Annotated in this window: 59 protein-coding genes and 2 pseudogenes (2 of these 61 cut by a window edge); 32 read left to right on the forward strand and 29 right to left on the reverse strand. The window is 74.2% G+C overall.

Annotation, left to right across the window (positions count from 1 at the left end; all coding sequences use genetic code 11):
• The 3 genes from ACFY15_RS10380 to ACFY15_RS10390 all read left to right on the forward strand — a co-directional run.
• On the forward strand, positions 1 to 394 hold the final stretch of the coding sequence (locus ACFY15_RS10380; protein WP_390691377.1) for a mechanosensitive ion channel family protein. Its footprint begins 695 nt before the window's first position; 394 of the gene's 1,089 nt are visible here — the last part of the coding sequence; its start codon lies off the left edge, out of view; its stop codon occupies positions 392 to 394.
• 133 nt (positions 395 to 527) lie between these two features.
• Complete coding sequence (locus tag ACFY15_RS10385) at positions 528 to 815, forward strand: WhiB family transcriptional regulator (RefSeq protein WP_390691376.1); 288 nt, start codon at positions 528 to 530, stop codon at positions 813 to 815.
• 106 nt (positions 816 to 921) lie between these two features.
• On the forward strand, positions 922 to 2,148 hold the full coding sequence (locus ACFY15_RS10390; protein WP_390691375.1) for an aromatic acid exporter family protein: 1,227 nt from the start codon (positions 922 to 924) through the stop codon (positions 2,146 to 2,148).
• A gap of 231 nt (positions 2,149 to 2,379) precedes the next feature.
• On the opposite strand, the gene ACFY15_RS10395 is transcribed toward ACFY15_RS10390, so the two are convergent.
• A complete protein-coding gene (locus ACFY15_RS10395; protein WP_390691374.1) occupies positions 2,380 to 3,384 on the reverse strand; it encodes a HEAT repeat domain-containing protein in 1,005 nt (334 codons plus the stop codon).
• Positions 3,385 to 3,413: 29 nt separating this feature from the next.
• The gene (locus ACFY15_RS10400) at positions 3,414 to 4,067 is read right to left on the reverse strand and encodes a HEAT repeat domain-containing protein (RefSeq protein ID WP_390691415.1); all 654 of its coding nucleotides are present in this window, start codon (positions 4,065 to 4,067) and stop codon (positions 3,414 to 3,416) included.
• A 117-nt stretch (positions 4,068 to 4,184) separates the two neighbouring features.
• Between ACFY15_RS10400 and ACFY15_RS10405 the strand changes: the two genes are divergently transcribed.
• Positions 4,185 to 4,736: an SMI1/KNR4 family protein gene (locus tag ACFY15_RS10405; protein ID WP_390691373.1), complete on the forward strand. Its 552-nt coding sequence runs from the start codon at positions 4,185 to 4,187 to the stop codon at positions 4,734 to 4,736.
• Positions 4,737 to 4,802: 66 nt separating this feature from the next.
• Here the strand turns inward: ACFY15_RS10405 and ACFY15_RS10410 are convergent, their stop codons facing one another.
• Entirely contained in the window at positions 4,803 to 5,312 is a 510-nt protein-coding gene (locus tag ACFY15_RS10410; protein ID WP_390691372.1) for a hypothetical protein, read from the reverse strand.
• A gap of 65 nt (positions 5,313 to 5,377) precedes the next feature.
• Between ACFY15_RS10410 and ACFY15_RS10415 the strand changes: the two genes are divergently transcribed.
• A complete protein-coding gene (locus tag ACFY15_RS10415; protein WP_390691371.1) occupies positions 5,378 to 5,560 on the forward strand; it encodes a hypothetical protein in 183 nt (60 codons plus the stop codon).
• A gap of 83 nt (positions 5,561 to 5,643) precedes the next feature.
• Here the strand turns inward: ACFY15_RS10415 and ACFY15_RS10420 are convergent, their stop codons facing one another.
• A complete protein-coding gene (locus ACFY15_RS10420; protein ID WP_390825341.1) occupies positions 5,644 to 6,891 on the reverse strand; it encodes an SUKH-4 family immunity protein in 1,248 nt (415 codons plus the stop codon).
• Positions 6,892 to 7,010: 119 nt separating this feature from the next.
• A pseudogene (locus ACFY15_RS10425) lies at positions 7,011 to 7,316 on the reverse strand (aldo/keto reductase); the annotation flags it as partial.
• A gap of 29 nt (positions 7,317 to 7,345) precedes the next feature.
• On the opposite strand from ACFY15_RS10425, the pseudogene ACFY15_RS10430 reads away from it, so the two are divergent.
• Positions 7,346 to 7,547, forward strand: a pseudogene (locus tag ACFY15_RS10430) (GNAT family N-acetyltransferase); the annotation flags it as partial.
• A gap of 147 nt (positions 7,548 to 7,694) precedes the next feature.
• On the opposite strand, the gene ACFY15_RS10435 reads toward ACFY15_RS10430, so the two are convergent.
• The 4 genes from ACFY15_RS10435 to ACFY15_RS10450 form a co-directional block, all read right to left on the reverse strand.
• Entirely contained in the window at positions 7,695 to 8,756 is a 1,062-nt protein-coding gene (locus tag ACFY15_RS10435; RefSeq protein ID WP_390691369.1) for a MerR family transcriptional regulator, read from the reverse strand.
• A gap of 81 nt (positions 8,757 to 8,837) precedes the next feature.
• Positions 8,838 to 9,704 carry an NmrA family NAD(P)-binding protein gene (locus tag ACFY15_RS10440; RefSeq protein WP_390691368.1) on the reverse strand — a complete coding sequence of 289 codons (867 nt, stop codon included), beginning with the start codon at positions 9,702 to 9,704 and terminating at the stop codon, positions 8,838 to 8,840.
• Entirely contained in the window at positions 9,701 to 10,195 is a 495-nt protein-coding gene (locus tag ACFY15_RS10445; protein WP_390691367.1) for a hypothetical protein, read from the reverse strand. Before ACFY15_RS10445 ends, ACFY15_RS10440 begins: the two co-directional genes overlap by 4 nt.
• Before the next feature lie 106 nt (positions 10,196 to 10,301).
• Positions 10,302 to 10,823: a MarR family winged helix-turn-helix transcriptional regulator gene (locus ACFY15_RS10450; RefSeq protein ID WP_390691366.1), complete on the reverse strand. Its 522-nt coding sequence runs from the start codon at positions 10,821 to 10,823 to the stop codon at positions 10,302 to 10,304.
• Between the two features lie 87 nt (positions 10,824 to 10,910).
• Between ACFY15_RS10450 and ACFY15_RS10455 the strand changes: the two genes are divergently transcribed.
• Together ACFY15_RS10455 and ACFY15_RS10460 are read left to right on the forward strand one after the other, a co-directional pair.
• Positions 10,911 to 11,759, forward strand: coding sequence for an alpha/beta fold hydrolase (locus ACFY15_RS10455; protein WP_390825342.1), 849 nt, complete (start codon positions 10,911 to 10,913; stop codon positions 11,757 to 11,759).
• Positions 11,760 to 11,768: 9 nt separating this feature from the next.
• Positions 11,769 to 12,311, forward strand: coding sequence for a GNAT family N-acetyltransferase (locus ACFY15_RS10460; RefSeq protein WP_390825343.1), 543 nt, complete (start codon positions 11,769 to 11,771; stop codon positions 12,309 to 12,311).
• Positions 12,312 to 12,335: 24 nt separating this feature from the next.
• On the opposite strand, the gene katG is transcribed toward ACFY15_RS10460, so the two are convergent.
• Positions 12,336 to 14,525 (reverse strand): catalase/peroxidase HPI, encoded by a 2,190-nt coding sequence (gene katG / locus ACFY15_RS10465; RefSeq protein ID WP_390691194.1) that lies wholly within the window; start codon positions 14,523 to 14,525, stop codon positions 12,336 to 12,338.
• A 270-nt stretch (positions 14,526 to 14,795) separates the two neighbouring features.
• Positions 14,796 to 15,614 (reverse strand): DUF1206 domain-containing protein, encoded by an 819-nt coding sequence (locus ACFY15_RS10470; RefSeq protein WP_390691193.1) that lies wholly within the window; start codon positions 15,612 to 15,614, stop codon positions 14,796 to 14,798.
• Between the two features lie 179 nt (positions 15,615 to 15,793).
• Between ACFY15_RS10470 and ACFY15_RS10475 the strand changes: the two genes are divergently transcribed.
• The 4 genes from ACFY15_RS10475 (at position 15,794) to ACFY15_RS10490 (ending at position 18,216) form a co-directional block, all read left to right on the forward strand.
• Positions 15,794 to 16,006 carry a hypothetical protein gene (locus ACFY15_RS10475; protein WP_390691192.1) on the forward strand — a complete coding sequence of 71 codons (213 nt, stop codon included), beginning with the start codon at positions 15,794 to 15,796 and terminating at the stop codon, positions 16,004 to 16,006.
• A gap of 161 nt (positions 16,007 to 16,167) precedes the next feature.
• The gene (locus ACFY15_RS10480) at positions 16,168 to 16,854 is read left to right on the forward strand and encodes a HemK2/MTQ2 family protein methyltransferase (RefSeq protein ID WP_390691191.1); all 687 of its coding nucleotides are present in this window, start codon (positions 16,168 to 16,170) and stop codon (positions 16,852 to 16,854) included.
• Positions 16,838 to 17,140 (forward strand): CDGSH iron-sulfur domain-containing protein, encoded by a 303-nt coding sequence (locus tag ACFY15_RS10485; protein ID WP_390691190.1) that lies wholly within the window; start codon positions 16,838 to 16,840, stop codon positions 17,138 to 17,140. The genes ACFY15_RS10480 and ACFY15_RS10485 overlap by 17 nt, the downstream gene beginning before the upstream one ends.
• Positions 17,137 to 18,216 carry an iron-containing redox enzyme family protein gene (locus ACFY15_RS10490; protein WP_390691189.1) on the forward strand — a complete coding sequence of 360 codons (1,080 nt, stop codon included), beginning with the start codon at positions 17,137 to 17,139 and terminating at the stop codon, positions 18,214 to 18,216. Before ACFY15_RS10485 ends, ACFY15_RS10490 begins: the two co-directional genes overlap by 4 nt.
• Here ACFY15_RS10490 and ACFY15_RS10495 read toward each other — a convergent pair.
• The gene (locus ACFY15_RS10495; RefSeq protein ID WP_390691188.1) at positions 18,209 to 18,862 is read right to left on the reverse strand and encodes a DUF4232 domain-containing protein; all 654 of its coding nucleotides are present in this window, start codon (positions 18,860 to 18,862) and stop codon (positions 18,209 to 18,211) included. The genes ACFY15_RS10490 and ACFY15_RS10495 overlap by 8 nt on opposite strands.
• Positions 18,863 to 19,157: 295 nt before the next feature.
• Here ACFY15_RS10495 and ACFY15_RS10500 point away from each other — a divergent pair, with 295 nt between their 5' ends.
• From ACFY15_RS10500 to ACFY15_RS10525, 6 genes are all read left to right on the forward strand, one after another.
• Positions 19,158 to 19,688, forward strand: a complete 531-nt coding sequence (locus ACFY15_RS10500) for a DoxX family protein (RefSeq protein ID WP_390691187.1) — start codon at positions 19,158 to 19,160, stop codon at positions 19,686 to 19,688.
• Between the two features lie 124 nt (positions 19,689 to 19,812).
• Positions 19,813 to 20,181, forward strand: a complete 369-nt coding sequence (locus ACFY15_RS10505; RefSeq protein WP_390691186.1) for a hypothetical protein — start codon at positions 19,813 to 19,815, stop codon at positions 20,179 to 20,181.
• Between the two features lie 201 nt (positions 20,182 to 20,382).
• Positions 20,383 to 21,045: a lysophospholipid acyltransferase family protein gene (locus ACFY15_RS10510; protein ID WP_390691185.1), complete on the forward strand. Its 663-nt coding sequence runs from the start codon at positions 20,383 to 20,385 to the stop codon at positions 21,043 to 21,045.
• A 125-nt stretch (positions 21,046 to 21,170) separates the two neighbouring features.
• The gene (locus ACFY15_RS10515; RefSeq protein WP_390691184.1) at positions 21,171 to 21,545 is read left to right on the forward strand and encodes a hypothetical protein; all 375 of its coding nucleotides are present in this window, start codon (positions 21,171 to 21,173) and stop codon (positions 21,543 to 21,545) included.
• A gap of 174 nt (positions 21,546 to 21,719) precedes the next feature.
• Positions 21,720 to 22,067, forward strand: a complete 348-nt coding sequence (locus ACFY15_RS10520; RefSeq protein WP_390691183.1) for an ArsR/SmtB family transcription factor — start codon at positions 21,720 to 21,722, stop codon at positions 22,065 to 22,067.
• A gap of 145 nt (positions 22,068 to 22,212) precedes the next feature.
• Positions 22,213 to 22,398 (forward strand): hypothetical protein, encoded by a 186-nt coding sequence (locus tag ACFY15_RS10525; RefSeq protein ID WP_390691182.1) that lies wholly within the window; start codon positions 22,213 to 22,215, stop codon positions 22,396 to 22,398.
• 88 nt (positions 22,399 to 22,486) lie between these two features.
• On the opposite strand, the gene ACFY15_RS10530 is transcribed toward ACFY15_RS10525, so the two are convergent.
• The 6 genes from ACFY15_RS10530 to ACFY15_RS10555 all read right to left on the reverse strand — a co-directional run bounded on the left by ACFY15_RS10530 (position 22,487) and on the right by ACFY15_RS10555 (position 29,147).
• Positions 22,487 to 24,823, reverse strand: a complete 2,337-nt coding sequence (locus ACFY15_RS10530; protein ID WP_390691181.1) for a collagenase — start codon at positions 24,821 to 24,823, stop codon at positions 22,487 to 22,489.
• A 178-nt stretch (positions 24,824 to 25,001) separates the two neighbouring features.
• Positions 25,002 to 25,814: a peptidoglycan recognition family protein gene (locus tag ACFY15_RS10535; RefSeq protein ID WP_390691180.1), complete on the reverse strand. Its 813-nt coding sequence runs from the start codon at positions 25,812 to 25,814 to the stop codon at positions 25,002 to 25,004.
• Positions 25,815 to 26,045: 231 nt separating this feature from the next.
• Complete coding sequence (locus tag ACFY15_RS10540) at positions 26,046 to 26,255, reverse strand: hypothetical protein (protein WP_390691179.1); 210 nt, start codon at positions 26,253 to 26,255, stop codon at positions 26,046 to 26,048.
• Positions 26,252 to 26,659, reverse strand: coding sequence for a hypothetical protein (locus tag ACFY15_RS10545; protein ID WP_390691178.1), 408 nt, complete (start codon positions 26,657 to 26,659; stop codon positions 26,252 to 26,254). The genes ACFY15_RS10540 and ACFY15_RS10545 overlap by 4 nt, the downstream gene beginning before the upstream one ends.
• 338 nt (positions 26,660 to 26,997) lie before the next feature.
• Positions 26,998 to 28,449, reverse strand: a complete 1,452-nt coding sequence (locus ACFY15_RS10550) for a sensor histidine kinase (protein WP_390691177.1) — start codon at positions 28,447 to 28,449, stop codon at positions 26,998 to 27,000.
• On the reverse strand, positions 28,446 to 29,147 hold the full coding sequence (locus ACFY15_RS10555; protein WP_390691176.1) for a response regulator transcription factor: 702 nt from the start codon (positions 29,145 to 29,147) through the stop codon (positions 28,446 to 28,448). Before ACFY15_RS10555 ends, ACFY15_RS10550 begins: the two co-directional genes overlap by 4 nt.
• A 159-nt stretch (positions 29,148 to 29,306) precedes the next feature.
• Here ACFY15_RS10555 and ACFY15_RS10560 point away from each other — a divergent pair, with 159 nt between their 5' ends.
• Together ACFY15_RS10560 and ACFY15_RS10565 are read left to right on the forward strand one after the other, a co-directional pair.
• Entirely contained in the window at positions 29,307 to 29,693 is a 387-nt protein-coding gene (locus tag ACFY15_RS10560) for a VOC family protein (RefSeq protein ID WP_390691175.1), read from the forward strand.
• A gap of 136 nt (positions 29,694 to 29,829) precedes the next feature.
• On the forward strand, positions 29,830 to 30,966 hold the full coding sequence (locus ACFY15_RS10565) for a PP2C family protein-serine/threonine phosphatase (RefSeq protein WP_390691174.1): 1,137 nt from the start codon (positions 29,830 to 29,832) through the stop codon (positions 30,964 to 30,966).
• Here the strand turns inward: ACFY15_RS10565 and ACFY15_RS10570 are convergent.
• The gene (locus ACFY15_RS10570) at positions 30,963 to 31,820 is read right to left on the reverse strand and encodes a helix-turn-helix transcriptional regulator (protein WP_390691173.1); all 858 of its coding nucleotides are present in this window, start codon (positions 31,818 to 31,820) and stop codon (positions 30,963 to 30,965) included. The two genes, ACFY15_RS10565 and ACFY15_RS10570, sit on opposite strands and share 4 nt — an antisense overlap.
• 138 nt (positions 31,821 to 31,958) lie before the next feature.
• Here ACFY15_RS10570 and ACFY15_RS10575 point away from each other — a divergent pair, with 138 nt between their 5' ends.
• Positions 31,959 to 32,738, forward strand: a complete 780-nt coding sequence (locus ACFY15_RS10575) for an NAD(P)H-dependent oxidoreductase (protein WP_390691172.1) — start codon at positions 31,959 to 31,961, stop codon at positions 32,736 to 32,738.
• A gap of 40 nt (positions 32,739 to 32,778) precedes the next feature.
• Here the strand turns inward: ACFY15_RS10575 and ACFY15_RS10580 are convergent, their stop codons facing one another.
• Complete coding sequence (locus tag ACFY15_RS10580; protein WP_390691171.1) at positions 32,779 to 33,789, reverse strand: polysaccharide deacetylase family protein; 1,011 nt, start codon at positions 33,787 to 33,789, stop codon at positions 32,779 to 32,781.
• 210 nt (positions 33,790 to 33,999) lie between these two features.
• On the opposite strand from ACFY15_RS10580, the gene ACFY15_RS10585 reads away from it, so the two are divergent.
• The gene (locus ACFY15_RS10585) at positions 34,000 to 35,625 is read left to right on the forward strand and encodes a putative glycoside hydrolase (protein ID WP_390825344.1); all 1,626 of its coding nucleotides are present in this window, start codon (positions 34,000 to 34,002) and stop codon (positions 35,623 to 35,625) included.
• 87 nt (positions 35,626 to 35,712) lie between these two features.
• Here ACFY15_RS10585 and ACFY15_RS10590 read toward each other — a convergent pair whose 3' ends face one another.
• Positions 35,713 to 36,501, reverse strand: coding sequence for an SDR family NAD(P)-dependent oxidoreductase (locus tag ACFY15_RS10590; protein ID WP_390825345.1), 789 nt, complete (start codon positions 36,499 to 36,501; stop codon positions 35,713 to 35,715).
• 95 nt (positions 36,502 to 36,596) lie between these two features.
• On the opposite strand from ACFY15_RS10590, the gene ACFY15_RS10595 reads away from it, so the two are divergent.
• Both ACFY15_RS10595 and ACFY15_RS10600 read left to right on the forward strand, forming a co-directional pair.
• Complete coding sequence (locus ACFY15_RS10595; RefSeq protein WP_390825346.1) at positions 36,597 to 37,193, forward strand: TetR/AcrR family transcriptional regulator; 597 nt, start codon at positions 36,597 to 36,599, stop codon at positions 37,191 to 37,193.
• A gap of 514 nt (positions 37,194 to 37,707) precedes the next feature.
• A complete protein-coding gene (locus tag ACFY15_RS10600; RefSeq protein ID WP_366456209.1) occupies positions 37,708 to 38,217 on the forward strand; it encodes a RidA family protein in 510 nt (169 codons plus the stop codon).
• A gap of 146 nt (positions 38,218 to 38,363) precedes the next feature.
• Here the strand turns inward: ACFY15_RS10600 and ACFY15_RS10605 are convergent, their stop codons facing one another.
• A complete protein-coding gene (locus ACFY15_RS10605) occupies positions 38,364 to 38,711 on the reverse strand; it encodes an STAS domain-containing protein (protein WP_390691167.1) in 348 nt (115 codons plus the stop codon).
• A gap of 74 nt (positions 38,712 to 38,785) precedes the next feature.
• A complete protein-coding gene (locus tag ACFY15_RS10610; RefSeq protein ID WP_390691166.1) occupies positions 38,786 to 39,421 on the reverse strand; it encodes a TetR family transcriptional regulator in 636 nt (211 codons plus the stop codon).
• Positions 39,422 to 39,509: 88 nt separating this feature from the next.
• Here ACFY15_RS10610 and ACFY15_RS10615 point away from each other — a divergent pair, with 88 nt between their 5' ends.
• On the forward strand, positions 39,510 to 41,030 hold the full coding sequence (locus ACFY15_RS10615) for an FAD-dependent monooxygenase (RefSeq protein WP_390825347.1): 1,521 nt from the start codon (positions 39,510 to 39,512) through the stop codon (positions 41,028 to 41,030).
• Positions 41,031 to 41,060: 30 nt separating this feature from the next.
• On the opposite strand, the gene ACFY15_RS10620 is transcribed toward ACFY15_RS10615, so the two are convergent.
• Positions 41,061 to 41,879 carry a M15 family metallopeptidase gene (locus tag ACFY15_RS10620; RefSeq protein ID WP_390825348.1) on the reverse strand — a complete coding sequence of 273 codons (819 nt, stop codon included), beginning with the start codon at positions 41,877 to 41,879 and terminating at the stop codon, positions 41,061 to 41,063.
• Between the two features lie 714 nt (positions 41,880 to 42,593).
• Positions 42,594 to 43,172 carry a pyridoxamine 5'-phosphate oxidase family protein gene (locus tag ACFY15_RS10625; protein ID WP_390825349.1) on the reverse strand — a complete coding sequence of 193 codons (579 nt, stop codon included), beginning with the start codon at positions 43,170 to 43,172 and terminating at the stop codon, positions 42,594 to 42,596.
• Positions 43,173 to 43,512: 340 nt separating this feature from the next.
• On the opposite strand from ACFY15_RS10625, the gene ACFY15_RS10630 reads away from it, so the two are divergent.
• The 3 genes from ACFY15_RS10630 (at position 43,513) to ACFY15_RS10640 (ending at position 46,405) form a co-directional block, all read left to right on the forward strand.
• On the forward strand, positions 43,513 to 44,190 hold the full coding sequence (locus tag ACFY15_RS10630) for a macro domain-containing protein (protein ID WP_390825350.1): 678 nt from the start codon (positions 43,513 to 43,515) through the stop codon (positions 44,188 to 44,190).
• Positions 44,191 to 44,251: 61 nt separating this feature from the next.
• Positions 44,252 to 45,883: an ADP-ribosyltransferase domain-containing protein gene (locus tag ACFY15_RS10635; protein ID WP_390825351.1), complete on the forward strand. Its 1,632-nt coding sequence runs from the start codon at positions 44,252 to 44,254 to the stop codon at positions 45,881 to 45,883.
• Positions 45,884 to 46,030: 147 nt separating this feature from the next.
• On the forward strand, positions 46,031 to 46,405 hold the full coding sequence (locus tag ACFY15_RS10640) for a hypothetical protein (protein ID WP_390691160.1): 375 nt from the start codon (positions 46,031 to 46,033) through the stop codon (positions 46,403 to 46,405).
• An 11-nt stretch (positions 46,406 to 46,416) separates the two neighbouring features.
• Here ACFY15_RS10640 and ACFY15_RS10645 read toward each other — a convergent pair whose 3' ends face one another.
• Together ACFY15_RS10645 and ACFY15_RS10650 are read right to left on the reverse strand one after the other, a co-directional pair.
• Positions 46,417 to 46,917 carry an RICIN domain-containing protein gene (locus tag ACFY15_RS10645; RefSeq protein ID WP_390825352.1) on the reverse strand — a complete coding sequence of 167 codons (501 nt, stop codon included), beginning with the start codon at positions 46,915 to 46,917 and terminating at the stop codon, positions 46,417 to 46,419.
• A 103-nt stretch (positions 46,918 to 47,020) separates the two neighbouring features.
• Positions 47,021 to 47,602: a hypothetical protein gene (locus ACFY15_RS10650; protein WP_390691158.1), complete on the reverse strand. Its 582-nt coding sequence runs from the start codon at positions 47,600 to 47,602 to the stop codon at positions 47,021 to 47,023.
• A gap of 319 nt (positions 47,603 to 47,921) precedes the next feature.
• On the opposite strand from ACFY15_RS10650, the gene ACFY15_RS10655 reads away from it, so the two are divergent.
• A complete protein-coding gene (locus tag ACFY15_RS10655) occupies positions 47,922 to 48,779 on the forward strand; it encodes an RICIN domain-containing protein (RefSeq protein WP_390691195.1) in 858 nt (285 codons plus the stop codon).
• A gap of 54 nt (positions 48,780 to 48,833) precedes the next feature.
• Here the strand turns inward: ACFY15_RS10655 and ACFY15_RS10660 are convergent, their stop codons facing one another.
• Together ACFY15_RS10660 and ACFY15_RS10665 are read right to left on the reverse strand one after the other, a co-directional pair.
• Positions 48,834 to 49,790, reverse strand: a complete 957-nt coding sequence (locus ACFY15_RS10660; RefSeq protein WP_390825353.1) for a glycoside hydrolase family 43 protein — start codon at positions 49,788 to 49,790, stop codon at positions 48,834 to 48,836.
• A 161-nt stretch (positions 49,791 to 49,951) separates the two neighbouring features.
• Complete coding sequence (locus ACFY15_RS10665) at positions 49,952 to 50,548, reverse strand: CGNR zinc finger domain-containing protein (protein ID WP_390825354.1); 597 nt, start codon at positions 50,546 to 50,548, stop codon at positions 49,952 to 49,954.
• Positions 50,549 to 50,632: 84 nt separating this feature from the next.
• Between ACFY15_RS10665 and ACFY15_RS10670 the strand changes: the two genes are divergently transcribed.
• The 3 genes from ACFY15_RS10670 to ACFY15_RS10680 all read left to right on the forward strand — a co-directional run.
• Positions 50,633 to 51,859: an MFS transporter gene (locus tag ACFY15_RS10670; protein WP_390825355.1), complete on the forward strand. Its 1,227-nt coding sequence runs from the start codon at positions 50,633 to 50,635 to the stop codon at positions 51,857 to 51,859.
• 140 nt (positions 51,860 to 51,999) lie between these two features.
• Positions 52,000 to 52,539, forward strand: a complete 540-nt coding sequence (locus ACFY15_RS10675; protein ID WP_390691154.1) for an EF-hand domain-containing protein — start codon at positions 52,000 to 52,002, stop codon at positions 52,537 to 52,539.
• Between the two features lie 108 nt (positions 52,540 to 52,647).
• Positions 52,648 to 52,955 carry the beginning of a BtrH N-terminal domain-containing protein gene (locus tag ACFY15_RS10680; RefSeq protein ID WP_390825356.1) on the forward strand. It continues 697 nt past the right edge of the window, so only the first 308 of its 1,005 coding nucleotides appear in the window; its start codon is at positions 52,648 to 52,650; its stop codon lies off the right edge, out of view.

Raw genomic sequence — 52,955 nt, forward strand, 5'->3', positions numbered from 1 at the left:
CTCCTACTTCACCGGCAAGCCCTTCGAGAACTGGTCCCGCGGCGGCATCCAGATGACCGGAACCGTCTTCCTGCACTGCGACCACAGCGCCCCCGTACCGCTGATCCGCGAACGGCTCAGGGAGATCCTCGACGGCTGCCCGGCGTGGGACGGCCGCGGCTGGGACCTCGCGGTCACCGACACCACCCCCACCACCGTCGTCCTGAGGGCCATCGTCACCGCCAAGGATCCCGACGACCTGTGGACCGCCCGTTGCACGGTGCGCGAGCAACTCGTCGCCTGGCTCTCCGAGAAGCACCCCTACGCCCTCCCGCGCGTCTCCACCTCCCCGGCCGTCCCCGCGCCCCGCGCGGTCCCGGAGCCCGGACGCACACGGAGGTTTCACGACGGGTGACGGGGCCAGACGCGGCATTGACGCACACGGCGACCCGGTCCGCCGAGCCCATCCGATCCGGGCAACCCCTCCGATCCATCCGATCCACCCGATGCATCCGATCCACCCGATCACGCGTGAAGGGAGTCGACCCATGTCGAACGTGTCACGGCTGCCGGGCCGAGCCGAGCACCACTGGACGTGGCAGGAGGGAGCCGCCTGCCGCGACCTCGGCCCGGACAGGTTCTTCCACCCGGCGGGGGAGCGCGGCGAGGACCGCGCCGAGCGCGACGAGGCGGCCAGGGAGATATGCGCGCTGTGCCCGGTGCAGGTGGAGTGCCTGCGCCACGCCCTGCGCGTGCAGGAGCCCTACGGTGTGTGGGGCGGCCTGACCGAGGAGGAGCGCCGCCCCCTGTACGCGGGAGCCCCGGCCTCCGGGTAGGCACGGCGGCGTGAGGGCCCGGTCCGGCCGAGGCGCCGCCGGACGGAGCGACCCGAAACCGGCCCATGGCGTGATCGCGGCGGCCGACGGGGGAAGAGGCGAAGGTATGCCCCGTCTCGCACGTCCCCTCCTTCCCCTCCGCCACACCGCGCGCCGCCTGGCTGCCAGGCGGCGGGACCCCGTGGTGGTGCAGAGCGTACGGTCCACCGGGGCCGCGGTGATCTCGTACGTGGTCGCACTCCAGCTCAGCAGCGAGCCCGCGCCGCTGACGGCACCGCTCACCGCCCTGCTCGTCGTCCAGGTCACCCTGTACTCCACGCTCACCACCGGCATCCGCCGCGTGAACTCGGTCGTGGCCGGGGTGCTGGTCGCGATCGGCTTCAGCGCCCTCGTGGGCCTGACCTGGTGGAGCCTCGGGCTGGTCATCCTGGCCTCGCTGGTGGTCGGACACCTGGTCAGGGTGGACGAGTTCATCCCCGAGGTGGCGATCAGCGCGATGCTGGTCCTCGGCGTCACCCGGGTGGCCGACACGGCCTGGGACCGGGTGCTGGAGACACTGATCGGCGCGGTGGTCGGACTGGCCTTCAACCTCCTGTTCGCCCCGCCCGTCTGGGTGGAGCCCGCCCGCCGGGCGATCGACGACCTCGCCGCCCGCATGGCCGCCCTGCTGACCGGCATGGCCGACGAACTCACGGGGCGCACCACCGTCGCCGAGGCCGCGACCCGGCTGCACGAGGCGCGCCGGCTCGACAACGACATCGCCGAGGTCGACGCCGCGCTCCGCCAGGCGGAGGACAGCCTCCGGATGAACCCGCGCGTCCGGGAGGGCCTGATGTACCGGCTGGTCCTGCGCACGGGCCTCGACACCCTCGAGATCTGCGCGGTCGTGCTGCGCGTCTCCGCCCGGGCGCTCACGGACCTGGCGAAGGCCCGCACCGACGAGCCGCTGTTCTCCGCGCCCGTGACCCGGGCCCTCCAGGACCTGTTCGGCCATATGGCACTCGCCGTCCACAGCTTCTCCCGGCTGATCACCGCCCAGGTCACCACCAACGCCGAGGAGCAGGAGGAACGGCTCACACGGGAGCTGGGCATGGCGCGGGAGGCCCGCGACCTCCTGGCGCGGCTGCTGCTCGAGCAGCTGCACACCGCACCGGCGCAGTGGCAGCTGCACGGCGCCCTGCTCGCCGACGTCGACCGGGTGCTGGACGAACTCGACGTGGACAAGCGCTCCCAGCGCCTCATGGAGGAACTGGACCGCCACTCCCGGCTCCGCCACGAGGGCGCCACCCCCCTTCACCGCGCCCTGCGCCGCGCCGCCCGGCGCCAGGTATGAAACTGCCGGACGTCGGTTGCACACGGGTCTCCGACCGTGAAGGAGATCTACCGGACCTCACCGACACCGTCGCGAGCCCGACCGACCCGGTGAACCCGAACCACCCGGCGGGTGGCAGACGCACGGCGACGTCAACGGCGCGAACTTCGTCCGGGACGAGGCGTGGATCCAGAACACGACCCACCCCCAGGCCGCCCCGCCGACCCGCGCCGGGCGCCCGCCGGGGGGCGGTCAGGGCGCGCCGCGCCGCTCCAGCAGGTACGCCGCCGTGCGGGCGACGACACGGTTCCCGTCGCGCGCCAGCTCCGCCAGGGCACGGGACGCCGTGCTCCCGGGGATGTCCGCCAGCGCCTGCACCAGCCGCAGCCGGCCGGACGCCCCGACCGCGCCGTGGCACAGGCGCTCGCGGAGCCCGGTGGCGATGCGGTCCGCCAGCGCGGGATCGGCGGCCAGCGCGCCCAGCGCGTCGGCCGCGTCGACGTCGTTCGCCCCGTCGACGACCATGCCGGTGAGCTCCGGGACCGCCGCCGCCACCCCCCGCGCCCCCAGCGCGAGGGCCGCGCACCTGCGGACGGCCGCGTCGCGGTCCTCCAGTGCCCCCTCCAGCAGCGCGGTCGCCCCGGGCAGCGGGATCTCCGCGAGGGCCTGCGCGGCACGTCTGCGCACCTCGGCCCCGGGCGACCGCAGCCCCTCCGCGAGGAGAGCGACCCCGGCCTCACCGGCCCGGGCCAGCGCCCAGCGCAGGGCGCCGGCGACGTTCGGATCCGTCTCGCCGAGCGCGGCCTCGACCAGCGCCTCCACCGGCGCCGCACCGCCCTCGGCCGCCGACAGGGCCGCACGCTGGCGCTCCCCGGCGCTCGGCGACCTGAGCGCCTGCAACAGGGCGACGACCCGCAGGACCTCCTCCCACCCGGCGGGCTCCGCGGCACCGATCCGCTCCAGCCGGGTGAGGAGCCGGGTCTCGGCCTCGATGCGCTCCCGCACCTGCCGCACCAGGTCGTCGATGAGCCCGGACGGGGTGAAACCGGGATCGTCCAGCGCCCGGGCGACGTCGCGCAGCCCGAGCCCCAGCGACCGCAGGCTCTCGATGTGGAAGATCCGCCGGATGTCCTCGTCCCCGTACTCCCGGTAGCCCGCCCCCGTACGGCCGGTCGGCCGCAGCAGGCCGAGCGACTCGTAGTGCCGGAGCATCCGGGCGCTGACCCCCGACCGCCGCGCCACCTCACCGATCAACACCGCCCGCCCACTCCCTCCGGCCGCCCCGCTCAACCTCCGACCATGATCCGCTTCGCCTCCTCGAGGGCGAACCCGAACCCGGCGTCCGGGTCGCGCACCAGCCGTTCCGTCGCGATCGCGTGCTCGCGCACCCCGTCGGCCCGCCCCGCCCCCGCGGCGCGCAGCACCGGCAGCACCTCCTCGCCCAGCGCGACGAACGCCCGGCTGAGGCTCAACCGCGTCTCCCGCCCGCCGCGCCCGAGCTGCGTCGCCAGCACGGCGGCCAGCTCCAGCCGCTCCGCGCCCCCGGGCACCAGGACGACCGCCGCCCGCCAGGCGCTGCGCGCCACCGCGTCGTCGGGGTCGGTCAGCAGCCGGCGGCCGATCGCCGGCCACGCCACCCGGTCGCCGATCTTGGACAGCGTGTGCAGGGCCTGGCCGCGTGCCTGGGCGCACTCCGAGCCCAGCACATCCACCAGCCGGGGAACCGTCACCGCGCGCGGATGGCGGGTCAGCGCCCAGGTCAGCATGTCGCGCACGAAGAACTCCGGCTCGACCGCGCACCGTTCGATCAGTGCGCCGACCGACCGGGGGTCCGCCGCCGTCCCCACCTCCATGGCCGCCCTCAGCCGTACCTGCGCACTGTCGTGCCCCAGCCCCTCCAGAGCCCGCTCCAGTGACTCTTCCCCGTTCTGCGTGATCATCGGGACCACCTCCTCGGCGGAGAGTGAAGACCTTGCCACCGTGTCAAGGTCAAGCCGGTCCGCCGGCCACCCGGGCCCGGCGGCCGGCGGCGCGCGCGGCGTTGTTACGGTCGCCGCATGGGCAACTGGGACGCGGACGCGGTCCGCACACGGATCCGGGATCTGGCCGCCGGGGATCCGGAGTGGGAGCGCTCCGGCGCGCGGACGCACCGGTACGCGCTGGCGCCGCGGCTGCCGGAGACGCGGATCCGGGCGTTCGAGGAGTCCCACGGCATCGGACTGCCGGCGGAGTACCGGTCCTTCGTCGCGGAGGTGGGCGACGGACCGGCGGGGCCCGCCCACGGGCTGATGCCGCTGGCCGACCCCCGGCCGGAGGCCGGCGACGGGTGGGCCGTGGACGACGAGTGGGCGCAGGACCGGCTTCCGGGCCGGCTCTCCGCCCCGTTCCCGCTCACCGCACCCCTGCCCGGCCGGCTCACGGGACGCCCCGACGCACTCACCCCGGGCACGCTCGTGCTGGCCGAAGAGGGCTGCGGCATGTTCGTGCGGCTGGTCCTGAACGGCCCGTACGCCGGCGAGGTCTGGCGGATCGATCCCGACTGGGGCGGCTTCGTCCCGGCGAGCCCGGGGTTCCGCGCCTGGTACACCGACTGGCTGGAGGGTGCGTGAGGCCTCCCCGCGACGGGGTCGCGGGGAGGCCCGCGCCGGGCCGGCGGCGCGGCGGGTGACGGCGGGTCAGCAGCCGCCGCAGTTGTAGTAGAGGACGTCCCAGTGGTTGCCCTCGTCGGCGTAGACGTTGCCCGATCCGGACTGCCACATGGGGGCGCCGTCGCCGCGTACGCCGATGTAGGCGAACGTGTTCTTGACGTAGTTGGTGAGGCACGTGGCCTTCGCGTAGTCGAGCTTGTATCCGTTCCAGTGGGAGTACGTTCCGCTCGCGTGGCCGGTCTCGGTGCCGCCGGTGATGTTCAGCGCGCAGCCGGTGGCGGCCTTCAGCGTCTGGGCGCCTTGGGCCGTGGCCAGGTTGAGCTGCTCGAAGGAGGTGCAGGTCGCGTTGTAGCGGTCCGAGCAGTTGCCCGAGGAGGACCAGGTGATCCCCGCCTGACGGAACATCGAGGTCGCCGTCGCGTGGGTGATCTTGGTCGCCGCGTGGGCCTGGGTCGTGCCGGTCAGTGCTCCGAACCCCGGGGCGAACAGCGCGCCGAGGACGAGGAAGAGGGCGGTGAGGACGGATCGGGTCTTCACGTGCGAAAGCCTCCTGCCGGGTGAGCGTGAGAGGGGGGCCGTGTCCGTGCGGGTCGATCACCGCGATGGTGCCCGACACGGCCGCCGGTGCGCCAGAGGGCCGACGCCCGGGGAGCGCGGCGTGGCCCGCGCCCGGTGAGTCCCTTCCCCGGTACGACTGCAAGACCTGGGAGCAGCTCGGCTGCGAGGACAACGCGGGCTTCGCCCCCTGCGCGAGCGACCGGGCCGCCTACGCCCTCACGCGCTGACCCCGTCCGGCCCCCGGCCCGCCGGTGCCCCCGGCCCGCCGGTGCCCCCGGCCCGCCGGGGTCCGGGTCCGGGCCGTCCGGTGTCAGAAGCCCCAGGGGCTGAGTTCGGTGATGGCCGCGAACAGGTGGCCCCACACGTCCGCCGCGGGGGACTCCTCGTCCACCGCGAGCGGTTCGAGGGCGGCGACCTCGCGGAGGAAGTCCCGGTGGCCGGTCTCGCCCGGGTACGGGTCCCAGCAGGCCCCCTTGAACCGGTACACCGCCTCCAGCAGCCGCACGAACGTCTCGGTGTCCCGGGCGAGGGTGAACGGCTCCCCGTCGTTGCGGACCATCGACACCGTGCCCGTGGCGGGGTGGACGAACACCTTGCCGGCGTCGGCGTACCGCAGGTCGAAGCTGCCCAGGTGCAGCAGGCCGTTCCCCTCGGGCTCCAGCCCGTACGCCTTCCCGTCGGCCCACGCCAGGGTGAACGTGGCGACGCCCACGGCGAACCACGTCGGCAGCCCCGCCGTCACGGCCAGCTCCCTCGTGGGCGCGTGCGTCAGCGCGGCGGGCAACTGCTCCCGGGTCAGAACCACCGTCCCGTCCGCGTCGAAGGACTCCTCCAGGCGGGCGGCGTCCAGGGGGGTGTCGGCGGGCGCCGGCCCGGCGAACCACGGACGCTCCTCGCCCCAGGAGAGGGCCTCGTGCTCCTCGGAGGCGTCGGCCGCACCGCCGTTGTGCTCCAGGACGACGACACCGCGCGGGTCGGAGAACATGACGCGGCCGCCCGGCAGGGGCGCGGGCTCCTCCCAGGCGTCGGGCTGGTGGAGGCCGTGGTCCTCGTCCTCGGGGTCGAAGAGGACGGGTCCCTCGGCGGCGGCGTCGTACGGGCGCTCGGCGAACTCGCCGTCCGCGGGGGCCGGAACCCGTGCGCCGGTGGCCGGATCGAGCCAGAGCTCCTCGGCCGTGTGGGACCGCAGCTTCAGCAGGAGGCGGCCGTCCGGGGCCTCGTGGACCTCGACGCCGCCGTCCCCGCTCAGGTTCGGCCGGGCCCGGTAGGCGCCGACCGGCCGCCACCAGGCCCACACCGTCCGCCACGGCATGGCGGGCTCGGCCGCGGCGACCCGGTCGGCGTAGGCGTCGTGGCCGAGCACCTTCGCGCCGAAGTGCAGCCAGGAGGCGAACTCCGCCCGCGGCACCTCGGCCCCGCCGAGGATCGCGACGGCCTGGGCGTAGGCCTCGCGGCCCGCGCCGCCCCCCGTGGCGGGCAGGTCGCCGAGGGCCACGGGGCCGGCGGCGAGCAGGCCGGCGGGGGAGGAGAACAGAGTGTCAAGATCGTCGCGAGTCATGGCGACATGCTGCCACCCGCCGCCGTCGGCGCCGCCCGCGGGGACGGTCCGCACGGGCGGGGACGGCCGCCGCCCCGGCCCGCTGCGCGCGAGCCGGGGCGGGGGGCGTCGGGGGTCCGTCAGCCGTTCAGGGTGTGCATGTACTCGGGGGCGTAGCGGTCGCCGGAGGCGACGCCGCGCGGGGCCACGGCCTCGATCGCGGCGATGTCCTCGTCGGTGATCGTGACACCGGTGGCGGCGAGGTTCTCCTCCAGGCAGGTGCGCCGCTTCGTGCCCGGGATCGGCACCGCGCCCCGGCGCAGCACCCAGGCGAGGGCCAGTTGGGAGGGGGTGACCGACGTGGCCTCCGCCAGGCGCCCGACGGCGTCGACGACGGCGAGGTTGCGGGAGAAGTCCTCCCCCTGGAAGCGGGGGCCGGTCCGGCGGAAGTCGTCCTCGGCGAAGTCGTCGGGACCGCGGTGCGGCGACCGCCGCGCTGCGCGCCCTGCTCGCCGCCCTACCGCACCGCCCGCTCCACGCCCGCGCGGCCGCCGACAACGGCGGCTCCCTCCACGTGCTGCAGAGGTGCGGTTTCGTGGTGTCCCCGCACCGAGCGGGACTTCGCGAACGCGCGCGGCGAGGAGATCGACGAGGTACTCCTCACCCTCCCCGCCTGAACCCGCCCCGGGGAAGTGCGCCCGGGCCGCGTCGATGTGCGCTGCGGCGGCCGCGGAGGACCCCGGCCGGCGGTGGGCGTCGAGGCGGTCGGGGCCAGCGGGTGTGGTGGTCACGGAGGTACCTCTACGTCGCCCTCGGTCGGGGCGTCAGGACGGGGGGACGGGCATGACGAGGGTGGTGAGGTCGCCGCGGTCGGCGGAGCGGATCGTGACCGGCCCGTCGGGGCCCCTCAGGTCGAACATCACGTCGGGGCCGATCGCGCCGCTCACGGCCGGATGGAGCGTGGTCGGCTCGAACCGGATCCGCAGGGCCCCACCCGTCGTGGTGGCCGGGAGGGGAACGCCGGGGTGGTCGCCGTCCGCCGGGCGGACGTCCACCGCGTGGTCGGTCACGTGCAGGGCGACGCTGTCGCCGGGCAGCTCCTCCAGGGCGCGCAGCAGCGGCTCCTTCGCGACCGTCGCGCGGCCGGTGACCTCGCCCAGTGAGGCGAGCGCCAGCCGGTGGTCGGGGAACTCCCCGGTCAGCAGCCGGCAGTACCGGTCCTCCCGCCCCGCCGCCCGGATCCGGATCCCGTGAGGCGCCGCCTCCAGCCGCACCAGCGGGCTGCGGCGGATCGCGGGGGCCGCCGCCCGCAGGTCGCCGCCGTCGACCGTGCCGGCCCACGGCCGCCCCGGCGGCCCGGCCGGGACCAGGGTGCGGGTGGAGAGCCGGTACCGGTCGGTCGCGGTCAGGGAGACCGCCTCCCCGTCCGCCTCGATCCGCAGCCCGGCGAGCACCGGCATCCCCGGGTCGCCCGCGGACGCGCTCAGGACCTGCTCGACCGCGTCGGCCAGTACGGGCCCCTTCAGCGCCGCGATCGGCACACCGGGCGCGCCCCCGAGCGAGGCATGGACGACTGCGGCGTTCCGCACGGCCGCCGCCGCCTCCCCGACGACCTTCGCCACGTGTGCGTCGAGCAGCCGGGACGCCTCCTCGGGCCCGGCGGCGAGGACCGCCTCGACGGCGGGCAGGGGCATGGCGATCTCGCGGAGCCGCCGCAGTGCGGTCGCCCGCGCCACCTGGCCGGCGTCGTAGGAGCGGTAGCCCGTCAGCGGGTCGACCTCGGCAGGGGGGAGCAGCCCGGAGTCCGCGTAGAAACGCAGGGCGCTGGGGGTCAGGCCGCAGCGGCGGGCGAAGGCCCCGATGGGCATCAGTTCGGAATTCGGCACCCCTCCATCCTTGGGTTTCGACCCACCTGAAGGTCAACATCCACCGGCGGGCGGCCCGTGAGGAGCCGCCCGCCGGCGCGGTCAGCGGAACCGGTGGAGGTTCTCGCCCAGGAACGCCTCCAGGGTGCGCGGGGCGCGCCCGGTGAGCCGGCGGAAGGTGTCGTCCGGCTTCTCCTCCCGGGTTACCGCGAGCTGCTGGATCTCCACCACGTGGGCGGCCAGCCAGTCCGGCATCCCGCCCCGCCCGACCAGGTGGGCGTGGAGCTCGGCCGGGGCGAGGTCGACGTAGCGGACCGGCCGGCCCAGCATCCGGCCCAGCAGCGCGGTGAGCTCCGGGTGGCTGTAGGCCCGCCCGCCCGTGAGCGGGTACGCGCCGCCTGGCGGTGCCGGATGGGTGAGGACCCCGGCCGCGGCGTCCCCGATGTCGCGGACGTCCACGTAGTTGCACCGCGCCCCGCCCGTCGCGCCGTGCACCACTCCGGCGGCGGCGATTGCGGGCGCGAGGAGCAGCAGCCTCTGCATGAAGGCGTAGGGCCGCAGGACGCTGGTGGTGACCCCGCTGGTCCGCAGCCGCTCCTCGACCAGGTGGTGGCCGCGGGAGACGGCGACGGGGGAGTCCGGCTCGGCGGCGGGCGCGGAGATCTTGACGATGTGCCGCACGCCGCAGGCGGCCGCCGCCTCGACCGCGTTGAGCTCGTACCGGACCTGGTGCGGGCCGTTAGCCATGGTCAGAAGGAGCCGGTCCGCGCCGTGGAAGGCCGCCCGCAGGGACTGCGGATCGGCGGCGTCCGCCGCCGTGACGGCGGTACGGGCGCGCGTGGGCCCGTCGAGTACGGAGGCCAGGCGGGCGGGGTCGCGGCTGAGGGCGCGGGTGGGCACGCCGAGGGCGGCGAGGCTGCGCAGGGTCGCACCGCCGGTGGCGCCGGCGGCGCCCATGACGACGATCACGATGTCTGTCCTTCGGTCAGGGGGGTGGGGTCGGTCCGGGGTGCCCGTGTCCCGGCCGGGCGGCCGCCGAGCAGGCGCCAGGTGGTGAGGGCGGCCGCGACGGCCGCGGAGACCGGCATGTCGACCGGCAGCCGGCGCGGCCAGGGGCTGTCGGCGAGGCCCGGGACCTGCGGCAGCCAGCGGGCTGCGGCGAGGCCGGCGGTCAGCCCGAGCGCCGCGGCGGCCAGGCCCGCGGCGGTGGCGGTGAGGGCGCGCCGGGCGCGGACGGGCCGGGTGCGGACGGGCCGGCGCCGCAGCCCGGCGCCGAGGGCGGCGGCCACCAGGGCGGAGGTGCCGCCGATGGTGGTGAACGCCGCCATCGCCAGAGCCGGTTGTCCGGTGACGGCGCCGCCGGCGCCGGCCGTCACAGCGGGCATCGCGTAGGCGGCCAGTACCTCGCGCCACAGGGCGGGGGAGGGCGGCGGAGCGCCGGGGGTCTTCCTCTTCGTCATGGATCGTCCTCTCGGCCGGCATTCTCGCCCGGCATAGGTGATTAGGTGGCTAACTATTACGGCGCAAGAAGGGCCGCCGTAAGGGCGGCCCGTCGAGCGGGGTCGGTCAGTCCTCGGTCAGTGCGTCGATGCCCGCGACCACCCGTGCCAGCAGGTCCAGGAAGGTGGTGCGCTCGTCGGGCGTGAGCCCGCCGACGAGCGCCTCCATCCGGCGGAAGTGCTCGGGCGCAAGGTCGCGCAGCTTGTCGGCGCCGCGGGCGGTGAGGATCACCACGTTGCCGCGCCCGTCCTCGACGGACGGCCGGCGGGCCACCAACCCCTCCCTCTCCAGGCCGTCGACCAGTCCCGTCACGGTGGCCCGGGAGACGCCGAGGCTCGCGGCGAGCTGGGAGGGCGACTTCTCGCCGCCGTGGTCCTCCAGATCGGCCAGCAGCCGGTACCGGCCCGTGGAGAGGCCGAACCGGCCGAAGTGCACCTCGCCCGCCTGCCCGATCCGGGCGCCGGCCGCCATCAGCCGTACCGCGACGAGCACCGCCTGCGGATCGGCCGCGAGGCCGTAGCGGGCGAGCTGGCGGCGCGCCTGATCGAGCGTGGGTGCGGCCGGTCCTGCCGCGGGGTACTGGTTCACGGCAGTAATATGGAGCCTAATCAGATCCGCGGTCAAGTGGACCGGGACCCGCCCCGACCCGGGCATGCCCATGGCAGGATTGCCTGTGTGCCGGCAACCATCCCGTGTGAGCCCGTCCGCGCCTCCGTGTCGCTCTCGGGGCGACGCCTCTCCTACCTGGACTTCGGCGGCCCCGGCCCGGTCCTCTTCGCCCTGCACGGGCATTTCGGCGAGGCCCGGACGTTCGCGCGGCTGGCCCGGCGGCTGGCGCCGGACTGGCGGGTCGTGGCCCTCGACCAGCGCGGACACGGGTACTCCGACCAGCCGTCGGACTTCTCCCGCAAGGGCTACGTCGAGGACGCGGCGGCCGTACTGCGCCACCTGGGCCTCGGCCCGGTGGTCGTGCTCGGCCACTCCATGGGCGGCGTCAACGCCTACCAGCTCGCCTTCCGCCACCCCCGGCTGATCCATGCCATGGTCATCGAGGACATCGGCGCGGACGTGGACGGGGACGTCTCGTTCTGCCTCGGATGGCCGCACCGGGCCCCCACCCGCGCCGCCCTGCTGGAGGCCCTCGGGGCGTCGGCCGCCCACCTGACGGACGCGGTCCGCGAGTACGGGGACGGATGGGGCCTCGCCTTCCGCCCCGACGCCATGGCGGCGTCCCAGCGCGAACTCAACGGCAGCCACTGGCTGGCCTGGCTCGGCAGCCGCTGCCCGGCCCTGCTGGTCCGCGGCAGCCGCAGCAGCGTCCTGCGGGCCGAGCACGCCCGGGCCATGGCGGCCCGGCGGCCGGGCACACGGCTGGTCGAGCTCCCCGCCGGCCACACCGTCCACGAGACCGACCCCGAGGGGTTCGCCGCGGCCGTCCGGACCTTCCTCCGCGGCCTCGTACCGCCGCCCCGGCCCGCGCGGCAGCCGGATATCGCGTTGCCGCCATCCGCCCCGGGCGGATAGGAAGGCCGCATGCTGAGAGGGCGCACCGTCGGGCTCAGGGCCCGGCACGAGGACGACGTACCGGTCCTGCGGACCGAGCTCTACGACGACGTGGTCTACTCCTCGCGGGCCGAGTCCGGACCGTGGTGGCCGGTCGGACCCGGGTCGCAGGACCCGCGGCTCACCGTGGACGACAAGGAGCAGCGGAGCGTCCGGTTCTCCGTGGTGGAGCTGGACGGCGGCATGCTCGCCGGCACCGCGACGCTCCGGGGCATCGACACCCACAACCGGGTCGCGCACATCGGACTGGGGCTGCGCCCGGGATTCCGCGGCAAGGGTTACGGCACCGACGTGGTCGCCGTGCTGTGCCACTACGCCTTCGTGGTCCGCGGCCTGCGGCGGCTCCAGATCGAGACGCTGGCGGACAACGCCCCGATGCTGCGCTCCGCCGAGCGCAACGGCTTCGTCCGTGAGGGCGTGCTGCGCTCCTCGGCCTGGGTGCTGGGCGAGGTCCTGGACGAGGTGCTGCTCGGGCTCCTCGCCCAGGACTGGGAGCCGGCCCGGGGGCGCTGAGGCCACGGGCCGGCTCCGGGCGGCTCAGCGGAGGTCGAACCGGTCGAGGTTCATGACCTTGTCCCACGCGGCGACGAAGTCCCGCACGAACTTCCCGCGCGCGTCCTCGCAGGCGTAGACCTCCGACAGCGCCCGCAGCTGGGAGTGGGAGCCGAAGACCAGGTCGACGGCGGTGGCCGTCCACCTGACCTCGCCCGTGGCCCGGTCCCGGCCCTCGAACTCGCCCTCGACCGCGGCCGACGCCTTCCACTCCGTCCCCATGTCGAGCAGGTTCACGAAGAAGTCCGGGGTCAGCGTCCCCGGCCGGTCGGTGAGCACGCCGTGCCGGGACCGCCCGAAGTTGGCGTCCAGGGCGCGCATGCCGCCCAGGAGGACCGTCATCTCCGGCGCCGTCAGCGTCAGCAGGCTGGCCCGGTCCAGGAGCAGGGTCTCCGCCGACGGCTTCTCGCCTGCCCGGAGGTAGTTGCGGAAGCCGTCCGCGCTCGGTTCCAGCACCGCGAACGACTCCGCGTCGGTCTGCTCCTGCGAGGCGTCCGTGCGCCCGGGGGCGAACGGGACCGTCACCTCGTGGCCGGCGTCCGCCGCGGCCCGTTCGACGGCGGCGCACCCGCCCAGGACGATCAGGTCGGCGAGCGAGACCCTCGTACCGTCGGACCGCGATCCGTTGAACTCCTGCCGGACGCGCTCCAGGGTCTCCAGCACCTCGGACAGTTCGGGGGTGTCGTTCACCTCCCAGCCGCGCTGCGGCGCGAGCCGGATCCGGGCGCCGTTGGCCCCGCCGCGCTTGTCGGTACCGCGGAAGCTCGCCGCCGACGCCCACGCCGTGGCGACCAGCTGGGGGACGGACAGGCCCGAAGCGAGGATGGTGCTCTTGAGCGCGGCCACGTCCTTCTCCGTCACCAGGTCGTGGTCGACGGCGGGGACCGGGTCCTGCCACAGCTGGGGCTCGGGGATCCACGGGCCGAGATAGCGGGTGACGGGCCCCATGTCGCGGTGCAGGAGCTTGTACCAGGCCCTGGCGAAGGCGTCGGCCAGCTCGCCGGGGTTGTCCCGGAAGCGGCGTGCGATCGGCTCGTACACCGGATCCAGCCTCAGCGCGAGGTCGGTCGTCAGCATCATGGGGGCGTGGCGCTTCGACGGATCGTGGGCGTCGGGCACGGTGCCCTGGGCGGAGGGGTCCTTCGGCGTCCACTGCTGCGCGCCGGCCGGGCTCGTCGTCAGCTCCCACTCGTAGCGGAACAGGTTGTCCAGGTAGCCGTTGTCCCACCGCGTCGGCTCGGTGGTCCACGCGCCTTCGAGCCCGCTGGTGACGGTGTGCGGACCGCTGCCGGTGTCGTACGCGTTCCGCCAGCCGAGGCCCTGCTGTTCCAGGGGCGCGGCCTCCGGCTCCGGACCGATGTACTCGGGGTCGACGGCTCCGTGGCACTTGCCGAACGTGTGACCGCCGACGATCAGCGCGACCGTCTCCACGTCGTCCATCGCCATGCGCCTGAACGTCTCGCGGATGTCCCGGGCGGCGGCCACCGGGTCCGGATTTCCGTTGGGTCCTTCCGGATTGACGTAGATCAGGCCCATCTGGACGGCGCCGAAAGGACCGGTGAGTTCCCGGTCGCCGCGGTAGCGCTCGTCTCCCAGCCAGGTGTTCTCCGGTCCCCAGAAAATCTCCCCGGGCTCCCAGACGTCCTCCCGTCCGAATCCGAATCCGAACGTCTTGAATCCCATGGATTCCAGCGCGCAGTTACCGGCGAAAACGAGCAGGTCCGCCCAGGAGAGCTTCCGGCCGTACTTCTGCTTGACCGGCCAGAGCAGCCGCCGCGCCTTGTCGAGGCTCGCGTTGTCCGGCCAGCTGTTCAAAGGCGCGAACCGCTGCATGCCCGCGCCGGCGCCACCGCGCCCGTCGGCGATCCGGTAGGTGCCCGCGGCATGCCAGCTCATCCGGATGAAAAGCGGCCCGTAGTGGCCGTAGTCGGCGGGCCACCACTCCTGCGACGTGGTCATCACCTCGAACACGTCCCGCTTCAGCGCCTCGACGTCGAGGGCCGCGAACTCCCGCGCGTAGTCGAAGTCCTCGCCCATCGGATCGGCCAGGGGCGAATTCTGGTGGAGAACCTGAAGGTCCAGCTGGTTGGGCCACCAGTCCCGGTTCGTCCTGGGAGGAGCCGCCGCCGGGGCCGGGGAGGGGATTACCGGGTTCTCGCTTTCGCTACCGGACACGTCCGTCCTTCTTCCTGTCTCGTCTTTCCGTCTACTGGCTGCTGCCCGCCCGCGACGTCGGCCGCTCGCCCTCACGCCCGGCGCCGGTGTCCGAGCCGTCTCGGCGTCCGTAATGGTCGCGCACCGGAGGCCCCAGAGCCACGAGAACACGCATGGCGACGCCGTGTACGACGGTCCGATTTTCCAAGGCGGCTCACGGGGACATTCCCTTCCGGCGTAGCCGGACGAGCATTCCGCTCACCATTTTTCCGGGAAAGGGGGAGCCCTCCCCTACACGCGGCGCCATACGGCCGCGGCCCAGGAGAACGCGCCGAACAGCAGCAGCCCCGTGGCGACGACGACCAGCAGCCACGGGCCGGCGGGGGTCTGCGCGAACGAGCGGAGGGTGTCGTCGACGCCCTTGGCCTTCTGCGGGTCGTAGGAGACGGCGGCGTGGACGAGCCACGCTCCCGCCGCGGTGAACACGGCGCCGCGTGCGACGCCGCCCACCACGCCCAGCACGTCCACGCTCCGGCGCGCTGCCCGGGGAAGGCGGCCGGTGTCCATCTCCTCGCGGAAGGAGAGCCGGGCCGCGTTCACCGCGATGACCACCCCGCCGACGGCGAGAGCGAGGCCCGCCGCCCCCACGAGCCACTGGCCGGCCGTGACGGCCAGCACCGCCGCCGTCACGTCCCGTGACTGTTCGTCGCCTGAGCGCCCGCCGCCCCGGCCCGCGGCGAAGGACAGGGCGGAGAAGGCCGCCACCCCGTAGAAGCCGGCCCGGGCGGCGGACGTGGCGCGTCGGGTCGGCTTGCACCCCTCGGGTCCGGCGGCCCCGAGGACGGCCTCCGAGAGCCGCCACGCCGCCATCGCCACCAGGCCCGCCCCGACCGCCCACACCAGCAGCCGCCCGAACGGGTGATCGGCGATCTCGGCGAGCGCCCCCGTTCGGTCGGCCGCCTTCCCGCCGCGCCCGAACGCGATCCGCAGGGCCAGCAGGCCCACCAGCGCGTACAGCACCCCGCGCGTGGCCAGCCCGAACCGGGCGGCCGCGCCCATCGCCGCGCGCGTCTCCCGTACCCGTGTCCCGCCGACGGACGGTGCTGCCATGATCCGCCTCCCGTGATGGTGTCCGAGGCGCCCCTGCCCGCTGCGGCGCCCGCCATGCACCGGGCCGGGCCGCACGGCTGCGGCGCGTGCCCGGCCGGTCACGGGCGGCCGTTTCGGCCCCGGGAGCCCGGGTAACCGCGCCGTCACCGAGCACGGTCACCGACGAGGAGGCGGCATCCATGGCAGGCATAGGCGGTTGCATCACCCTGATCGTGGTGGGGGCGATCCTCACCTTCGCGAGCGACTGGCACATGGACGGCATCAATCTCGACGTGGCGGGCCTGATCATGATGGCGGCCGGGCTCCTCGGACTCGCCGTCTACAGCAGCGTCCTGCGCCGCCGCCGCACCGCCGCCCTCCCGGTGGTCGACGAGACCCGCGACCGGACCTGAGCGGGGCGGCGGGCCGACGGCCACCGGACGGTTGGCGCCGATGTGCAAAGCGACCGATCATGGGTAGGCGCGGCCCGTGACCACCCCACGTCCCCCCGGCGTCCCCGGCGCCGCAGACCCCGCGCCGCGGCCGGCGGGCGGCGGCCGATCAGGAGGTCCCCGTGCCCAGCACCGCACTGACGTACCGCGACCCCGCGCCGCGCCTGATCGCGCTGCCCGGCGTCTACCGCCCCCAGGCCGACACCCTGTTGCTCGCCGACGCCCTCGCCCGCGAGCCCCTGCACCCCGGTGCGCAGGTCGTCGAGATCGGGACGGGCACCGGAGCGCTCGCCCTCCGCGCGGCGGCCAGGGGGGCCGAGGTCACCGCCGTCGACGTGGCGTGGCCCGCGGTCCTCGCCGCCCGGCTCAACGGGTGGCGCCGGCGCCTGCGGTTGTGCGTCCTGCACGGCGACTTCGCGGCCCGGACCCGGGGACGGCGCTTCGACCTCGTGCTGGCCAACCCGCCCTACGTCCCCGGTCCCGAGGCACGGCTGCCCGCCGGCGGAGCCCGGCGGGCCTGGGAGGGCGGCCGGGACGGCCGTGCCGTGATCGACCGGATCTGTGCGGCCGCCCCGGCCCTGCTGCGCCCCGGAGGCGTCCTCCTGATGGTCCATTCGGGGATGTGCGGGGCGCCGGAGACCCTCGCCCTCCTGGCCCGTCAGGGGATGTCCGCCCACGTCGCGGAACGCACCCGCGTCCCGTGGGGACCGGTCCTGCGCTCCCGTGGCGCGTGGCTGCGCGCGAGGGGCCTGGCGGGGGAAGACGACGAGCTGGAGGAGCTGGTGGTGGTCCGTGCCCGGTACCCCTGAACCCGACCGCACCCCGACGACGGCCGGGCGGGCTGCCCGCCCCCGGCGGGTGACCGTGGAGCGCGGCGGCCCGGTCCTGGTCGAGGGGCCGGTCGAGATCGTCCTGGACGACGGGACCACCGCCCGGTCGGACCGGTTCATGGTCGCGGTGTGCACCTGCCGCCGCAGCCGCACCCACCCCTGGTGCGACACCAGCCACCGCGCCCGCGAGCGCGCCGCCCGGCCGTCCGGGGAACCCGGGGAACCCGGGGAACCCGCGGGGCCCGAGGACAGGAACGAGCGATGACCGCACCCGCCCACCCGCGCGCCCGCCCCCACGCTCCGGCGGGAGCCGCGTCCGCCCCCGAGCTCGTCGAGGGCCGCGGGCCGTTGTCCCGCGCCGTCGTCGCCGCCCTGCGCGGTGGCCGGCCGCCGGACGTGGACGCCCAGGCCGTCGCCGGGGCCGATCCGTGGGGCGAGGACCTGCACCTCGCCCTCTACCTGCTCTACGAACTGCACTACCGCGGCTTCGCCGGCGTGGACGACGCCCTCGAATGGGATCCGCACCTGCTGATGCTGCGCGGGACCCTGGAGGACCACTTCCTGCGCGCCCTGCGCACGGCGACGGAAGACGCCCCGGACACGGTGACGGAGGCCTTCGCCCCTCTGCTCGTCGAACCGGTGGACCCGGCCGGGAGCCTCAGCCACCACCTGGAGACCCAAGGCGAGCTCTGGCAGCTGCGCGAGTACGCGGCCCTGCGCTCCCTGTACCACCTGAAGGAGGCCGACCCGCACGCCTGGGTGATCCCCCGGCTGCGCGGCCGGGCCAAGGCCGCCATGGTCGCCATCGAGTACGACGAGTTCGGCGCCGGCCACCCCGACCGCATCCACGCCCGTCTCTTTGCCGACCTCATGGAGGACCTCGGCCTGGAGACCGCCTACGGCCACTACCTGGACCGGGCGCCCGCGCCGCTGCTCGCCACCGTGAACCTGATGTCCCTGCTGGGCCTGCACCGTTCCCTGCGGGGAGCCCTGGTCGGGCACTTCGCGTGCGTGGAGGTCACCTCGTCGCCCGGCTCCCGGCGCCTCGCCCGGGCCATGCGCCGGTGCGGCGCGGGGGAGGCGGCCGAGCGCTTCTACGCCGAGCACGTGGAGGCCGACGCCGTCCACGAGCAGGTCGTGCGCCACGAGGTCATCGGCGGGCTGCTCGCCGACGAGCCGGACCTGGAGCCCGACGTCGCCTTCGGCTGCGCGGCGACCCTCCTGCTGGAGGAGCGCCTTGCCGCGCACATCCGCTCGTCCTGGGCACGACACCGCTCGGCCCTGCGGGCGCAGGCCGCCCCGGCGCCCGGCACGGCGGACCGCGCGGGGCCGGTCACCTGACGGGGACGGCGTCCTTCGGGGAGGTGTGCCAGTTGGTGACGACCGGGTGGTCGACCGTGATGGTGCCGACCGGCAGCGAGACCGGGTCGGGGTCGGTGTTGCCGACGGCGACGATGATGCTGTCCAGCTCCTTGCCGCCGTTCGCCTTGGTGGTCTTCGGGTTCACCCCGGCGTAGGCGGCGGTGCTCCCGCTCAGCTGGATCTGCTGGGCCGCGGCGTGCTCGGCGGGACCGGCCTCGGTGCCGTCGGAGCCGAACGCCACGGTGGGCAGCGCGGCGGGCAGGTAGCAGGTGATCCCGGGCTTCGCCTTCGCGGTGATCAGGATGTATCCGCCGGCCTGGCTCTCGGACTTGGTGCTCCAGGCGATGTCGTTGGCGCCGCAGGTCTGCCCGACGGGCTTGCGCACCCCGTTGCCGGTGTCGGCGCCGGAGCCGCCCGCGGTGCCCTTGCCACCCTGCTCGGCGCCGGCCGTGGGCGCGCCGGACGGGGCGCCGGCCCGGCCGGACGGCGCGGCGGCGGAGGGGGACGGCGCGGAGCCGGCGTCCGTGGCCGCCGCGTCGGAGTCCTGGCACCCCGTCAGCAGCATGGCGCCGCCGAGGAGGGCTGCGGAGACGAGGAAGGCCTTGCGGCGGTTGCCGGACGACATGGACGAGCCCCTTGGTGGTCTGTGGTCTGTGGTCTGTGGCCGAGGCCGAATCCGTTTCGGTTCCTCGGCGCCTACCCCACCACTGTGCGGGAGTTGGGCGCCGAAGGGCGCGCGGCGTCGTCGTTCCAGTACAACGCTGTCACGCATCGGTGACATGATCACGAAGAGTCGGCCGCCGCCCCGTTCCGCCACCGGGGGCTCGCCCGTTCGGCGGACGTACGCCGGGGCGCGGGGCGGCGCCGCCCGGACGGGATACGGATGTTCCCGGTACCGCCCCTCGTCCCCGGGAGACTCGATGACCTGCATCAACCGACGTGACCTCGCGTTGCTGGCCCTCCGCGCCGGAACCGGGGCCGTGCTCATGGCCCATGGCACGCAGAAGCTGTTCGGCTGGTTCGGCGGCGGCGGCGGCCTGGACAGGACGGCGGCCGCGATGGAGCACATGGGCTTCACCCCGGGCCGGCGCAGCGCCCTGGCCGCGGGACTCGGTGAGACGGGCGGCGGGGCCCTGCTGGTCCTGGGCCTGGCCACCCCGGCGGCCGGCGCCGCGGCGGCGGGTGCCATGGCGGGTGCGGTGTCCGTCCACGCCCCGGCCGGGTTCTTCGCCCAGGAGGGCGGATTCGAGTACCCGGCGTTCCTCGGCTTCACCGCCGCGGCCATCGGCCTCGCGGGCGCGGGCCGCTACTCCCTGGACCACGCCACCGGCCACACCTTCGACCAGCGGTGGATGCTCCTGCTGGCGTTCACCGCGAGCGCCGCCGGGGCGGCCGCGGTCGTCGCCAGAAGGGTCCGGGCCCTTCAGGACGCCGGCGGGGAGCCGGCCTGAGCCGGGGGTTCCGCCGGACTGGCGTGATCCTTGAGGCCGGAAACCGGCTGTCACGGTGGGCGGAGAGGCCGTAGGAATGTGCTGCCGTTTCCCGTTGGCCCATTTCGCCGCCAAGGAGCCCCTCATGACCCGTTTGCGTACCACCGCCATGGCCGTCGCCGGTGCCGCCGCGATGTTCGCCCTCACCGCCGCCCCCGCCCAGGCGGCCCCCGGCGATGTGACCACCACCTGCGCGAGCACCGCCACGCCGGCGGGCTACGTCGACGTCAGCTGGGGCTACAGCAACACCTGTGGCGGCCAGGACTTCGCCCCGAACATCAAGCAGATCAAGCAGCTCACCGGCCTGCCCATAGGCACCGTCGTCCAGGCCTGCGGCTCCGCCTACTACCCCACCGGCTGGGTCCAGACCAGCTCGTACTACTCGAGCTCCTGCGTCGCCTTCCCGAACTCCGGCTTCAACAACAACGCCTGGACCCTCAAGCGCGTCTCCTGACCCGGTCCGCGACCGAGGCCCCCGCCCGTCCCGCGATCCGCACCGCGCGGGACAGGCGGTCCCGGCCCGGCCCGGCACGTGCGAGTACCTCTGGGTAGCGCCACCCGGGAAATGTGAGTACGAGGACTCAGGCGGCTCGGGACGGCGTCGGCGAGGCTGGGGGAGCCGCCGCAGCCGCCGTCACGAACGGGGAAGAACGCCATGCTCAGCCGCCTCGCCCACCTCCTGGTCCCCGTCCTGGGGCGGGTCCGCGTCACCACCGCGCCCGACGTCCGGGTCCCGCCCGGCAGCGTCATCGTCGCCAACCACACCTCCCTCGCCGATCCCGCCGTGGTCCTCGCCGCCCTGCGCCGCTGTGGTGTCGAACCCGTCGTCATGGCCGCCGCCGGCCTGTGGCGCACCCCGGTCCTCGGACGCCTGCTCGTCCGCGAGGGCCACATCCCCGTCCGCCGGGGGCACCGGCGGGCCGCCGAAGCCCTCGACCACGCCGCGTCGGCACTGGCGGCGGGCCGCTCGGTGCTCCTGTACGCCGAAGGCGGCATCCCCTCCCGCCGCGACGCCGCCGAAGCCGCGCCCCTGGCCTTCCGTAGCGGGCTCGCCCGGCTCGTCGCCCGCACCGGCGCGCCCGTTGTCCCCGTGGGCCAGGCCGGGGCGCGGCGGGTCACCTCCGGGGGTGCCGCCAAACAGCTGGCCGGCCTGGTCACCGCCCCGCTGAGGCGGCCGCGGCTGCACGTCCACGTCGGACACCCGCTGGAACTGACCGGCGACGCCGACGCCCGCACCCGCCAGGCGCACGCTGCCGTCACCGACGCCTGGCGCACCGCGGCCGCGCACCTGCGCGAGCCGGCCGCCTACGCAGCGTGACAGGGGCGGGATCGCGCCAATTCCGGAGATCGCGCCGTACGCGGCGGCGCGATCGGTAGCGTCCGGTTACGGAAGAACGCAAGACCCGTGCCGCGCCCGGCACATGACACCGACGGAGGACAGCCATGGCGAATGTGGAAGTCTCGCTGAAGGAAGCGATGACCTCGATCGAGGGGGCCCTGGGAGTGGCGCTGGTGGACTACGCCAGCGGGATGGCCCTGGGCACGCTCGGCGGCGGCAAGGACCTGGACCTGATGGTGGCGGCCGCCGGCAACACCGACGTCATCCGTGCCAAGCTGCGCACGATGGAGATGCTCGGAATCCAGGACGAGATCGAGGACCTGCTGATCACCCTCGGCGGTCAGTACCACCTGATCCGGATCCGGCGCGGCCGCACCGGCGGCGGGCTCTTCCTCTACCTGGTCCTGGACCGGGGCAGGTCGAACCTGGCGATGGCCCGGCACCAGCTCAGCCGCATCGAAGCCGATCTGGAGGTCTAGCAGCGGCGTCCGTCGGGCCCACGCATGCCCACGAGTTGAAGAAGTCTTCAACTCGGAACATGTGAAACCGGTCAACATCGGTTCCGCGTGGGCCGGCTGGACGCCACGATGGGTGAGGTGGTGGTCCCCGTCCGAGCCGGAGCCGGTTCGAGGAAGAACAGGAGTGTCGTGCGCATGCAGGTCCCGCTGTACCAGGCCAAGGCCGAGTTCTTCCGGATGCTCGGCCACCCGGTCCGCATCCGGGTACTGGAACTCCTCCAGGACGGCCCGATGCCCGTACGGGACCTGCTGGCCGAGATCGACGTGGAAGCCTCCAACCTCTCGCAGCAGCTCGGCGTCCTGCGCCGCTCGGGCATCGTCGTCTCCACCCGTGAGGGATCGACGGTCACCTACGCCCTCGCCGGCGGCGACGTCGCCGAACTCCTGCGCGCCGCGCGCCGGATCCTCACGGAGATGCTGGTCGGCCGCAACGCCCTGATCGCCGAGCTCAACGAGCCCGAACCCGACCCGGCCCGCGCGTAGGGCCGCCCGCCGGCACAGGGCGGGCGGCGGCCGCCGGAGAGCGCCGCCGCGGGGCCGGCCGGAGTGAGGGGGGGCGGGTGCGGGTGCGGGCCAGATGGAGCTGCCCCGGCTGCGGATCGGCCGCGGAGCTGGTGGCATCGGTGGGATGAAGGATCCCTTCGCCTGCGAGGAGCCGTCCCTGCTCGCCCGCACGGGTACCGCGGACCGGGGCGCGGCCCGCCGGGCCGTCGCCGCCCGTGCCGCCGACAGCGAGGACCTGAGGATGCTGCTCGACATACTCGGTCTGTGCCCGGCCGACGATCCGCCGCCCGAGCGCGCCCGGCCCCGCTGACGGGGCCTACCCGCCGGGCCCTCCCCCGGGGCGGGGGGAGGGCCCGGCGGAGGTGACGACGGCTACCGGTCGGCCCCGGTGTGCGGGGTCACTCGGTGTGCGTGGAGACGCTGACCCCGCTGAAGTCCTGTGCGGCGGCGAGGCTGAAGTAGACCCAGCCGGACGGCGGGTTGTCGACCGTCAGCGTCTCGCCGTTGCCGGCGTTGGCGGACTTCGCCCGGTAGCTGGCGGTGGTGGCCCAGCTGCCGCCGCCGTAGTACAGGTCGGCGTTGCCGGTGCCGCCGCTGCTGGTGATGGTCAGCCGCTTGACGCCGGCTGGCAGGTACACGAAGTGGTAGCTGTAGTTGCCGGCGGAGGCCGCGAGGCCGTCCCGGCGGCAGTTGCCGTCGAACTGGCGGGGATCGGCGAGGGTGCAGAGCGGGGTGGACGGGGCGTCCGGCAGCGGGCCGCAGCCGTCGGTCGCGCAGCTGGTCGTCAGCCAGGCGGCGAAGCCGGCGTCGTAGCCGGTGCCGATGGTCTGCTTCAGGAAGGCGCGGGCGCCGTTCCAGTCGCCGGCGCGGTACTTGGCGAGCACGGTCTCGACGTCGGATCGGTGCGCCTGGAGCATGTAGCGGACCGCGAGGAAGCCCCAGCGGTAGACCCGGTCGGAGTTGACCGAGGGGTCCCCGTCCTGGTTGTAGACGGTGTCGAACAGCTCACTGAGCCGGTAGGTGTTCTTGGCGGCCTCGGCGATGGCGTCGGCGTTGCGCTCACCCCGGTAGCCGTAGGAGATGTTCTCGGCGATGCCCTCGACCCACCAGATGGTCGGCGTGGCCAGGCTCGCGTCGAAGTCGCCCGCCATGTCGTAGCGGCCGTCGAGGTAGTGGGTGTACTCGTGGTTGAGGTTCCAGATCTGGAACTGCGGGCGCAGCCAGCTGGCCTCGTGGGCGATGAAGCGGGCCTGGTTGCCGGGGGTGGCCGGGTTGCCCTCCTCGTACATGCCGCCGTTGTCGACGTCGATGTCGTAGATGGCCCAGGCGTAGAGCGCGTACTGGGTGTAGTCGTCGAAGACGACGACCTCGAGGTCGGTGTTCAGGTCGCCGGGTATCGCGCCCTTGTCGCCGATGATCCGGTGGAAGTAGGCGTCCTGGTTGACCAGGCTGGTACAGGTGCCGGCCAGCTGGTCGGGGGACATGTCCTGGGCGCGGATCTTCAGGCCGGGGGTACAGGTGTGCTGGGTCGGCAGGACCGAGGGCAGCACGCGTGCGCCCAGGTCGCAGATGGCGTACGCCGCGCAGTTGTTCCGGTCGTACTGGCGCGTGTACCAGCCCAGGTTCATGGTGATCGGGGCCGTGGGGCCGACGTTCGGGTAGCGGTTGATCAGGTCGTTCAGCAGCGGCCGGAGCCGGTCCTTGAGCTCGGGTATGTCGAGCGCGTGGCCGAGGTGGCGGCCGACGTTGCTGATGACGTCCAGGCGGTTGATCTGGGCGCCGTTGCGCGTGATGAATCCGGCCCAGGTGTCGAGGATGGCGGGGTCGGCCTTGAGTGCGGCCCGCCAGCCGCGGCCGTCGTCCTTGGCCTTGAAGCCGTTGTCGACGACCCACTCGACGTGCTGCATGGCGAGGTCCATCTGGCCGGGCCAGGTGCCGTCGTAGCTGCCGAGCAGCCACTTGACGACACCGGCGTAGCGGCCGGCCGCGTGGGTGCTGTCGATCAGCGTGACGACCTCGTTGAGGATCTCGCCGTTGGCGTCGGTGACGTCCTTGCTGTGCGGGGAGGCGAAGAAGGCGTCCAGCGCGCCGAGCGCCGCGCCGTCCAGCGCCGTGCCGTAGTCGCCGACGACGTCGGCGTGGTTGTCCTGCACGTAGTAGCCGGCGCGCAGGAACAGCACCAGCTGTCCGATGGCGGCCCTGTTGTCGCCCGCGTAGCCGGCGGAGGCGTCGCGCAGGGCGTTGGCGACGGTCACCATCTGGGCTTCGCGGAAGGTCTTGCGGGCGTCCTCGCCGGTGAGGCCGAACAGCGGGTAGGTGCAGGTGATCCGGGGGAGGGCCTTCAGCCGCTGGACCAGCGCGCCGCCCGTGGCGTTGATCACGCCGGAGAGGTCGGAGCAGTCGCCGGCAGCGGCGGTGGCCGAGGGCTGCCGGCCGTCCTTCGCGGCCTTGGCCGGCTGGACGGCGGGGGCGGGAGCCGGACGGGACTCCTCGGTGCCGTCCTGCGGGGAGATCCGCAGGCGCGATCCGTTCTTCATCGCGTCGGGCGACCTGGGCACCGGGATCGACCGCGGCGCCGGGGCCGCGCCGACCCGTGCGGGGGTGCCGGCCGGGGACGCGGCGCCGGCGGAGGCGGCCTGGCTCGGTGGTGAGAACAGGCCGAGTGCGATGAAGACGGCTGCGCCGAGTACGGGAAGCCGGCGCGCGCCGGTCTTCGATATCCGGAAGGGATGCATCTGTGGGGGCCTCCGGGGCCGTGGTGCCGCGCAATCAGGACACGGCTGTTGACATGTGACATGTAAAATTGCACATGTCGCACTGCTCCGGAAGCTTTCTCGCCGGATTGGCTTGGTACCGCAACTGAAACGTTGTCAACTCCAGGCCCCATAGGGCCTGGAGGCCCACATCCGGGCGTCAGCGCGTCCGTAGCGCGTCGAGGAGACCCGCGGGAAGGTATTCCGTGAGGGCCGCCGGGTCCGCGGCCCAGTGGGGCGGCCGCCGCAGGGGCCGGCGCGGCAGCGACGCGGTCTGGTCGCCGCCGACCCGCCGGGCCACCTCCTGGCGCAGCTTCGGCAGCATCGCGTAGAGCATGTCGCCGGGGCAGGAGGTGCTGTTGAAGTCCCGGTGCCCGTAGATCTCGGAGGCGGGCACCCCGTACTGGCGGCAGACGTGGGCGCACAGGTCGGCGAGGGCGGAGAACTGCGCCGCGGGGGGCTCCTCCGTCATGTAGGTGCCCTCGTTCTCGATGCCGATGGCCATGCTGTTCTGCCCGACGCAGTGCGCGCCCCGCACCATCCGGTCCCCGGCGCCCAGCGCGGCCAGGCTGTCGTGGCGGCCCTCCAGGACGAAGGCTCCCCGGCTGACGGTGAAGTGCTGGCCGGTGTCGATCCAGCCCTGCATGTCCATGTGGTACGTCTGGATCGCCCGGGCCAGCGCGTGGGCCCGCTGCTGCGAGTAGTCGCTCACATTGGCCGTGGCCGTGTGGTGCACGATGATCCGCTCGGGGCGGGCGCCGAGGACCACGACCGGCTCGGACGCCTCGCGGGCGCCCCAGCCGTCGCAGTCGGTGATCCGGGGCACCGCGGCGCCGTCCCGACGCCCGGACCCCGCTGCGGCGGCGCCGGCCGCGGAGGCGGCGGCGGAGGGCAGGAGTCCGGCGGACCCGAGCGTCAGCGCGGCGAGGACCAGGCTGCGGCGGGCGAGCCGGGCGGACGGGTCGGAGGTCATGGAGCCGCCTGTTCCGGTGGGGGACGGGCCCTCCATGCAAGGGGACGGGACCGGCCGCGGCGCGCAGGCGCTCCGCGGGACGGCCCCCCGGACCCCTTTCGGAGGACGGCGGGCCCGCCGTACGGCGCGCGCGCCGGTCCGGGGGCGGGGGCTCCGGCCGGGCGGAAGGGCCCGGCAGCGCCGACGGCCCGCCCGGGAGTCTCCGGGCGGGCCGTCACGGCACAGGGCGGGTCAGTTGTTCTGTGAGGCGTCCACGTCCGCCTGCGAGGCCGCGCTCTCGGCGGCGTCCAGCTTCGCCTGCATGTCCGCGGCCTGGCCGTCGGCGCCCGCCGACTGCTCCGCCTTCGGGTGGGCGGCCGCGCCGCCCCCGCAGCCGGTCAGCAGCAGGACGGCCCCGGCGGCCAGGGCGGCGAGTGCGGCCGCGCCGCGGCCGGACCTCACTTGGAGCCCTGCGCGGTGCACCAGGTGGAGACGGCCTTCAGGTCCGCCTGCCGCTTCTGCAGGGTCGGCACCAGGCTCTTGCGGAACGTCAGACGGTCGTTGAGGTACGTCTGGACCTCGGTGTGACCGGCGTTCTTCGCCTCCGTGACGCGCTGCTCCAGGCGGGCGATCGAGCCCCCGACGGTGGCGTCGCCGTTCAGCCGGGTGAGGGCGGCGTTGATCCGGGCCTCGGTCTTCGGCAGGTGCTTGCAGATCGACTTCGCGCCGTCGCCCTTCGGCGCGGACTTCGCGGATGCGGCGGGGCTCGGCGAGGTGCTGTCGGCCTGGGCGGGCCCGGCGGACAGCAGCGCACCGGCCAGGGCGACGGCGCCGATCGCGGCGGCGGTCCTACGGTTCGCGAGCATGGTGGATTCCCCTTCGGTGCGACGGACCGGCGCGTGGGCGCGCCGGCCGGACAGGACGCTAGGGAGCGTTTTTGTGGATTCCTTGTGACCTCCGGACCAGCCGCACGCCACCCCTCCGGACCAGCCGCACGCCACCCCTCCGGACCAGCCGCACGCCACCCCTCCGGGCTGGCCGCGCGACGCCCGTCCGGGCCGGTGGCGCGACGCCCGTCCGGGCCGGTGGCGCGACGCCCGTCCGGGCCGGTGGCGCGACGCCCGTCCGGGCCGGTGGCGCGGGACCCCTCCGGACCGTCGCGCGGGACCCCTCCGGGCGGCCGGGCGGGCACCCCGGCCCGCCCTCAGTCGCGCCGGGAGATCCAGTCGCGCCGTACGGGCAGCCGCAGCGTGGGCTCGTCGTCCGCGGCCAGGGGCAGCCGCACCTCGAAGCGCGCGCCGGAGCCGCCGGGGGCCCCCGCCAGGACGACCGTGCCGCGGTGCAGCGCGGCCTGCTGGGCCACCAGGGTGAGCCCCAGGCCGGAGCCGGGGCTGCCGGGCCGGTGGTGGAACCGGTGGAAGACCGCCTCGTGCTCGTCGGGCGGCACCCCGGGCCCCTCGTCGTCCACCGTCAGCACGGCGGAGCTGCCCTCCGCGCGCAGCCGGACGGTGACCCGGGGCGGCTCGCCCGGCCGGTGGCCGTGGATCACCGCGTTGCGCAGCAGGTTGTCGAGCATGATCTTCAGGCCGGAGTCCCAGCCGAACACCCGCAGCTCTGCGGGCAGCTCCACGTCCAGCTCCAGCCCCTCCCCGCCGTGCCGCCGGGCCGCCTCGCCGGCGGCGGCGTCCACCAGCTCGCACAGGTCGAGCGGAGCGAAGGCGGAGACCTCCACCAGATCGCCGAGCGCGAGCATCCGCAGCGCCCCCAGCAGTTCGAGCAGCCGGGCGTGGTCGCTGCGCAGGTCACGCACCACCTCGGCCCGTTCACCGGGGGAGAGGTCGGGGTGGGCGGCGAGAACGTCCAGGTCCGTCTGCATGCTCATCAGCGGCGTGCGCAGCTCGTGCGAGGCGGCGGAGGAGAAGGACCGGGCGGTCTCCAGCGCCTGCGCGGTCCGCGCCGCCTGCTCGTCGTAGCGGGTGAGGAGCTGGCCGATGGCGGCGGACAGTTCGTCGACCTCGGAGATGTTCGCCGGCGGGCCGGCGAAGGCCGCCGCCCCGGCCGCCGGGTCCAGTGCGGCGGCACGCCCGCTCAGCCGCCGTACGGAGGCGGTGGCCCGGCCGGCCAGCCCGTACGCGAGGAGCCCGGACACGGGGGCGGCCAGCAGGGCCACGAGCAGCACCCGCCGGCGCACGGCGGCGACCTGCGGGTCGGTGGAGGAGGCCGGGGTGAAGATCCACAGGTTCCCGGGCGCGGTGCCGGTCACGGGCACGCTCAGCACCCGCCAGGCGTGGCCCTTGGCGCGCACTGTGAGCGGGCCGTCCGGCGTCCGGTCGGGCAGCCGCACCGCCGCGTCGGGCTGCGGACCGCCCTCCAGGACGGTCGTCCCGTCCGCGCCGCGCACCCGGATGCCCGCGTCGAGGACGTCGCCGAGCACCTTGCGGTGCTGGTTCTGCTCCGCTTTCGGCCGGCCGTTGCGGTCGGCGGCCAGCAGGGCCCGGGCGTCGGGCAGCACGGCCTCGGCCCGGTCGCGCAGCCGTGCGTCCTGCTGCTGGCGCAGGTCGCGGCTGACCAGTCCGAGCACGAGCAGACCTGCGGCCAGCACCAGCAGCGGCATGACCACGGTGACCGAGAGTGCGATCCGGGTGGCGAGCTTCACGATCCGCTCCCCGCGGAGGGCTCCCGCAGCACGAACCCGACCCCGCGCACCGTGTGGATCAGCCGGGGCCGTCCGCCCTCCTCCAGCTTGCGGCGCAGGTAACTGACGAAGGTGTCCACCGCGTCGGTGCGCACCTCGAAGTCGTAGCCCCACACCCGGTCCAGCAGCTGGTCGCGGGTCAGGACGATGCCCGCGTTGCGCACCAGTGCGGCCAGCAGCTCGAACTCCCGCCGGGTGAGGTGGACCTCGGTCCCGCCGTGGCGCACCTGGCGGGTCGCCTGGTCCATCTCCAGTGGCCCGGCGCGCAGCACGTCCCGCCCGCCGCGCGCCGGGCTGCGCCGCAGCAGGGCGTGCAGGCGCAGCACCAGCTCCTCCAGGGCGAAGGGCTTGACGAGGTAGTCGTCGGCGCCGGCCTGGAGCCCGGCGACCCGGTCGGCCAGTTCGTCCAGGGCCGACAGCATCAGGACGGGCGTCTCGTCGCCGCGTGCGCGCAGGCTCCGGCACACCTCCGTACCGGTCAGCCCCGGCATGGACACGTCCAAGACGAGCACGTCGGGGGTCCGTGCGTCCACCGCCGCGAGGGCGCCCGGCCCGTCCTCGGCGAGGACGACGGCGAAACCGCTCAGCCGCAGCCCGCGCTCCAGCGAACGCCGGATGGCGACGTCGTCGTCCGCCACGAGCACCACTGCCGTGTCCACGTTGCCTCCCGCACCGCCCTGCCCGAACCGGGCCCGACCCTCTCACAGGTGCCCGCACCGTCCGGAGGCGGCCCCCGGCCCCGGCCCGCGGACCGCCGCGTACCGCCGGAATGCGCGCTTCCACCCACGGGCCGGCGCCCGGAGCGGCACAGTGGGGGCATGGTTTGCGTACTGGGCAGCAGGATCCTGCTGAGCCCCACCGATCCCGAGCGCTCCCGCACCTTCTACGGCGGCACCCTCGGCCTCGCCGTCCACCGGGAGTTCGGTACCGGCCCCGAGCGCGGCACGGTCTACTTCCTCGGCGGCGGGTTCCTGGAGCTGTCGGGCCGGGCCGACGCGCCGCCCGCGCCCGGGCTGCGGCTGTGGCTCCAGGTGGAGGACGTGGAGGCGGCCCACCGGGAGCTGCGGGAGCGGGGAGCCGAAGTACTGCGGCCGCCGCTGCGGGAGCCCTGGGGGCTGATCGAGATGTGGATCGCCGACCCCGACGGCGTAGGGATCGCCGTCGTGGAGGTGCCCGCCGATCACCCTCTGCGCTTCCGCCCCTGAGGGGCAGGCGCCCGCGGGGAAGCCGCCGGCAGGCGCCCGCGGGGGCCCGCCGTGTCCCGTCCGGCCCCCGGGGCGGGGAGCCGGACGGGTCCGTCAGAGCGCGCTGTGCCCACGGCGCGCGGATATCCTGAAAAGTGTGATCGAGTCAGGACGGCCGCGGCTGCACCGGCGCCCCGGCCGGGGGTGGTTCGTGCGGCTGTCGCCGGTCCTTCTCACCGTCGTGATCGCCAGCCTGGCGTACGCCACTCCGCCGGAGATGGCGTTCAGCCGCCTGCTGCCCGCGGCGCCGGCCCTGGCCGCCGCCATGTGGCCGGTCCTCCCCACCGTCCTGCTCGGCACGGTCTGCCTCCTCCTGATGATCGGCCTCAGCCTCGTCTTCCCCGACCTGGGGACGTGGTGGACGGCCGCCGGGATCATCGCGGTCACCGTGGCCGCCGCGTACGGGAGCCACCTGCGGCTCCAGCGGGAGCGCACCCTCTTCCAGGTGCGGCTCGTCGCCGAGGCGGCGCAGCAGGTGGTGCTGAGCCCCCTGCCGCGCCGCCTGGGCGACGTCGAGATCGAGTCGCTGTACCTCGCGGCCGCGGCGGAGGCCCGCATCGGCGGGGACTTCTACGAGGTGGTCGACACGCCGTACGGGGTCAGGCTGCTCATCGGGGACGTGCGGGGCAAGGGCCTGCCCGCGGTGGGGGCGGCCGCGGCGATCGTGAACGCCTTCCGGGAGGCGGCCTACGACGAGGCCGACATGATCGACGTCGCCCGCCGGCTGGACGCCAGCAGCACCCGCTACAACGCCGCCTTCCCCCCCGACGGGCCGATGGAGCGGTTCGCCACCGCCCTGCTCGCCCAGATCCCGCACGGGGGAGGCCGGATCGACATCCTCAACTGCGGGCACCCGCCGCCCATGCTCCTGAGCCGCGACGGACTGCGCGTCCTGGACCCCGGCACCCCCTCGCCCCTGCTCAGCCTCGCCGAGCTGATCGGCAGTCACTACTACGTCGACGGTTTCGACTTCGCCCCCGGCGACCTGTTGCTCCTCTACACCGACGGGATCGCCGAGACCCGGGCCCGCGACGGCGAGTTCTTCCCGCTGGCGGACTGGATGAGCCGGAAGTCCCCCACACCTCCCCGCGACCTCCTCACGGCCCTGCACCGCGACCTCCTGCGCCACAGCAGGGGCAGCCTCGACGACGACATCGCCGCCCTCGCCGTCCGCCGGCGCGATAGCCCTGAGACGCCGCCGCCCGGCGACGGCGCGGGTCCACGGCAGGACTAGCGGACCGGGTCCGTCGTCCCGGTCTCCGCACCGCGACGGACCTCGTCTCCCTCCGCGCCCAGGCCCGCGAGCAGGCGCAGCCCGTCCTCGGCGGGGCTGCCGGGTGCGGCGGACAGCACCAGCAGCTCCATGCCCGGGGCCTCGGGCAGTGCGAAGTTCTCCTGGTGCAGCTCCAGCGGGCCCACCAGCGGGTGCCGGTACGCCTTGCGCCCGTGCGTGCGGGCGCGCACGTCCGCACGGGCCCAGAGGCGGCGGAAGCGCTCGCTGCCCATCGCCAGCTCCCCGACGAGCGAGGCCAGGCGGGGGTCCTCGGGGTAGCGGCCGGCGGCCAGGCGCAGGTGGCCGACCACGTCGAGGGTGCAGGTCTCCCACTCCGCGTAGAGACCCTGCTCGCCCTCCTCCAGGAAGAGATGCCGGGCGATGTTCAGGCCCGGCAGCGGCCGGCCGAACAGGAGCCCGGCGAGCCGGTTCCCGGCGAGCACGTCCAGCCGGTGGTCCATGATCAGCGCGGGTGCGCCGGCCACCAGGCCGAGCACGCGCAGCACCTCCGGCCGGACCCGGCCGCCCGGCGTCCGCGCGCGGCGCCGGGGCCGTCGGGCCAGCCGGTGGAGGTGCCCGCGCTCGGTCTCGTCGAGGACGAGGACGCGCGCGAGGGCATCCAGGACCTGCTCGGAGGGCTGGGTCGCACGGCCCTGCTCCAGGCGCACGTAGTAGTCGACGCTGACCCCGGACAGGTGCGCGACCTCCTCGCGGCGCAGCCCCTCGACCCGGCGACGGCTGTCGGCGGGAATGCCGGCCGCCGCCGGGTCGACCCGGGCGCGCCGGGTCCGCAGGAAGCCCGCGAGATCGTCCATGCGCCCAGTATGGCCGCCGCGCCGCCCGCGAGGGTGGCCCTGCCGATACCAGGAAGTCCCGTCCTACGGAAGGGGCGTCCCTGAACACCGGGCGCCGCGGCCTCCAGGATCGGAGGCAACCGATCCGAAGGAGTTCCCGTGAAGACGCTCATCGTCCATGCCCACCCGGAGCCGAAGTCGCTCAACAGCGCGCTGAAGGACCTCGCCGTGTCCACGCTGGAGAACGCGGGGCACGAGGTACGGGTGAGCGATCTGTACGCCATGGGCTGGAAGGCCGTCGTGGACGCGGCCGACTACGGCCCCCACGCCTCCAGTCCGCTGAGGGTGGCCCTCGACTCGGGGCGGGCCTTCGAGGCCGGGGCGCTCACCCCCGACGTCCTCGCCGAGCAGGAGAAGCTGCTCTGGGCCGACACGGTCGTCTTCCAGTTCCCGCTGTGGTGGTACTCGATGCCCGCGATCCTCAAGGGCTGGGTGGACCGGGTGTTCACCTACCGCTTCGCCTACGGGGTCGGCGAGCACAGCGGGACGAAGTACGGCGAGCGCTTCGGCGAGGGCACCCTCGCGGGCAGGAGGGCCCTGCTGTCGGTGACCGTCGGCGGCCCGCAGGCGCACTACTCCGCCCGCGGCATCAACGGCCCCATCGACGACCTGCTGTTCCCCGTCCAGCACGGGATCCTGTACTACCCGGGCATCGAGGTGCTGCCGCCGTTCGTGCTGTACGGCACGGACCGGCTGACCGACGAGGACTACCCGGCCATCGCCAGGGCCTGGGAGGAGCGCCTGCTCACCCTGGAGTCGACCGAGCCGATCGCGTTCCGGCGGCAGAACTTCGGCGACTACGAGATCCCCTCCCTGCACCTGAAGGAGGGTCTGGAGCCCGCCGGCCGCTCGGGGTTCGGGCTGCACGTGCGCGGCTGACCCGTCACCCGGCGGCCGTCACCCGGCGGCCGGCCGCGGCTCAGTACGGCCGGGCCCGCTGCGCGAAGGCCGGCGACAGCTCGTTCTGCGCGGCGCGCGGGAAGGCGACCGTGGCGGGGTCCCCGTCCGAGACGTACCGGTTCTTCCCCGCGGCGAGCTTGTCCAGCCAGCGCGAGGAGCCGAACTCGGCGTCCTCGTCCTTCGGCCCCGCCGAGCGGATCCGGGGGATGGCCCCGGGCGTGAAGGACTTCGCGAACGGCGAGACCGACGGGTTGGAGCCCACGAGGTACACCCCGTCGTAGCGGTATCCCGTCCCCCGCGCGGCGACCCCGGCCGGTTCGGGCATGGCACCGAAGGGCAGGGCGAGCGAGGTGACCCGCGTCCCGGGCGCGGCCTTCTCGATGGCCCGCTGGCCGGCCGTGATCGCCCGCGCGGCGCCCGCCTGGTCCAGGGAACGCAGGTTCTCGTGGCGGTCGGTGTGGTTGGCGACCTCGTACCCGTGGTCCTTGAGCCAGGTCAGGGCCTTGGCGGAGCCTGTGGCGGAGAAGGCGTCCGCGTTGACGAAGAAGGTCGCCGCCGGCTTGAACGCCGGGTGCTTCCTCGCCGTCTCCGCCAGGATGGCGACGGCGGTGTCCGGAGCCGGGGCGCCGTCCGCGCCGAGCCGCACCTGGCTGTTGGTCGAGTCGTCGAACGTGAGCACCACCGGGTGCGTGCCGGCCGGGATGTCGATGCGGCCCGTCTGGAAGTCACGCGCGGTCACCGGCACGTAGTCCTCCCGCGCGAGGCGCTCCAGCTCGGCCCGGAAGTCGGCCGGGGTGCGGTCGTAGACGCTCGCCGGCTTCTCGGTGAGCTGGTGGTACATCAGCACCGGTACCTGGCCCAGTTCGTTGGCGCCGACCTCGGCCGGGCCCTTCACGGCGACGGGGGCGGCCGCCGGCGACGAGGCCGCGCGGGGCTGTCCGGCGGCCGGCGGCGAACCCGGGGAACAGCCGGTGGCGAGCAGGGCGGCGGCGCCCGCCAGGGCGCCGAGCGGGACGAGCGGGTGGCGCATCGGAGGCCTCTCGACGGCGGATGTGTCGCGCCATACCTACCGGCTACGGGAGCCCGCATACCGCACTGTCCCCTGCACGGCGTAGCCGCCGCGCCGGGGCCGTTCGCGGCCGTTCGCGTGAAATGTCGGCGCCGTGCGGAGGCCGGCCCGCGCAGCGGCAATGAATGGAGACAGCATCCGCCCGCACCCCCCGGCCCTAAGGACGTCGCGATGTCCCGCACCCGCATACCGTACTCCGGCTCCTCCTCCCGCCACCGCCGTCCGGCCCGCCGGGGCGTCCTCATAGCGACGGCCGGGGCGCTCGCCCTGGCCGGGGCCGGCGTCGGCGCCTGGACGTTCCTGGCGCCCGGTCCCGGCATCGAGGGCGTGAGCGACGGTGCCGTCCTCGGCGGCCGCGCCGCGGCCCAGATGAGCGCCTACCTCGCCGCGGGGGCACTCGACGGCGGGAAGAAGCTGCACGCCACCCTGGACGGCGCGGCGGTTCCCCTCACCGCCGAGGGCACCCGCCTGAGACTCGGCCTCCCGCAGCTCAAGGAGGGCCGCCACACCCTGGTGGTGGCCGGCGGCAGCAGCCTCCCCTTCGCCTCGCGCCGCCAGGTCGTGGGCTTCAGCGTGGACACCACGCCGCCCGAGCTGAAGGTGGCCGCCCCCGAGATCAAGGACGCGGCGGCTCCCGTGACCATCACCGGCACCGCCTCGACCGACGCCGAAGTGAGCGTCAACGGGAAGAAGGTCTCCCTCGACCGGGCCGGCGCCTTCAGGGTCACGGTGCCGAAGGGCACACCCGTCGTCACGGTCACGGCGGTGGACCGCGCCGGGAACACCACCACGAAGGACGTGTCCGCCCGGGGCCGCCGTCCCATGGTCCGGGCCGCGCACATCACGGCCATCGGCTGGGGCGACGAGACGCTGCGCGGCGGCGTCCTCGCCCTGGTCCGCAGCGGCAAGCTCAACGCGGTCGAACTGGATGTCAAGGACGAGGACGGGGAGGTCGGCTACGCCTCCCAGGTGCCGCTGGCCCGGCAGATCGGCGCGGCCAGGGGCTACTACGACGCCCGCAAGGCGATCGCCGAGATCCACGCCGCCGGCGCCCAGGTCATCGGCCGCATCGTGGCCTTCCGCGACCCCAAGCTCGCGGCGGCCTCCTGGAAGGCCGGCAAGCAGGACCAGCTGGTCCTGACCCCGTCCGGACAGCCCTACGACGGCGGCCACTACGGCGCCCTGTCCTTCACCAACTTCGCCGACCCCGTGGTCCGCAAGTACAACCAGGACCTCGCCGTCGAAGCGGCCCGGCTGGGCTTCGACGACGTCCTCTACGACTACGTGCGCCGGCCGGACGGCCCGCTGTCGCAGATGCGCTTCCCGGGCATCGGCACGGCCACGCCCGAGCAGTCCATCACCTCGTTCGTCGCCGACACCCGGACCGCGCTGCGTCCGCACGGCAAGTACCTCGGGGTGTCGGTGTTCGGCATCGCCGCGACCCGGCCCACGGAGATCGCGCAGGACATCGCCGCCCTCGTCAAGGTCACCGACTACATCGCGCCGATGGTCTACCCGTCCCACTGGGCGCCGGGGGAGTACGGCGTCGCCCAGCCCGACACCTCCCCGTACGCGATCGTGCAGCGTTCGCTGGCCGACTTCGCCCGCCAGGCGAAGGGCACGCAGACCGAGATCGTCCCGTGGCTGCAGGACTTCTCCATGGGCAGCACCTACGGGCCGGCCGAGGTGGCCGCGCAGATCAAGGCGGCCGAGGCGAACCGGATGAACTCCTTCATCCTCTGGAACGCCGGCGCCCGCTACCAGGGCGCGGCACTCCAGCAGATCAGCGCGCACTGACGCGCCGCTGCCGCCGGTGGCGGCCGGCCGTGCGGGAGGCGGGTCCCCGGTCCGGGGGCCCGCCCTCCGCGTGCCGGGCCTGCGGGATCAGGCCTTCAGGATCCGTCCCGACACCGCCAGGGTGACGCGCCGCGGCGTCAGGGCGGCGGCGGCCGCGGAGATCCGGTTGGCCAGGCCGGCGACGATGCTCGGCGGGGTCTTGCCGCGCTCCAGCGCGCGGCGCGCGGCGGTCACCACCTGCTCGGGGGTGGCCATCCGGCCGACGGCCGCGTCCCGGCTGCCGACGACGTCGAAGAACTCGGTGCTGACCGGCCCCGGCGAGACGGCGAGAACCCGAAGGGGCGAGGTGCGGGTCTCGTAGGCGACGGCCTCGGTGAAGCTGAGGACGAAGGCCTTGGTGGCGCCGTAGACCGCCATCGCGGGGGTCGGCTGGTACGCAGCCGCGCTCGCGACGGTGACCAGCGCGCCGCGCCCGTCGGCCGCGAGGCCGGGCAGGAAGGCCCGGGTGAGCTCGGTGACGGCCACGACGTTCAGCTGGATCATCTCGTTGATCTGCGCGGGGTCCTGCCGGGCGAACGGGCCGTGGCTGCCGAAGCCGGCGTTGTTGACGAGGGTGTGGACCGTGATCCCGCGGGCGTCGAGCTCCGCGCGCAGCGCCGCCGCGGCCCCGGGCAGGGCGAGGTCGGCTGCGACCACGTGGGCCGTGATCCCGTAGCGCTTCTCCAGATCCGCGGCGATCTCGTCGAGCCGGTCGAGGCGGCGGGCGACGAGGACGAGGTCCGCTCCGCGCGCGGCCCACTGGCGGGCGAACTCGACACCGAGGCCCGCGCTCGCCCCGGTGATCAGGGCCACGGTCCCCTGGTATGTCATAGGCATCGTCGGCTGCTCCGTTTCCACGTGTTGAATGGTCTCGAATGTAGGCGGCGGCATCATTGTAGTCAATGACAACATCAGGAAGAGGGGAGCCCGCCTTGACCGAGGGGCCCTACCACCACGGCAACCTCAGGGCCGCTCTGCTGGAGCGCGCGGAGGCCGTCCTCACCGAGTCGGGCGCGGACGGCCTGTCGCTGCGCGCCCTGGCCCGCGACCTCGGCGTGAGCCACGCCGCGCCGTCCCGCCATTTCCGCGACCGGCGGGCACTGCTGGACGCCCTCGCCGTCAGCGGCTTCGACCGGCTGAACGAGCGCCTGCGGGCCGCCGCCGACGCGCCCGGGCCGGTGCCGGCGCGGCTGGCCGCCCTGGGGCGGGCGTACGTGGAGTTCGCCGTCGCCCACGCGCCCCTGCTGGAACTGATGTTCAGCGCCAAGCACGCCGACGGCTCCAGCGCGGAACTCCGGGAGCTGGGGCACCGCAGCCTGGACACCACCGCCGAACTGATCGCGCGGGCCCAGGCGGAGGGCGTCGTCCGCGCCGGCGACCCGGCCCGCCTCGCCCAGGTCGCCTTCTCGACCGTCCACGGCCTGGCCACCCTGGCCGTGGGCTCGCTCCTCGACGACACCCCGCTGGCGGAGGCGACCGACCTGGCCCTCGACGTCCTGCTGACCGGGCTGGAGCGGCCCGCCGGATAGTCCCTCCCGGGCTCCCCGGCGGGCCGGGGGCGGGTGCGGCCCCCTGTGGGGTGGGGCGCCGGGCGGCGGGAACGGGCCTGTCCGGCGTCCTCGGGTTCGCCGCGGGCCTGCCGCCCGCGTACGGGCCACCGGCGGGCGGTGCGGCGGCCGTCCCCGGCACCTGGTCCCGCTCGCCCGGGCAGGACGTCCGGAGCGAGGAGGTCCGCGTCGGCGTCCCCTGCTGTTCCTGGCCGGCGCGCAGCGTCGGGGCGCCGCCCGCACGCCCCGGATCCACCGCCGCACCGGCCCCCGGACTCCCGGAGGCGGCACGGGCTGCGGAAGGCCTCCGGAGGCTCGTGACGCCGGAGCCCGGGCGGACGGCCCGTCGGGGACCCGCCTCCGGGCGGTGGAGCCGCCCTGTGCGGAACAGGGCGGGGCCGTTCGACGCGGGATCGATTCCCGTTCGAGGAATTCTCGCTCGCGCCCTGTCACTCTCGTCGCGCCAGGCTCCACTGGGGACGAAAGGACAAAGGGTATGACCAAGTCAGGGCGCAGGTTCGGTATCGCTGCCGTGGTGGCCGCGGTCGTGGCCGCGATGATCGCCGTCGTGGGACCGCAGGGGGCCAGCGCGCAGGACCAGTCGCGCCGGGGCTGGGACCACTTCGGCTTCGGGGTGCCGTGGGAGGGCTCCTACGGGTACTCGCAGGCCATCAGAGCCGGTGACACGGTGTACATCTCGGGTCAGCTGTCGCACGACGAGGCCGGGAACCTGGTGGGCGTCGGCGACTTCGAGAAGCAGGTGCGCCAGTCCTTCGCCAACATGGACAAGGTGCTCGCGCACTACAAGATCCCGCGCAGCCAGATCGTCAGCATGAAGATCTACACCAAGGACCTGCGCAAGAACTTCGACACGGCGGCGCGCCTGCACAAGGAGTACGTCGGTAACCACCGCACGACCGACACCATCCTCGGTGTCAGCGACCTGGCGTTCCCCGACCAGCTGGTCGAGATCGAGGCCGTCGCGCTGGTGAAGCCCCGCTCCTGAACGAGCGGGCCGCGCGGGCGACGCCGCGCTTCTGATCGAGTGGGCCGCGCGGACGTCGCCGCGCGGCCCACTCGTCTGCGGTCCCCCTCCGGCACGCGTCCGCCTGCGACGGCCCCGCCGCCGCAGGCGGACGCGTGCGGGCGGCGTCAGGCCGGCACCGCGGGGTCGAGGGTGAAGAGGCCGACCGTGCCCGTGATCTCCAGTACCCGGATCATCTGGTGGCTGGGTGCCGCGAGCCGGAGGTGATGGCCCCGGTCCCGGGCCTGTTCACGGGCCGTCAGCAGCGCGCTGAGGCCCGCGGAGTCGCAGAAGGACGAGTTCCGCAGGTCGAGGACGATGTCCGCGCCCTCGGGGGCCTCGGAGAGGCCGGTCCTGAGCGAGGTGCGGAGCCGTTGGACATGGTCGAGGTCCATGTCTCCGCTCACGGGCAGCACGTACCGGTCCGGGCTCGCGGGTGACGTCGGGTGATCGTTGTGCTCCTTGCCGGTGGTCATGGCGTACCTCCTGGTATGCCGTGCTCCTGCCCGCAGGCGGATGCCGCATGCCTGCCCGGCGGGAGCGGCCCGGATCAGCCGGGAAGGGCCTCGGCCAGGCCCGTGCCGAGGAGGCGGAAGGCCCGGTCGGCGGCGGCGACGGCCTCGGGGTACACCTCGTCGGCGGGGCGGCCCGCCTGCACCTGCTCGCTGTTGCGGTCGGCGAGCGCGCGCAGGACCGTGACGATCTGCACCGCCGCCAGCCGCGCGGTGAGCTCGTCGGCGCCCGCCTCCTCCAGCGCCCCGGCGAGGGCCGCGATGCTGCGCCCCGCGTACCGCAGCAGCCGCTCGCTGAGGCTCGCCGTCGTACTGAGCAGCCGGGCGAAGGCCACGGCGTCGGGGTCGGAGGCGAGCCCGGTGACCGGGTCCCGCCGGGCCAGGGCGTCGAGCTCGTGCGCGTACAGGGCCGCCAGGGGGCTGGTGCCGGCCGGACGGGAGCGCACCACGCGGGCCGATTCGTCCTCGTGGTCGGCGAACTGGTGCAGGACCAGGTCTTCCTTGGTGGGGAAGTACGTGAAGAGGGTGCGCTTGGAGACCTCGGCCGCCTCCGCGATCTCCACGATCGACACGTCGTCGAACCCGCGGCTCAGGAACAGCCTCAGTGCCGCTTCGGAGATCGTCTGCCGGGTGCGCTGCTTCTTGCGGTCCCGCAGACCGAGTTGCTCAGCCATGGGCCAACGATAGCAAGGCGGCATCCGGGCGAAAATTGCACCGGGTGTAGTTCTCTGCCAGGTGAAGAAATCTGCCTCGGGAGGCTCCATGAACACGCAGGTCACCGGTGTCATCGTCGTGGGGGCGGGCGGAGCCGGACTCACGCTCGCCACCGAGCTCGCCCTCGCCGGCGCACCAGCCGTCGTGCTGGACCGGCTTCCCGGCCGCAACCTCCAGTCCCGTGCCGGGGCGATCCAGCCCCGGACCGCCGAGATGCTCGCGCTGCGCGGCCTGCTGGACGACACCCTCGGGCGGTCGATCGACTACCTGCTCGTCGGCGGTCACTTCGCGGGACTCCCCGTCCCGCTGGACTACGCGGCGTGGGACACCCGCTATCCGCACCCCGTGCTGCTTCCGCAGGACCGGCTGGAGGCCGTGCTGGAGGACCGGCTCGCCGACCTCGGCGGCCAGGTGCTCAGGGAGCACCTGGTGACCGGCCTCCACCAGGACGGGCACGGCGTCACCGTCACCCTCATCACGCCGGACGGTGGCGAGCGGATGCTGCGGGGCCGCTTCCTCGTCGCCTGCGACGGCGCCCACAGCAGTGTGCGCAAGATCGTCGGCGCGGCCTTCCCCGGCCGGCCGGCCACGGTCCGCATGGGCACCGCCGACCTGCTCCTCACCGGCGACGTCGACCGCAGCACCACCGGACACATCAGCTCGCGGATCCGCACCTCGCCCGAGGGCCACTTCGCGATGATCACGCCCTTGGCGGACGGGCTCCACAAGCTGATCTTCAGCGGCCCGCGGACCATGCTGGCCGAGCGCGACGCCCCGGTGACGCCCGAGGAGGTCCGCGAGGTGCTGCGCGCCACGCACGGCGGGGCGCTCGACGTCGCCGAGATCCGGTACTCCTCCCGGTTCAGCAATGCCAGCAGACAGCTGGAGCACTACCGCCACGGCCGGGTGTTCTTCGCCGGCGACTCCGCCCACATCCACTCCCCGGCCGGCGGCCAGGGGCTCAACCTCGGTGTCCAGGACGCCTTCAACCTCGGCTGGAAGCTCGCGGCCGTGCTGCGCGGCGAGGCCGGCGAGGAACTGCTCGACACCTACGAGAGCGAGCGGCACCCCGTGGCCGCCCGGGTGCTCGCCCTCACCCGGGCGCAGGGGGTCGTCATGGGGCCGCAGCGCGACGGCGGGATCGGCGAGCTGCGTGACGTGCTCACCGACCTGCTCCGCCTGCCCGACGCCAACCGGTACATGGCCGGTGTGATGGCCGGGCTCGACCTCTGCCTTGCGTCCCCCGACGCCGCCGCCCATCCGCTGCTGGGCCTGCGCATGCCCGACCTCGACCTCGACCTCGTCGACGGCGGGCGGGTCCGGTTCAGCGAGCTGACGCGCACCGGACGCGGCATCCTGCTCGACCTCACGGGCGCCCCCCTCGACGCGGCGGCCCCCTGGGACGGCCGGATCACCCGCGTGCGGGCCCGGGCGGAAGCCGGCGCCATCGACGCGGAGGCCCTGCTCATCCGCCCGGACGGATACGTCTGCTGGGCCGGCGGTGCCGGCCTCACCGAGACGCTCACCCGCTGGTTCGGCCCGGCCGGATCCGTGGCCGCGGGGAGGTGAGCGTCTTCGGGGAGTGCGCCGCCGCCCCCGTCAGGGCCGGTGCCCGGCGACCGAGCGGCGCGAGACGGGGAAGTCGAAGAAGGTGTCCGGGAAGAGCTCGGGCCTGTGGGTGAAGTGCCACCACTCCTCGGGCAGGTTGGCGAACCCCTCGGCGGCCAGCGTCGTCCGCAGCAGCAGGCGGTGCGCGCGCTGCTCTCCCCGGATCCGCGGGTTGTCGGTATGGGAGAGCGTGTCGAAGCAGTCGAAGCCCGTTCCCATGTCGACGGAGTTGTCCGGGTACCGCTCCGCCTGCGGCGCGTAGCAGGGGACCGACTCCTGCCCCGGCCCCGGCGGGGGCGCGGGGAACGCCGGGAGCGGGACGATCGTGAGGTCCATGGTGCTGCCGCGGCTGTGCCCGGACTTCCCGGCGATGTAGCCGTCCTCGAACAGGCGCGCCTTGTCGACCCGCGGGTAGAACTCCGCCTTGCGCCGCTCGTCGGCCGGGTCCTCGGCCCACCGGACGAAGTGGTCGACGGCCCGCTGCGGCCGGTAGCAGTCGTACACCTTCAGCGAGTAGCCCTGGGGCAGCAGGCGCGTCTGCGCCCGGTGCAGGGCTTCCGCGGCCGGCCGCGTCAGGATGCAGACGGGCCGGCGGTAGCCGTCGATCCGCTCGCCGACGAAGTTGTGCGCCGACAGGTAGCGCATCTCCTGGATGACCGTCGGGTCGACGGAGTCCAGCGCGACGAATTCCCGGGGCACCCTCGGCTCCGGAGCCGGGGTGGCGGCGCCGGCGCCGGTTGACGGGGTCGTCGAGAACACGGCGGTGGCGGCCATGGTCACGGCGAGCCGCGCCATCGTCGACGTGGGCATCTGCTTCTCCCTGGGTCCGGGCCGGTTCGGGAAGGGACGGACGGTCCGCTCTTCTGCCGGCCCGCTGCCGCGGGATCCATGCCGCGGGCCCTGCGCCCTGTCCGGCGCCGCGTCGTGGATCGGCCGAAACGGGCACCTGCCACCGGCAAGCGGTACTGCGGGCCCGGGGCAGCGGCCCGCCAGCGGTTCGAACGCCGCGGCGACGCGGGCGACCCCGTCCTCCGCGGCCAGCCGACGGACGATCCGCCGGGCGCGGTCACGGTGGGAGGGAACGGTCACGGCGCGCCGGAGCGCGCAGCCGAGAGCGGACGGGCCGAGGCGGCGCAGCAGGAGTGCTTCGGGGGCGGTTCCCCGCTCCACGAGGCGCGAGGCCCGGAAGTGGGCGTCGAACCGGACGGGGACCGGCACGCAGGGAACGCCCGCGCGGCAGGACCGCACCGGTCGTGCCCGCTCCGGCAAGGTGGACGGCGGCCGCCCGGTGGGGATTCACCGCCGGTGTCGTGGGGCCACCCGTAGCCGCAGACCTCCAGGCCGGGACGCCAGTCGCGGGGCCTGGGAACCACCGGCTCGCTGAAGCCGTGCCAGACGGGCCGGCCTTGCCGCTCGTGGGCGCGGCGGGCGGAGGACAGGAGGCCCGCGGGCAGGCCGTGGTCCGCCGCCGGCGCGCGGGCCGCCCGCGTGAGGACGACTCTTCCCGGCCGCCTGCGGGACGTCTCACCCCTCGCCCGCGCCGAACCGCCAGCAGGTCTGGCTGAACTCCGCACCCCGTCCGAATCCGAACGCGGTACGGGGCGCGACCTCGAAGACCAGCGCACGGCCCGCCTCCGCCGTCTGCTTCGTCGGCGGGGGAGCGGCGACGGCCGAGGTGCTGTCGAACGCCCCGTCCCGCACCCCGAAGTGCCAGTCCGGGCCGTACTTCCGTTCCCAGGCCGCCGCCAGCCCCGCGAGCCGCTCCTCGTCGGTGACCCGGACCGCCTCGCCCTCGACGACCACGTCGAGGCCCCCGCCGTAGCTGTTGGTGCCGGTGGTGAGGACGACGTGCGGGTTGGCGGCGAGGTTGAGGCACTTGCGCTCGGCCGGTCCGGTGGCGAAGTGGAGGGACCCGTCCGCCCAGACGGCCAGCAGCGGGGTGACGTGCGGCCGTCCGTCCGGGCGCACCGTCGTCAGCCAGAAGATCTCCGAGTCCTCCAGGCGGGCGGCGGCCTCCGCCCACGGCGTGGCCGTGGCCCCGGGGGAGCTGTACCGCGCGTCCAGCTCCGTCCGCGGTTCCCCTGCCCGAGCCTGTTCCCGCATCGCGGACTCCTCTCGTCTCGCCGGCCGCGGCCGGCGGCCGGGAGTGCGCGTCCCGGCCGCCGCGCCCCGCCGGGGTGTCCCGCGTCGACGCATCATCGCCCGGCCGGGCACGGCCCGCGAAGGACGGCGGCACGGGGTCGGACGGTTGCCACCCGGGTGGGCGAATCCACCGCAGACGCTCCCCGCCGACCCTGCCGCGCGCGGCGGCCGGAGCCGGGGCTCCGGAGCGTCCGTGCACACCGTGACGGCAGGTCACCGGAGCGGCAGCGCAGCCGCGTTGTCAGTGGTGGCCGATAGCGTCGGGGGTATTGGAAGGGCCGTTTCCCGACAGGAGTGGACGATGACCGAGAACCATCTGCAGCCCGTGCTCAGGGTCGTGCTGACCGACGTCAACGAGCGCGTGGTGCAGGCGTGGCGGGCGGCGTTCGCGGACACCCCCGGGATCGAGATCCGCAGGGGATCGATCCTCGACGAGGACGTCGACGCCTGGGTCACCCCGACCAACTCCCGGGGCCGGATGGACGGCGGCGTCGACGCCGTGATCAAGCGGCACCTCGGAGCCGGCATCCAGCTGCGGGTGCAGCGCGCGATCCGTGACCGGTTCGCCGGAACCCTCCCGGTGGGCAGCGCGGTCTGCGTCCCGTCGGGGGCGAGTATCCCGAGGTACCTGATATCGACGCCGACCATGGTGGAGTCCTCGCAGAACGTGAAGGACACGCTGAACGTGGCCCTGGCGTGCGCCGCCGCCTTCCAGGCCGTCCACCGGCAGAACCGGCAGGTGCCGGGCAGCATCCGCTCGGTGGCGCTGGTCGGCATGGGCGCGCAGACCGGCAGGGTCCCCGCCCGCGTCTGCGCGAACCTGATGTGGACCGGATACACGCTCTTCCACGACCACTGGTTCGAGGACGACGACGAGCTGCGCGCCACGATCACCGCACAGCTCGACGGGATCGAGGACGCGCCGGCCGCGCAGCGGGTGCGGATCACACCACCGAAAGGGCATTCCTTTCGCCGCTGACGCCGCCCATCCCGCCGGACCCCTCCACCCCACGAGCACGCAGACCGGGAGCCCTTCCCCCATGAGCAACGCCGCCACCACCCCGGCCCAGTCCGACCCCAACGACCCCCTGAACCTCACCGAACTCTTCAAGGGCGGCGGCGAACCCTGGCTCCCGCTCCTGAAGCCCGTCATCGAGGCACAGCCGGACGCCGCCCGGTTCATCGGCCAGGGCCGCAGCCCGGAGGTCGTCCCCGTCCGCGAGCTGACCTTCCAGGCCCTCAAGCCGAATCCGCCGCACAAGTGGAAGGTCGTCGTCTTCGGCCAGAACCCCTACCCGCGGCCGGAGAGCGCCACCGGCATCGCGATGTTCGACAACACCTTCAACGAGTGGAAGGACAGCCAGTTCGGCAGGGTCGTCAGCATCCGCTGCCTCATCAAGGCGGCCGCGATGTGGAAGTACGGCATCGTCAAGAAGACGCCGATCGCCGACGTCCGCGCCCTGTTGAAGGAAAAGGACACGGTCCAGCCGCCGGAGTGGTTCCAGGCGATGCTCACCCAGGGTGTGCTGCTGCTGAACGCCGCCCTCACGGCAAGTGCCGACGGTGCGATGGGCGCGGACCGGCACACCGCTTTCTGGCGGCCCGTCGCCGAGCGGATCGTCGAGGAGGTCCTCAAGGCCAAGCAGGACGCCGCCGAGGAGGACCGAGGCGTCGTCTTCGCCTGGTGGGGCGCCCACGCCCGCAGCCTGAAGAAGGTCGTCCTGCGCCTCCAGGAGAAGTACCCGGACGTGGAGGTACGGCACATCGACCACGCCAACCCCGCGGCCCAGGGCGACATCTTCTGCGAGGGCGACCACTTCGCCACGGTGAACGACGCCCTCGCCTCGCTGGGCGCCGAGCCGATCGACTGGCTGCCGAGCAAGGGATGGAACGAGGGGCCCGCGGGAGGCTCCGGCGCCGGCGCGGACGGCGACGTCGCGGCCCGCATGGGGGCGTTCATCGCCTCGACCATGGAGCTGCACCAGCTGTACCTGGAGCGGCTCACCAGCGTCAAGGACGAGGGCCTCGTCCTGCCGGCGATCACGGGTGTTTTCGACACCCCGCTGATGGACTTCCGGGAGGCGCTCGCACCGGTCGCCGAGGTGCTCTCCGGCCTCGGCCGCCACATCGACCGCTCCCTCGAATTCGGCAAGCGCCGGGCGGACGCGACGTCCGCCGTCGGCCGGCTGTCGGCCGACGCGATCGCCGCGCTCCACCTCTACACCTGCGAGTCCGCCTTCTACCGCGAGATCAACGCCGTCCTGCGCTCCCCGGACCGGACCAGGGTGGTCCCCTATGTCCCCTACCTCCGGCTGCTGTTCTCGGCCGTCTCGGAGCTGCCCGCCCACAACCGGCCGCTGTGGCGCGGCGTGTCGCTGGACCTGCGGGCGCAGTACCCGGTGGGCGGGACGGTGACCTGGTGGGGCGTGTCCTCCTGCACCTCCGAGCTGAGCGTGGCCCGTTCCTTCCTGGGGAGCCGGGGCAAGCGGACGCTCTTCGAGGTGACCCCCTCCCGGGCGGTGGGGATCCGGAGCTTCTCGGCCTTCACCGGCGAGGAGGAGTACATCCTCGCGCCCGGCACCCAGCTCAAGGTGACGGAGGTGAAGACCGAGCGCGGAGGTCTGTGCACGGTCAGGCTGACCGAGGCGGAGGACGGCCCCCTGGTCTCCTGACGCAACGGGCCACCGCCGACGGGCCCGCGCCGCCGACGGGCCCGCGCCGCCGACGGGCCCGCGGCGCGGGCGGCCGGGGCCCGGCGGATAATGGTGCCGCCGCTGACCGCCCCCGCGGCGCCCGTCGAGGTGGAGGACGAAGGACCGATGACCCTGAGCGAAGGCCAGCGGGTGAAGCTCGCCGCGGACATCGGGCTGGGCGATGCGGTCGCGCGGCCCACCGGCGCCGTCGTCGGCTTCCTCTCCCTGGGCGAGGGCACCGCAGGCACGGTCGAACGGGTGGAGGAGCAGCGGCCCCCCGGCCATGCAGTCCTGGAGTACGAGCGGCTGAAGTCGCTGCTCGGCGACTACGGCCACACGATGCCCGTGGAGAGCAGGAAGCGGCTGGAGGAGGAGGTCGTGGCCCTGGAGCCGCAGTGGGCCGCCTTCCAGCGCGAGGGAAGCCGGGTGACGGTCCGGGTCCGCTTCGACAACGGCTTCGTCCTCGACGGCGCCCACGAGGACGTCCTCACCCCCGCCTGACCGCTCTCCCGTCAGCGCCAGGTCTGGTAAGCGCTCCTCTGGCCGTGAGTCCCGCACGGGAAGGTGCGCAGGTGATGGGCCGGGCTGTCGTCCAGACAGCGGCCGGTCTGCTGGTTCTTCAGTTCGACGGCACCGTCCGGGTAGCGGTGCACGATCCAGCTCTGGTCCTTGGCCTTGTCACAGGGGTGCGGCCGGGCCTGGCCGACGGGGTGGTCCGTCAGGCACCGGCCCGTCTTGAGGTTGCGCAGCTCACGGGTTCCGTCGGCCCACCGGTGGACGTTCCACTTCTGGTGGTCGTTGCCCAGGCAGGCGTGGGTGCGGACCCCGTATTCGCTGTCGTCCAGGCAGGCGGACGTCGCCTCGTTGCGCAGCGTCTGGACGGTGTCGGCCGCGGCGGCGCGGGCCGCCTCGGACCCGGCCGCGAACGCGGGGGCGTGAGCGGCAGCGCCGACGGCGAGCAGCACACACGCCAGGGCTGCGGAGCGCATCCCGACAGCGGTCGTGCGGAGCATGTTCATGGCTCTCCTCGAGAGTGGTGGGGAGGGGGTGACGGACGGTGCGCACCCGGCGCGCGGCGGAACGGTGACGTCCGCCGCGCGCCAGGGCGTGGGACGGTCAGCCGACGACGTTGACGGGTCGGTACGCGTGGTAGCCGTCACGGCCGTTGACTCCGTAGGAGTGCCGCTTCCAGCGGGTTCCGACACCGCCCGCCTGCTCGTAGGACCGGTAGGCGGTGTGAGCGCGGTCGGCCCAGCCGTCGAAGATCACGACGTGGCGCTGGTCGGCGCTGTTGCTGTTCGCCTTGATGACCAGGTCGCCGGGGGCGAGGTCCTTCATCGCGATGCGGCGCGTGAACCCGTCGTTCTTCAGGGAGACGGTGTTGGGGCCCGGCTTCGCCAGACCGAGGGCCATGGATACGTACCCGGAGCAGTCCTGGCGGTACCCGTCCTTCCACCTCTTGTTCTGGCTGTAGGGAACGGGGCGGCCGTTGTCGGCCGTCAGCCAGGTCTTCGCCCTGGCGAGCACCTGGGCCCGGGTGAGCCGGGGAGCCGCCTCGAACAGCCCCGCCGCGGGCGCCGCGAGCGTCGCGGTCGGTGCGGCCGCAGGAGCGGACGGCGCGTTCAGGGCGAGCGAGCCGGCGCACAGCATCGCCGTCAACGCGGTGGCGGCCAAGCGGCGGGTGATCTTCCTGGACATGGCGGTCTCCTTCTTCCGGTAGCCCGGAGCAGTGGGAGGGGCGCGGCCGGATGGCGGCCGCGAGGGGATCCGGCCTCGTGAACAGGTCGGAGGGACGTCCGGAGCCCAGGGGGCCGAGGCCGTGGTAGGGCGCTCGGCATCCGCTGCGGGCCGGACGAGAAGGAGTCTGCGGCGACGGGCTGCACTGGTGCAACGCTGTCCCGTTTGCTTCGGAGATGTCGGGATCCCTAAGGTCCTGGCCTGCTGGGACGTGACCGTCCCGGGACACGGGGCGGCCTGCCGGGACACCGGTTCGGGGCCGTCGGAAGGGGGCGGCGTGATGGGCTTCGACGGGCGGCACCTGAGCGAGGGGCAGCGGCTCGGGCAGGCGCTGAGGGAGTTGCAGCGCAGATCCGGCCGCACGCTGCGCTCGCTGGAATCCGAGGTGCTGATCAGCGACTCGTCCCTGTCGCGGTATCTGCAGGGCCGGACCGTCCCGCCCTGGGCCACGGTGCGCGACCTGTGCCGGGCCCTGGACGCGGACCCCGCCGAGTACCGCGCCCTGTGGGAGGCGGCGGACCGCAGCCAGCCGAAACCGCCCCCGGCCGCGGAACCCGAAGCGCGCAGGGAATCCCTCCTGGGCCGATGGCGGAGTGCGGCAGGCGGCTGGGTGCGCGGTCGCTGGGCCTGGGCGCTGGGCGGCGCGTGTGCCGGGCTGGTGTGCGGCGGTGCGCTCACCCTGTTCCTCTGGGGGGTGTCCGGGACCCCGTCCGGGGCTCCGGTGTCCGCCGCGGGGGACGCCGCGCACCCGTCGGAGAGGGGAGAGGCACAACCCGGTGGGTACAGCCGCATCTTCGTCAACCGCGCCACCGGGAACTGTCTCGACCACAGCCTGGACAAGGGCCTGCGGTCGTTCGAGCCCAACGGGCTGAGCTACCAGCGGTGGACGGTGCAGTCTGCTCCCGACGGCGGCAGTACGCTGCGCAACCACGCCACGGGCGCCTGTCTGGAGAGCGGTGCCCCGGGGCTGCGGGGTGCGTCCTGCAGGCGGTCGGCCTCGCAGAGATGGCAGGTCACCGCGTTTTCCGACGCGTCGGTACAGATCAGGAGCACGGATCTCGGGACATGTCTGGACGACGGCCCGCAGGGGCTGCGAGCCGTGTCCTGTGACGGCTCGGACGGTCAGAAGTGGGGCTGACGGGCGTGGGCGCCGGACGGGGACCGGCGCGCCGCGGGAGCACCCGTGCCGGGCTCAGTCCCGCCGGGTCCGGTCCGTGCCGTCCTCGAGGACCGGACGCCCCTCGGTGAACCGGAGCCCGGCCGCGTAGAGCAGGCGGCGGTCGGATCCGTCGGGACTCCATCCGTGGAAGAGGATGCGGTCCCGGCCGTCCGGGCCGGTCACGACGTCCTGTCCGCCCGGACCGCGGACCGCACCCCCGAAGGAGGCGCTGGACAGCAGCGGCTCCGGTCCCTTCTTGTAGGGGCCCGTCAGGCGGTCCGCGATCGCGTATCCCGTCTTGTACCGGTGGTCACGGTAGAAGTCGGCCGAGTAGAGGAGCACGTAGCGGCCGTCTCGTCGCACCAGTGTGGGGGCCTCGACGAGATCGCCCTCCCACGGGAGGTCGCGTTCGATCAAGGTGACGGCTCCGCCGGTCGTGCGCGTGCCGTCCCACGAGACGGGCTGCAGATGGATCCCGGTGGCGATTCCGCAGCAGTTGCCGTCGTTCTTCCACAGCACGTACCGGCGGTGGCCCTCGGTGAAGCTGGAGGCGTCGATGGCACCGCCCCGGTCGGTCGGGCAGACCAGGGGTTCCGCAGCGGGGGTGAAGGGGCCGTCGGGCGATTCCGACCGGGCGGCGCCGATGCACTGTCTGCCGCCGGCCCGGTCGCGGGCGGTGTAGTACAGGGTGAATCCGCTCCCGTGGGCGAAGACCTCCGGAGCCCACACGAGTGAGCGTTCCGGCTCCGCCCAGGCTCCCAGCCGGGGCAGGGGGTCGGTGTCGACCGGCTGCCAGTGGACCAGGTCCGCGGACGTGGCGTGCTGGATGTTGGCCGTCTCCCCGTGGGTGGCGTAGGCGTGGTACGTACGGCCCACCTTCACGACGTCGGGATCGGGGAAGTTCCGGTCCAGCACCGGAGTCATGGCGGCGGCCCGGGCCGGCGCCGGCGCGAGGAGGCTCACGGCGAGTGCGCACGTGGCCGCGGCCATGACCGTCCACCGGACACCCGGTAGGGGCACGGGTGTGAGAAGCACCTGTCGTCTCCTTGAGGATCGGGAGTCACTTGGAAGGCCGGGCCTTCCCCGTCGACGGACCAACGCCCCGGAAGCCCGGAAGTCGCTGCCCGGACGGAAACCGACACCGTGCCGGGTCAGCCTTCCGCCCCCTTGCGGGCGCGGAAGGCCGCCGCCTTGGTGCGGTTCTGACAGGCCGTCGAGCAGAACTGGCGTGCCGCGTTCCGGGAGGTGTCGACGTACACCCGGTCGCAGCGGTCGGCCCGGCACACGCCCAGACGGCCCGTCAGGCTGCCGGCCACCGCCAGGGCCAGCCCGGTGGCGCAGGCGGCGCTGTGGCCCGCGGCGAAGGAATCGTCGGCCCCGTGGAAGTGCAGCTGCCACGGGGCCTCCTCGCCACCCCCGCCGTCCGCCGTCCGGTCCAGGCGCGGCCGGGCCCCGCTGTCGCGCAGCAGGCGGTTGACGGTGGTGGCGGCGTCGTCCGGCCTGTCGTCCTGCACGGCCTCGAATACCTCGCGCATGCTCCGTGCCGTCGCGGCCAGGTACTCCGCCTGCGCGGCGTCGATGGCGCGCGGCAGCGAGCCCGCGGTATGCGACACCGCGGTGTCGACCGCCGACGGAAGTTCCGCTCCGCGGGGTGCGGCGTAGGGGCGGCCCCGGGCCTCTCCGTCGGTCAGCGCGTTCACGAGCGCCGCGGCGTGGTCCAGCAGTAGCGCGACATGACTGTCGAACATCACTTGACCAGTCACTCCTTCGATGGCTAGCGTTCGTAACTGACATTAACTCATTAGGCAGTTACTCGGTGGCGAGGGGGAAGCATGCCGCGCAGCGTGTGGCTGCTGGTGGCGGCGCGGACGGTCAACCGGCTGGGGGCCTTCTCGCTGCCCTTCCTGACCGTCCTGATCAGTGTGGACTTCGGCGCGACCGCGACCACCGCGGGCCTGGTCTCGGCCGCTTTCGGCCTCGCGAGCATCCCGTCGCGGCTGGCCGGCGGCCGGCTCGCGACCGTCCTCGGACGCCGCCGCACGATCGTGCTGGGCCTCGCCGGGTGCGCCGTCGCGCAACTGGGCATCGCCGCCTCGGGATCCCTCGCCGCGGTGGCCGTTTTCGCGGTCCTGCTCGGTCTGGCGTTCGAGCTGTACGAGCCGCCGAGCCAGGCGCTGATCGCCGACGCGGTGGGCCCGGCCGACCGGGTCCGCGCCTACGGCCTGCTCAACGCCGGGCTGGCCGCCGGGGGCGCCGGAGCGGGGCTGATGGCCGCGGCCCTGGGCCGCTGGGACCTGCGCCGGCTGTTCGTCGTCGACGCCCTCACCTGTCTGCTGTGCGCGCTGGTGCTGCACCTCGCCCTGCCCGCCGACCGGACCCGCCGCCCGGCCGTCCGCCGCGGCGCGGGGGCGCGGCCCGCCCGCCCTTGGAGGGACCGCGCACTGTGGGCCGTGTTCGCCCCCGGGACCCTCTTCGCCCTCGTCTCCATGCAGGTCGTGATGGGCCTGCCGCTCACTCTGGCCCGTCGCGGACTCCAACCCGCCGACGCCGGAGTGCTGTTCACCGCCTCGGCCCTGACCGCCGTCGCGTTCCAGCCGGCCCTGCGCCTGCGCCGCCTCGCCTCGCTCTCCGACCCCGCGGCCCTCGCGCTCGGCCACCTCCTGCTGGCGCTCGGCCTGGGCGGATACGCGGCGGCGTCCGGCCTTCCCGCGTTCGTTGCGGCCACGGTCCTGTGCGGCCTCGGGGACGTGCTCGTCCTGGGCCGGGTCTTCAGCGTGGTGGCCGGCCTGGCGCCACCGGGCGGCGCCGACGGCTACCTCGCCGCGTACGGCACCAGCTGGGGCATCGCCACGGTCGCCGCCCCCGTCACCTCCACCCAGGCGCTCGAACACCTCGGTGCCACCGCCCTCTGGGCCGCCACCGCGGGCCTCTGCCTCGCCCTGGCGGCGGCGCAGCTCCTCGTCGTCGGACCGCTCGTCGGCGCCCGGCCCCCCGGCGGGGGCTCCGCCCGGCGGAACCCGCCGAAGGGCGTCGCCCGGCCGTGGCGGCGGGCGGCGTGACACCGCCGCGGGGACGGGCGCCCTGTCACCCGAATGCCGGACCATGCCGTTCCTTCCGTGCGGAAACGGGGCGACCTGTGCTTTCCTGAGCCGCCTCGCAGCGTCGCGAGAGCACTACACGGAGTGAAGGGGATGCCGTCGTGAGCGTTCTGGACATGAAGCTGGACCGGTCGTTCGATGTCTTCGACTCGGACCGCGACGGGCGGCTCGAGAAGTCGGACGTCACCGGCCTCTCGGACCGGCTCGCCGAATCGCTGGGCTGCGCGCCGGACGCTGTGGCCCAACTGCGCGCCTCGCTGGCGGACCTCTGGGACACCGTCTTCCAGAAGATGGACCGCAACGACGACGGGGGCGTCGACCGGCAGGAGTTCCGCGCGGCGTTCCGGGCGCGGATCGTCACCGACCAGAACAGGATCTGGGAGCGGATCAGGAACATGAGCAACGCCTGGACCGAGCTCGCCGACCGCGACGGTGACGGCATGCTCAGCCGCGAGGAGTACACCTCCCTGCTCCACGGCATGTTCCGCCTGCCCCGCGAGACCTTCGACGAGGCGTTCAACCGGCTGGACGTCGACGGCGACGGGCAGCTGAGCCGCGCCGAGATCAGCTCCGCGATGAAGGAGTACTACACGAGCGAGGACCACACGGCCCGCGGCAACCAGTTCTTCGGCCGCCTCTGAGTCCGCCGGCCCGCGGTGGTACCGCCGCGGCCGGCCCGCGGCGGGCCCGGGGGTCGGGGCTCCGCTCGCGATGCGCTGAGCTGCCGATTCCGAGGTTAGGGTGACCGTATGACCGTGCTCGTGTACGAAGACTTCGGTACCGGACGCCACCGCGAGGCCTCCCTGATCCGCCATGCCCTGGGCAGCGTCCACGACGAGGAGTTCGTGGCCGGCCTGGCCGGCGGCATCGGCTTCATGTACTACGTCTTCGCGTACGAGGGCAGGCCGCCCCTCGTGTCGATCGTGGCCCAGGCCCACCCCGAGCCCTGGGTGCAGGTCGCGCTCGGCCGCCTGGGGGTTCCGTACGAGGCCACCCGGGCGATGAACCCCCGTTGGGGCCGGGTCCGCGCCGCGCTCGACTCCGGGCAGCCCGCGTT

This window comes from Streptomyces sp. NPDC001373 (genome assembly GCF_042895815.1).
GTDB lineage: Bacteria > Actinomycetota > Actinomycetes > Streptomycetales > Streptomycetaceae > Streptomyces.

Excerpts from the sequence above, each read along its gene's own strand:
- ACFY15_RS10560 (WP_390691175.1), top strand. The coding sequence starts at position 29,307 with ATGGTTTGCGTACTGGGCAGCAGGATCCTGCTGAGCCCCACCGATCCC.
- ACFY15_RS10520 (WP_390691183.1), top strand. The coding sequence starts at position 21,720 with ATGCAGGTCCCGCTGTACCAGGCCAAGGCCGAGTTCTTCCGGATGCTC.
- ACFY15_RS10405 (WP_390691373.1), top strand. The coding sequence starts at position 4,185 with ATGGGCAACTGGGACGCGGACGCGGTCCGCACACGGATCCGGGATCTG.
- ACFY15_RS10505 (WP_390691186.1), top strand. The coding sequence starts at position 19,813 with ATGACCCGTTTGCGTACCACCGCCATGGCCGTCGCCGGTGCCGCCGCG.
- ACFY15_RS10530 (WP_390691181.1), bottom strand. The coding sequence starts at position 24,823 with ATGCATCCCTTCCGGATATCGAAGACCGGCGCGCGCCGGCTTCCCGTA.
- ACFY15_RS10600 (WP_366456209.1), top strand. The coding sequence starts at position 37,708 with ATGACCAAGTCAGGGCGCAGGTTCGGTATCGCTGCCGTGGTGGCCGCG.
- ACFY15_RS10415 (WP_390691371.1), top strand. The coding sequence starts at position 5,378 with ATGGTGCCCGACACGGCCGCCGGTGCGCCAGAGGGCCGACGCCCGGGG.
- ACFY15_RS10645 (WP_390825352.1), bottom strand. The coding sequence starts at position 46,917 with ATGCTCCGCACGACCGCTGTCGGGATGCGCTCCGCAGCCCTGGCGTGT.
- ACFY15_RS10470 (WP_390691193.1), bottom strand. The coding sequence starts at position 15,614 with ATGGCAGCACCGTCCGTCGGCGGGACACGGGTACGGGAGACGCGCGCG.
- ACFY15_RS10670 (WP_390825355.1), top strand. The coding sequence starts at position 50,633 with ATGCCGCGCAGCGTGTGGCTGCTGGTGGCGGCGCGGACGGTCAACCGG.
- ACFY15_RS10445 (WP_390691367.1), bottom strand. The coding sequence starts at position 10,195 with ATGACGAAGAGGAAGACCCCCGGCGCTCCGCCGCCCTCCCCCGCCCTG.
- ACFY15_RS10650 (WP_390691158.1), bottom strand. The coding sequence starts at position 47,602 with ATGTCCAGGAAGATCACCCGCCGCTTGGCCGCCACCGCGTTGACGGCG.
- ACFY15_RS10660 (WP_390825353.1), bottom strand. The coding sequence starts at position 49,790 with ATGGCCGCGGCCACGTGCGCACTCGCCGTGAGCCTCCTCGCGCCGGCG.
- ACFY15_RS10495 (WP_390691188.1), bottom strand. The coding sequence starts at position 18,862 with ATGTCGTCCGGCAACCGCCGCAAGGCCTTCCTCGTCTCCGCAGCCCTC.
- ACFY15_RS10625 (WP_390825349.1), bottom strand. The coding sequence starts at position 43,172 with ATGCGGGAACAGGCTCGGGCAGGGGAACCGCGGACGGAGCTGGACGCG.
- ACFY15_RS10635 (WP_390825351.1), top strand. The coding sequence starts at position 44,252 with ATGAGCAACGCCGCCACCACCCCGGCCCAGTCCGACCCCAACGACCCC.
- ACFY15_RS10590 (WP_390825345.1), bottom strand. The coding sequence starts at position 36,501 with ATGCCTATGACATACCAGGGGACCGTGGCCCTGATCACCGGGGCGAGC.
- ACFY15_RS10510 (WP_390691185.1), top strand. The coding sequence starts at position 20,383 with ATGCTCAGCCGCCTCGCCCACCTCCTGGTCCCCGTCCTGGGGCGGGTC.
- ACFY15_RS10630 (WP_390825350.1), top strand. The coding sequence starts at position 43,513 with ATGACCGAGAACCATCTGCAGCCCGTGCTCAGGGTCGTGCTGACCGAC.
- ACFY15_RS10665 (WP_390825354.1), bottom strand. The coding sequence starts at position 50,548 with ATGTTCGACAGTCATGTCGCGCTACTGCTGGACCACGCCGCGGCGCTC.
- ACFY15_RS10610 (WP_390691166.1), bottom strand. The coding sequence starts at position 39,421 with ATGGCTGAGCAACTCGGTCTGCGGGACCGCAAGAAGCAGCGCACCCGG.
- ACFY15_RS10580 (WP_390691171.1), bottom strand. The coding sequence starts at position 33,789 with ATGCGCCACCCGCTCGTCCCGCTCGGCGCCCTGGCGGGCGCCGCCGCC.
- ACFY15_RS10515 (WP_390691184.1), top strand. The coding sequence starts at position 21,171 with ATGGCGAATGTGGAAGTCTCGCTGAAGGAAGCGATGACCTCGATCGAG.
- ACFY15_RS10390 (WP_390691375.1), top strand. The coding sequence starts at position 922 with ATGCCCCGTCTCGCACGTCCCCTCCTTCCCCTCCGCCACACCGCGCGC.
- ACFY15_RS10385 (WP_390691376.1), top strand. The coding sequence starts at position 528 with ATGTCGAACGTGTCACGGCTGCCGGGCCGAGCCGAGCACCACTGGACG.
- ACFY15_RS10640 (WP_390691160.1), top strand. The coding sequence starts at position 46,031 with ATGACCCTGAGCGAAGGCCAGCGGGTGAAGCTCGCCGCGGACATCGGG.
- ACFY15_RS10535 (WP_390691180.1), bottom strand. The coding sequence starts at position 25,814 with ATGACCTCCGACCCGTCCGCCCGGCTCGCCCGCCGCAGCCTGGTCCTC.
- ACFY15_RS10420 (WP_390825341.1), bottom strand. The coding sequence starts at position 6,891 with ATGACTCGCGACGATCTTGACACTCTGTTCTCCTCCCCCGCCGGCCTG.
- ACFY15_RS10525 (WP_390691182.1), top strand. The coding sequence starts at position 22,213 with ATGAAGGATCCCTTCGCCTGCGAGGAGCCGTCCCTGCTCGCCCGCACG.
- ACFY15_RS10620 (WP_390825348.1), bottom strand. The coding sequence starts at position 41,879 with ATGCCCACGTCGACGATGGCGCGGCTCGCCGTGACCATGGCCGCCACC.
- ACFY15_RS10545 (WP_390691178.1), bottom strand. The coding sequence starts at position 26,659 with ATGCTCGCGAACCGTAGGACCGCCGCCGCGATCGGCGCCGTCGCCCTG.
- ACFY15_RS10655 (WP_390691195.1), top strand. The coding sequence starts at position 47,922 with ATGGGCTTCGACGGGCGGCACCTGAGCGAGGGGCAGCGGCTCGGGCAG.
- ACFY15_RS10615 (WP_390825347.1), top strand. The coding sequence starts at position 39,510 with ATGAACACGCAGGTCACCGGTGTCATCGTCGTGGGGGCGGGCGGAGCC.
- ACFY15_RS10585 (WP_390825344.1), top strand. The coding sequence starts at position 34,000 with ATGTCCCGCACCCGCATACCGTACTCCGGCTCCTCCTCCCGCCACCGC.
- ACFY15_RS10460 (WP_390825343.1), top strand. The coding sequence starts at position 11,769 with ATGCTGAGAGGGCGCACCGTCGGGCTCAGGGCCCGGCACGAGGACGAC.
- ACFY15_RS10500 (WP_390691187.1), top strand. The coding sequence starts at position 19,158 with ATGACCTGCATCAACCGACGTGACCTCGCGTTGCTGGCCCTCCGCGCC.
- ACFY15_RS10570 (WP_390691173.1), bottom strand. The coding sequence starts at position 31,820 with ATGGACGATCTCGCGGGCTTCCTGCGGACCCGGCGCGCCCGGGTCGAC.
- ACFY15_RS10605 (WP_390691167.1), bottom strand. The coding sequence starts at position 38,711 with ATGACCACCGGCAAGGAGCACAACGATCACCCGACGTCACCCGCGAGC.
- ACFY15_RS10490 (WP_390691189.1), top strand. The coding sequence starts at position 17,137 with ATGACCGCACCCGCCCACCCGCGCGCCCGCCCCCACGCTCCGGCGGGA.
- ACFY15_RS10475 (WP_390691192.1), top strand. The coding sequence starts at position 15,794 with ATGGCAGGCATAGGCGGTTGCATCACCCTGATCGTGGTGGGGGCGATC.
- ACFY15_RS10400 (WP_390691415.1), bottom strand. The coding sequence starts at position 4,067 with ATGATCACGCAGAACGGGGAAGAGTCACTGGAGCGGGCTCTGGAGGGG.